Here is a 54,727-nt window from a genome sequence, read left to right on the forward strand (position 1 = left end):
GCCGCCTGCCGCCAGATGGGTGCGCACCACGGCGGCGAACAGGGAAACCGAGGCGGCATCCAGGCTGACCGTGGGTTCATCCAGCATCCACAGCGGGCGGCCCGACACGATCAGCCGCGCCAGCCCCAACCGCCGCTTCTGCCCGGCAGACAGATTGGCCGCAGGCCGGTCGGCCAAGGCGCGCAGGTTCATCGCATCCAGCGCCTGATCCACGCGATCGGTGCCAAAGACCGCCGCCCAGAACGCCAGATTTTCGGTCACGCTCAGCGTGGCCTTCAACCCGTCGGCATGGGCGGCATAGGCGATGGCGTCGGGGGACAGCGAAATCACACCGGCCACGGCGGGTTGCAAGCCTGCCAGACTGCGCAGCAAGGTGGTCTTGCCGATGCCGTTGGGCCCGCGCAGGATCAGGGCCTGCCCTGGGGCAAGCGCAAAGGTCAGACCCTGCAGCACGGTCAGCCCACCGCGCGCCACGGCCAGATCGGTTACCTGAAATTCCATGCGCCCTGCTCCCTGCGCCCTGACTAGCCGATCCGCCTGCCCCGCGCAAAGCCAAAGCAGGCGGCTGCGGCAAGATGGCGTGGCCCGCGCATCAGACCGGCAGCAGCGCCAGCGCCACGCGCCGCCCTTCGCTGAGCAGCACGTTATAAGTCCGGCAGGCGGCGGGCGAAGCGCAGACTTCGACCCCCATGCCCGCCTGTTCCAGCGCCTCGCGCAACGCGCGGGGCGGATGGGCAATCTCGGCCCCCATGCCCAGAAAGATCACATCAATCCGGTCGGCCAGCGCGAGCAGCGCCGCGTGATCCTCCAACCCGCCCCAGGGGCCGGCATCCCAGGGCGTGATGATCGTCGGTCCATGCAGCACCTGACCACCTATGCGGAAATAGCCCGGCCCATAGCTTTCCACGGGCTGGGCACTGTCATAGGTGATCTCGGTCAGGCGCATGGCGATCAGGCGTCGATATTGGCGAATTCGTGGTCGCCGGGTTTGCGTTCCTTCTTGGTCTTTTCTGTCCGGTCCAGCCCCAGCATCAGCACGATGTTCTTGGCGACATAAAGCGTCGAATAGGCCCCGATGAACACCCCGAACAGCATGGCGCCCACAAAGCCGCGGATCACATCGCCGCCAAAGATCACCAGCGCCAGCAGCGCAAGTGCCGTGGTGGTCATGGTCATCACTGTCCGGCTCAGCGTTTCGTTGGTGGTCAGGTTCATCAGATCGCGCAACGGCATCTGCTTGAATTTCTGCAGGTTTTCGCGCAGCCGGTCAAAGATCACCACGGTGTCGTTCACCGAATAGCCCAGAATGGTCAGCAGCGCGGCCACGATGGTCAGATCGAACTTCCACTGGAAAACCGCAAACAGGCCCACGGTAATGACCACGTCATGCACCAGTGCCGCCACCAACCCGACGGCAAACTGCCATTCGAACCGCAGCCAGACATAAATCCAGATCCCGGCCGATGCCGCGACCACCGCCAGCAGGGCCTTGGTGATCAGTTCGTTCGACACTTTCGGCCCGACAGATTCGACCGAAGGGAAGGTGGCAGCCGGATCGACCTGCAGAATGGTCGCCTCGATTTCGGCGATCACTTCGGGCGTCACCGCCTCATAGCCTTCCTGCGGTGCGACCCGCAGCATCTTGACATGCTGATCGGCGCGGAAGGTCGGATCAAAAACCTCGGTGATCGAGACTTCGCCCAGACCCAGTTCCTCCAGCGCGCCACGATAGATCGAAATATCAAGGTTCTGGGTGCTTTCGGTGCGGATCGTGGTGCCGCCCTTGAAATCCACCCCGAAGTTCAATCCCAGCACAGCAACCGCAAGGATCGACAGAACCACCGCCAGAACCGAAGCCCCGAAGGTGACCCGCTGCCATTTGAAGAAGTCGATATTGGTTTGGGTGGGAACCAGTTTCAGACGAAATGCCATGATCGCGGCCCCTTACACTGTGATGGATTTGGGCTTGGCCATGCCCATGTAGATGGCGATGATCGCCCGCGACACATAGACCGCCGTGAACATCGAGGTGATGATGCCGATGCTGGTGGTGACGGCAAAGCCGCGCACCGGCCCGGTGCCCACGAAGAACATGATAAGTGCGGTCAGCATGCCCGTCACGTTGCTGTCGATGATGGCCGACAGCGCCTTGTCATAGCCTTCATGGATCGCGGCCAGCGGTGACCGGCCTGCCCGCAATTCCTCGCGCATGCGTTCATAGATCAGCACATTGGCATCCACCGCCATACCCATGGTCAGCACGATGCCCGCAATGCCCGGCAGCGTCAGCGTCGCCCCGATGGCCGACTGGATGGCGAACATCAGCGCAATGTTGATCGACAGCGCGATCACCGAGAACACGCCGAAAATGCCGTAAGAGGCCACCATATACACCGCCACCAGAACGCCGGCGACAATGGCCGCCATCTGGCCCGCGCGGATCGAATCCGCACCCAGTTCCGGCCCGACCGTGCGCTCTTCAAGGAAGGTCATCTCGGCAGGCAGCGCACCGGCGCGCAGCAGAACGGCCAGTTCGGTGCTTTCCTCGACGCTGAACTGGCCGGTGATGATGCCACGCCCGCCCGGGATATGGCTCTGGATCACCGGGGCCGAAATCACCTCTTCGTCCAGCACGATGGCAAAGGGCTTGCCGATATTGTTCGCGGTGTAATCACCAAACCGGCGCGCGCCGGTGGCATCGAACTGGAATTCCACCGCCGGGCGACCATTCTGATCAAAGGCGGGCTGGGCATTGGTCAGCTCTTCGCCCGTGACCACCGGGGTCTGTTCCAGAATGTAATAGACCCCTTCTTCATCCATCGACGGCAGCAGGATATTGCGCGGGCCCGCATCGGCCCCGGCATCCTGCGTGGACCGCACGACCGGATGGAAGGTCAGCTTTGCCGTGGTGCCGATCAGCGATTTCAGTTCCGCAGCCGATCCGATGCCGGGCACCTGGATCAGGATGCGGTCGCTGCCCTGTCGCTGGATCGTGGGTTCGCGGGTGCCGACCTCATCCACGCGGCGGCGAATGATTTCAAGGCTTTGCTGGATGGTACGTTCATCGGTGGCGATGCGTTCGGCCTCGGACAGTTGCACCACGATGTCAGAGCCATCGGCCGTGACCTCGATGTCGTTCTGGCCCATGCCGGTCAGGCTGACGACCGGCGTGGCCAGCGCACGCACCTTTTCCAACGCGACCGCCATGCCATCGGGATTGCTGATCGCCACGCGCAGCACGCCATCAACCGAAGGCTGCCTGCGCACATTGCCGACCTGATCGCGCACATCGCGCAGCGCATCGCGCACATCGGGCCACAGGGCATCGATGCGGGCGGCATAGACATCGGCCACCTTCACCTCGGCCAGCAGATGCGCCCCGCCCCGCAGATCAAGCCCCAGCGGCACCAGCGCGCTTGGCATCCAGTCGGGCCAGAGCGCACGGTCGGCGGCCTGTTCGGGCGTGGCCACGCCCCCCGCCGCGGTGATCGCGGCAACCGCGTCATTATGCGTCTCCACCCTTTGGTAATAGGCATTCGGCAGGGCGAAGGTGATGCCAAGGGCGACAAGCCCCCAGATCAGCACGCGTTTCCACAGCGGGGTATCGGTCATGTCACGGTCCGGTCAGGTCGGGCCCTGCTTACGCAGCGGCCGGTTCGGTCTTGTTCATCACGGTCTGGATGGTCTGGCGCGGCGATTTCACCACGACACCCTGCGCAATCTCGATTTCCAGGATGCCGTCTTCATGCACCTTGGTCACCTTGCCGATGATGCCGCCCTGGGTCAGCACCTGATCACCCCGGCGCAGTTGGTCCACCATGGCGCGGTGTTCCTTCATCTTCTTCTGCTGCGGGCGGATGAGCAGGAAATACATGATCCCGAAAATCAGGATCAGCGGCACGAACTGGGCGAAGGCACCTGCGGCGCCGGCGCCGCCAGCGGCCTGGGCAAAGGCGGGGGTTGCGAACATGGTCTGTCCTCTCTTGTGGTCAAGCCGCTTGCGGTTGCGCCGCCGCAGCCCTGAATTTGATGGCGCACCCTATCCGCCCCCCTGCCACAAGGCAAGCCGGGCCGGGGTGCAGAGCGGGGCGGCCCGTTTGCACATAGGTGTGATGCGGGCCGAACCCAAGAGCCGGGCGATGATTGGCTGCACACCGCCTTCCCCCTTCCCGCCCGCCCTGCTTTCCTGCTAAGGCAAGCCACCTGCAATCCATAGGTGAGACCATGCACGATATCCGCGCCATCCGCGAAAACCCTGCCGCTTTCGATGCCGCTCTGGCACGCCGGGGCCTGTCGCCGCTGTCGTCGGATGTGCTGGCGCTGGATGAGGCGCGCCGCGCCGCGATCCTGGCCGCCGAAACCGCGCAGGCCGCACAGAACGCCGCCTCCAAAGAGGTGGGCGCGGCCAAGGCGCGGGGCGATGATGCCGAATTTGAGCGGCTGCGCGCGCTGGTGGCCGAGAAGAAGGCCGAGGTCGCCGCGATGACCGCGCAGGCCGGCGAAAAGGATGCCGAGCTGCGCGACATGCTGATGCGCATCCCCAACAGCCCGCTGCCGGAGGTGCCGGAAGGCGCCGATGAGGCGGGCAATGTGGAAATCCGTCGCTGGGGCACGCCGCGCGCCTTCGATTTCGCGCCGAAAGAGCATTTCGACATTGCGGGCGTGAAGCCCGGCATGGATTTTGCCACCGCCGCCAAACTGTCGGGCTCGCGCTTTGTGGTGCTGCGCGGCGCGGTGATCCGCGTGCATCGCGCGCTGGCGCAGCTCATGCTGGACACCCATGTGAACGAACATGGCCTGACCGAGACCTGGACCCCGGTTCTGGTCAAGGAAGATGCGATGTATGGCACCAACCAGCTGCCGAAATTCGCAGAAGACAGCTATCAGACCACCAATGGCTGGTGGCTGGTGCCGACTTCGGAGGTGACGCTGACCAACACCGTCGCGGGCGATATTCTGGACGAGGCGGCGCTGCCCATTCGCATGACTGCCCATACCCAATGCTTCCGCTCCGAGGCGGGTTCGGCGGGCAAGGACACCACTGGCATGCTGCGCCAGCACCAGTTCGAAAAGGTCGAGATGGTGTCGATCACCCGGCCCGAAGACAGCCTGGCCGAGCATGAGCGCATGACGCGCTGCGCCGAGGCGGTTTTGGAAAAGCTGGAGCTGCCCTACCGGACCATGGTGCTTTGCACCGGCGATATGGGCTTTGGCGCGACCAAGACCCATGATCTTGAGGTCTGGCTGCCGGGGCAGAACACCTATCGCGAGATCAGCTCGGTCTCGGTTTGCGGCGATTTCCAGGCCCGCCGGATGAATGCGCGCTTCCGCCGCGCCGAGGGCAAGCCCGAATTCGTGCATACTCTGAACGGTTCGGGCCTTGCCGTGGGGCGCTGCCTGATTGCGGTGCTGGAAAACGGCCAGCAGGCCGACGGCTCGGTCGATCTGCCCGCCGCCCTGCACCCCTATCTGGGCGGCAAGACCCGGATTGACGCCAACGGCGCATTGGTCTGATCTTCTTCCCCCTCGGCCCGGCCGAGGGGGCTTTCCCGGCCCGGACCAGCGGGCAAGTTTCAGATTTTGCAACGAACCAAGCCGCACGCGGCGATCGCCCCTCCGGCCCTCGCAGGCATGCTCGGGCGTTCGCGGCTCAAGACAGTCCGCAGGACTGTCTTGCCGGGCCTGCGGCCCGTCGCCCCTCACCCACCCAGAATGACCTTCACGTAATTCTTGGTTTCGGCATAGGGCGGGATGCCGCCATGCTTTTCCACCGCCTGCGGGCCGGCATTATAGGCCGCAAGCGCATGACGCCAGTTGCCGAACTTGGCATACATCATCGACAGATACTTGGCCCCGCCTTCCAGGTTCTGATGCGGATCGTTGATATCCACCCGCAGCAATCGGGCAGTGCCCGGCATCAGTTGCGCCAGACCGGTTGCCCCTTTGGGCGACACCGCGCCGGGGTTCCAGCCGCTTTCCTGCTGCACCAGCCGCAGGAACAGGTCTTCCGGCACGCCATGCTTGCGCGCAGCAGCCTTCGCCACCTCCAGATATTCACCCTTGTAGCTGCCACGGAACTTCGGCACCGCCGTTGACCCGGCGCTTGCCTCTTCCAGCCCCGGCACCTTGGGCTTCAGCCGGACGGACCCGGAATATTGCTTGGCCAGCCGCCCATCCAGAAGCGCCGCCTGCGACTTGAACAACGATCCGCGTGACTTGGTCGAACCGGACAGTTTCAGACCTTCCGCACCTGCGGGCATGGGCATGGCCAGCACCGCAACAAGGGTCAGCGAAAACCAATTCCGACGCATGCACAAACCTCGGCACCTGTTCTGTTGGGCCGGACTATACAAATTTTCGATACTCCTGCCAGCGGATTCGCCTTTGACGGCAGTGCGCCTGTCAGCCGGACGAGGCCGGTTTCAGCGGAGTTTCGCCACTTTCACCAGCCCCGACCAAAGGCGCGCGCAGCAGATCTTCGATCAGCAAAGAGGTCAACTGCCCCCGCCCCGTGACCCCGGCCTTGCGATAGATCGCATTCAGATGGGTCTTGATGGTCGCCTCGGCCGAACCGCGAAACCCCGCGATTTCCGCGATGGAATATCCCTTGATCGTGAAGGCCGCGATGTCCTGTTCGGATGGGGTCAGCTTCCAGTCGCGGAAATAGGTCTCCATCACCTCATGCAGGGCGCCCGCAGCGACACTCATCTGCCGTTCAAGTTGCGATTGCCGCCGCAACAGACGCAGCAGATAGCGGATTTCAAACGCAACCCCCAGCACCAGACCGGCAGTCGCCCCCAGTTCCGGCATGATATGGGCGTCGCCAATGCTGCTCCAGCCTTCGATCCGGACATCTTCGATCACATCACCGATGAAGAACGCAACGCACATGATCTGAAACAGGATCAACGCAACAAGGCCGATCTGGCGGGAATAAGGCGAAGACATGGGCACTGGGTCCGGGTTCTGTCAGTCCTTCGGAAGCTGCTTGTACCCTGTCACCATCGAAGCGGGAAGGTTGATCTGCAACCGGCGGCTTTCCAGGGCCACAGCAGCGATATGGGCGATGGCGGAAATCTCGGCCCAGGTCACGGCGATTTCATGCAGCTCGGCCACCCAGTCGCGGCCAAAGAACATCAGCGTGGTCTGCATGTATCCGCTCAGGCCCACGATGGTCAGCGTCAGCAACAGATTGTAGATCATCAGCGCCCCCAATGGGGAATGCCCGCGATGGGGGTGGCGACGCCAGGCCGCCATCTCGGCCGCCTGATCAAGCGCGGCGGTCAGGTTTGGCGGAAAATCGCTGAACCGCGCATGTCTGCTGCCGATCACGCCCCAAAGGACGCGGGCCCCCACAAGACCCAGCACCACATATCCGATCCAGTGATGCAGATCATGTTCAGGGTCGGTCAGCAGGGCATTGGCCGCGAAGGCCAGCACCAGCGCCCAGTGAAACAGACGCACGAACACGTCCCAGACATAGGCCTTTTCGGTCATGCAAAATCTCCGGCAGGGATGAAGCGAAATCACCACCGGCCCGCGCAACCGCGCGAGCCGGCAAACAGCCCCTGTGCAGGGGTCATTCGTTGCTCGACTTGACGATCTTCATGTCGGCATCGAGATAGAGCTCATAGGTCTTGCCGTCCTTGACGGCGTAAACCTCGATCAGGCCATCGTCCATTTCAACCTTGCGCACGTCATAGCCCTGGGCGGTCATGGCGGCTGTTGCCTTGTCGCGGGTCGCGGCATCGACCTCGTCACCCGAAGCGAAGGCCGGGGCGGCCAGTGCAAGGAATGCGGCAGCGAAGAGGGGAAGCGATTTCATGTGGCGTCCTTTCGGGATCATCTGGCAGGAAAGCCGCGCCGTCATGGCGGGCTGTCAGCGATCTGCGGGCATTTCGGGGGCAAGGCCATCGGCATCAGGTGGCAGGAATGGCATCTGCAACCGAAGTTGCAGGCGGGATTTGCGGGCGTTGAAGCCTGCCCGCCGGATCGCTATACGGGGGTAAGCAAAGTTTTACCCTGCGGGCCAGCCGTGCCTGCAAGCAAGGATCAAAGGGAGTCGCGCATGGCAGGTTCGGTCAACAAGGTCATCATTGTGGGGAACCTGGGCCGCGACCCCGAGGTGCGCAGCTTCCAGAACGGGGGCAAGGTGGTGAACCTGCGCATCGCCACGTCGGAAACCTGGCGCGACCGCAATTCCGGCGAACGCAAGGAACGCACCGAATGGCATTCGGTGGCGATCTTCAGCGAACCCTTGGCCAAGATTGCCGAACAATATCTGCGCAAGGGCAGCAAGGTTTATATCGAAGGCGCGCTGGAAACCCGCAAATGGCAGGATCAATCGGGCCAGGATCGCTATACGACCGAAGTCGTGCTGCGCCCCTATCGCGGTGAACTGACCCTGCTGGATGGCCGCGGCGAAGGTGGAGGCGGTGCGGCTGGCCCTGACGATCAGGGCGGCTATGGCGGCGGCGATTACGAAGGCGGATCGGGCGGCGGTGGCAGCTATGGCGGCGGGCGCGGCAGCTATGGCGGCGGCCAGGGCGGTGGCGGTCGGTCGGGCGGCGGCGGCGGTGGCTTCGGCAGCGGTGGCCGCAGCGACATGGATGATGAAATCCCGTTCTGATCCGAACATGCCGCGCCCCCTCCCGGGCGCGGTTTTTCGTGGTCTTGCCGTGATGCCCAGATAAGGCCTGCGTGAAGCCCCTTGGCGCGGCCCCGGCTCTGCCCCATCTTTGCCCGGACAGCAGGCCCGACCGAAGGGCCGTCACAGGGACAAGACAGCATGACCAGAACCTATGCCAAAACAGCCGAAGCCCTCGCCCGCCTAACGCCCGAGGAATATCGCGTCACGCAGGAAAACGGCACCGAACGGCCCTTCACCGGGGTCTATGACAAGCATTTCGAACCCGGCATCTATGTCGATGTGGTTTCGGGTGAACCGCTGTTTTCTTCGGATGACAAGTTCGACAGCGGTTGCGGCTGGCCTGCCTTTGCCCGCCCGATCACGGATGATCATGTCGTGGAACTGAACGATACCAGCCATGGCATGCGTCGCACCGAAGTGCGTTCCACCCACGGCGACAGCCATCTGGGCCATGTCTTCCCCGATGGCCCACGCGATATGGGCGGTCTGCGCTATTGCATCAATTCCGCCAGCCTGCGCTTCATTCCCCGCGACCGGATGGAAGCCGAAGGCTACGGCGACTGGCTGGATCGCATCGGGGGCTGATCAGCGGTTCAGATCGGCAAAACGCGCGCCCTTTGCCGCAAGCTCCTGCAGCAGCGGCGCGGGCGCCCAGATTTCTGGTGCCTCTTCGGCCCAATCGGTCAGATCCCGGCGCAGGATCAACACCCCGCGCCGGTCCGCCCAATGCATCGGCCCGCCTTCGTGGCGGGGAAAACCCTGCCCGGCCACCATCGCGAAATCGATATCCGATGGCCGCATGGCCAGACCCGTACCCAGGAGGCGGGCACCTTCATTGGCCATGGCCGCCAGGACGCGCTGCAGGATACGGGCAGCCGTGCGCGGTGACACTGTGCCCGCGTCCTGCACCTGGCCTGCGGGCATCAGCCCCGGCAGCCCGAAAGCCCCAAGACTGCCCGCCAGCTCACCCGGCAGTTCCCCCTGCGCCAGCATCCAGCCGACGGCCGCCCGCCCTGCCTGCCCCACCCGGGCGGCAATGCCCCCCGGGGCCGCGCTGCGCAGGGTCTGGAACCCAAGCCGCCGCGCCAGCGTTTGTGCCGCGCGAAATTGGGCAGGCGCGGTATCAGGCGCGGCCACCAGTTCGACCAGACGGGCGCCGCTGGGCCGGAACCCGACCCAATCCGCCGCCCGCGCGCCCGGATCTGCAGCCCCGCGCCCGATCTGCGCCAGCAACGTGCCTGCGGGCGTGGCCTCGACCACCTCGGCCAGATGGGCTGCTTCGGCCACCAGAACGGCCTGACATTCGGCAAAGATGGCGGCCCCGATGGCCGGGGTCAGCCGCGCCCAATCGGCATCGCGCTGCGCCACGGTCAGGCGGCCGGCAACCACCGCCTGTTCCTGCAACGCCGCGATCTTTTCCAGCGCCTGAACCAGTGCCGGGCGCGACGGATCGACCAGCGCCACCGTCAGCCCGGCCTGCAGCGCAGGCAAGACCAGATCGGCCGCCACTGCCCCCATCACACCCAGATGTTCCACCGGCGGTGCGGCGGCATCGCCCCCCGGCAGGCGCGCGGCGGCGCGTCCGGCAAAGAAGGCATGGCGCAGCCCCGCCGCCTCGGGCGTTTCAACCAGATCAAGAAAGGCCGCCCGTTCAAAGGCCAAGCCCTGATCCATCGGCAAAAGCTGTGCAGCCTCGACACAGTCCACGATCCGGGCCGGGGCGGGCAGGCGTTGATCGGCAATTCTGGCCCGGGCCTGTGCAACGGCGCGCTGATAGATCAGGCCATCGCGCAGCCCATCGCTGCGATTGCGGGTGGGCACCGGCGGCTTGCCTGCAAGGGCATGGGCCAGCTCCAGCGCGGCCCCCTCCAGCCCCTCTTCCACCACGCGGTCCAGCAGGCCAAGCGCCAGCGCCTCGGCCGCCGAGATCGGCTTGCCCTCCAGCATCAGCCGCAACGCCTGTTCAGCCCCGATCAGCCGGGGCAGACGTTGTGTGCCCCCGGCGCCGGGGCACAGGCCCAGCGTGACCTCGGGCAAGCCCAGCCGTGCCTGCGCCAGCGCCACCCGACCATGCGCCGCCAGTGCCAGTTCCAGCCCGCCCCCCAAAGCCGTGCCATGCAGCGCCGCCACGACAGGCTTGGCGCAGGCTTCGATCCGGTCGCACAGATCGGGCAGCACAGGGGCCTTGGGCGGCTGGCCGAATTCGGAAATATCGGCACCGGCGGGAAAGGTACGCCCTTCGGCGCGGATCACGATGGCGGCGCAGGTCTGATCCGCCTCGGCCTCAGTCACGGCCTGCCACAGCGCCTGACGCAGCGCCGCGCCCAAGGCGTTGACGGGCGGCGCGTCAATCACCAGAACCGCGACATTGCCCTGCCGCTCACCCCGCACCGGCCCCTGCCCTTGCATGCCGTCCCCCGTCACTTGTCTTGCAGACCAGCTAACGGCGGATTGCGCCTCCACGCAACCGTCATGCGATTGTCATTCAGAAAAATGCGACGCAAACCAGCTGCTTAGACCGGCATATTGTCGAATCCGGCCTCGACCGCGTCTTCCTCGCTGATCGCAACCTGATCGGCACGCCCTTCCGGGGCGTCCGGCAGGGCACCAGACGGGGCCTTCAGCGGCATCACAGGCATTAGCCCCATCAGCGCCTGCATTTCGGCAAACAGGCCGAACAAGCCCGGATTGGTCTTTTCGATCTCGGTCATGGTCATCGCTCCTCCCCCTTCACACGGCGCAACTGCGGCAGAACGGCGTATAGGGCACCGCATCCAGCCGTTCCGGCGCGATCTCGGCCCCGCATTTCGCGCAGAACCCGTATTCCCCCGATGCGATCCGGTCCAATGCAGCACGGATCATTCGCATTTCCTGCTGCCCCGACACGCCCATGCCTTCCAGCACCTCGTCGCCTTCGCGTTCGACAGCCAGTTCTTCCCAATCCTGGGCATGGTGGCTTTCCAGCTCGGCCTCGATGCCATGCAACCGGATATCCAGCTGGGCCAACCTTGCTTCAAGCTGAGCCTTGCGGTCGGAAATCTGGGCCATGATCGATCCTCCTGTCCTTGTGAAGGCAGAATGACGCAGGGCCGCCCGGATCACCTTGACGCAGGTCAAGCCTCGCGCCAAATATACATTCAAATCTCGCAATATCTTGTCCGATCCGGCCAAGTGCTGATCCACGATCCAAGGAGCCCCGATGCCCGGCCCATCCCCCAAGGTGCATGCCTTCTTTGACGAGGCGACCAATACCATCACCTATCTGGTGCAAGAGCCGGAAGGCAGCGCCTGCGCGGTGATCGATTCGGTTCTGGATTTCGATTATGCGTCAGGGCGGACCGATACCCGATCGGCCGATGCGGTGATCGCCTTCATCCGCGACCATGGGTTGCGGCTGGAATGGGTGTTGGAAACCCATGTCCATGCCGACCACCTGTCAGCCGCGCCCTATATCCAGGAGGCGCTTGGTGGCCAGATCGGCATTGGCGAACGCATCACCCAGGTGCAGGAAACCTTTGGCAAGATCTTCAACGAAGGCACCCGGTTTCAGCGCGATGGATCACAATTCGACCGGCTGTTCCGGCAGGGCGACAGCCTGATGATCGGCCAGTTGCGGGCCGAGGTGCTGCATACCCCCGGCCATACCCCGGCCTGCCTGACCTATGTGATCGGCGATGCCGCCTTTGTGGGTGACACGCTGTTCATGCCCGATTTCGGCACGGCGCGCTGCGATTTTCCGGGCGGATCGGCCGAGGTTCTGTATGACTCCGTTCAGAAAATCCTGTCCCTGCCCGATGAGACCCGCATCTTTGTGGGCCATGACTACAAGGCGCCGGGACGCGACGAATATGCCTGGGAAACCACCGTCGGCGCACAAAAGGCGCTGAACATCCATGTGGGTGCGGGCCGCCCGCGCGATGAGTTCGTGGCCATGCGCCAGAAGCGCGACGCGACGCTTGCCATGCCGCGGCTGATCATCCCGTCGCTACAGGTGAACATGCGCGCAGGCCAGATGCCCGAACCCGAAGACAATGGCGTCAGCTATCTGAAAGTGCCGGTCAACGGCATCTGACACAGGGAAACACAATGATACCGCAAGACTGGATCTGGGGCCTGATCGGTGGTCTCATGATAGGGGGGGCCGCCGGCTTCTACCTGCTGATGAACGGGCGCATCCTGGGGGCCTCGGGCATTCTGGGCGGGCTGGTTGATGCTTCGGGCCGCGACAGCATGGTCGAACGGCTGGCCTTCCTGTTTGGGGCCATGGCGGTGCCGCCGCTTCTGGTGCCGCTGTATGACCGGGTTGAAACCCATATCACCGGCAATCCGCTGGTCATCATCGCCGCTGGCCTGCTGGTGGGGGTTGGCACGCGCCTGGCCAATGGCTGCACCTCGGGGCATGGGGTCTGCGGCATGTCGCGGCTGGCCCCGCGCGGCATCCTGTCCACCTTGCTCTATCTGCTGGGCGGGGCGGTGACGGTCTGGCTGTTCCGGCATGTTCTGGGGGTGATCTGATGCGCTGGCTTCGCACTGTGGCAACCCCGCACGAGATTGCGGGCTTTCTGGCCGGGGCAGTCTTTGGCAGCGGCCTGCTGGTTTCGGGCATGATCGACACGACCAAGGTGCAGGGCTGGCTGGATTTCTTCGGGGAATGGGATCCGACACTGGCCTTCGTGATGGGGGGCGCGGTCCTGCCGATGTTCTTCGTCTGGCGCATTGCCGAACGGCGTGGCCGGTCGGTTCTGGGCGATCCGATCCCGGCGCGCAGTGCCCCGGTCTTCGACCGGCCCTTCATCGCCGGGTCGCTGATGTTCGGCGCGGGCTGGGGGCTGGCAGGGCTATGCCCGGGCCCCGCGCTGGCATCCTTTGCCATCGGGGGTTGGGGCGGTGCGCTGTTTTTCCTCGCGATGATCTCCGGTATGGTCGTGGCACCTGCCCTGCGCCGCCTGTTCGAATCGCGCAGGCCCATATCCTGAGGAACTGCCTGATGCCCATGGACATTCGTGCCCTGACCCCGACCTATGCCGTATCGCCGCAAATCGACCCGGGCGATCTGCCGGCGATCAAGGCGGCGGGCTATGCCGCCGTGATCAACAACCGACCCGATGCCGAAATTCCCGGCCATCTGCAGACCGAAGCGATGCGGGCCGCGGTTGAGGCTGTCGGGCTGGTCTATGTGGTCAATCCGGTGGTGAGCGGCGCGATCACCGAAGAGAATGTGGCAACGCAGCGTCTGGCCATGCAGACCACGCCCGGTCCGGTTCTGGCCTATTGCGCCAGCGGAAACCGGTCCTCTGTCGTCTGGGCCTTGGCGCAGGCGGGCGAAAAACCGGCAGACGAGTTGATCGGCGTGCCGGCGCAATTCGGCTATGCGCTGGAATGGCTGCGCCCGGCGCTGGAACGCGGCTAGGCCCTGGCCAAAGGCCTGCACATCGGGGGCCTGTCAGCCTTCGGTGCCGGTGCGCAGAAAATCGTCTGCTGTGGGCATTTCCATCTGGAAATTCAGGCCGTCGCCAGCATAGGCGTCGCCGGGGTCAAACCCGCCAAGAGCGGGAAGAGTTGCGGATGCGGCAGCAGAAGGGGCCGCTTCCGCATCAAGAATGCGCAGCGCCCGCATACCCCGGCTCTGGCCAAGCTTGGCCCGCCCGCATTCCGCCCCGCCGATCCCGGTCAGCGTGATCTTGTCCAGCGCGGCCAGCGGCAGGGCCAGCATGTCGCCGGGTTGCAGCGCCAGCACGTCTGCCAGTGGCAGCGAGAGTTTTTGCAGGACCGCCTGCATTTCGGTTTCGGCGGTCATCACCTGTTCGCGCATGTTTGCGGCAAAGCGCTGTTCCTGATCGACCTCGGAGGACAAGAGGGCGGTTGCGCGTTGCGGGCGGCGGCCATGCCCATCGGCAGGCAGGGCCAGAATCATCCGACCATCGCGCATGTCACCCAGTTTCAGCATGCAATCCAGCACCTTGAACGGGGCATCTTCCAGCATGAGGCCCAGAGGCCGCGCTTCATCCAGAAACGAGGTGTAGCGGAAGCCATCGGTCCAGGTCAGGTCTTCCTCGGTCAACAGCGTGTCCTCAAGGTAAGACATCACCAGATCAATCCAATCCGCCACCATGGCCGCGTCGGTGCGGGTGGGTTTTCGGGCAGGAACCGGTTGATCGGTCACCCGGCCCAACGTCTGCGCCTCGATCAGGCTGGTCAGCACTTCGGGCGACAGGATCAGCACGCCCAGGGCCGCACGCGGGCCTTCGAGCAGTACGATCATCGATCGTTCGGGCGGTTGTTCCAGCAATTCGGCAAGGGAATAGCGATAGGCCTTTACCGGTCCGGCCTCCACCACCAGTGTCAGCCGGTCCCGCGCCGCACGGGCCAGCGCCAGCGGCCAGCCGCGTTCGGCCCCGCCCTCGGGCATCCGCGCGGCTTGCGCCCCGGCAAGCTTACGTCTGATCACACCCTGATCCAACGTCCCGAATCCTGCACCGTTCCGAAGACCTTCCTGTCCCCACTCCCTTGGTGACATCCAAGTCTTGCCAAAAGGTTACGCCGTGCCGCCCTCGCTGGATTTTTCCAGCCGCAGCGGAAGCGTCACCCGGAAACCCGCACCGCCCTGCCCGGGCAGATAGGTGATGGTGCCGCCCAGATTGGCCATGATCTCGCGGCAGATTGCGAGGCCTAGCCCGGCCCCCCCTGCACGGGACTGATCGGTCAGGCGGGCGAATTTCTCGAAGATCAGCGCCTGTTTGTCCTTCGGGATACCGCTGCCATTGTCGATAAAATCGACATTCACCCGCGCCCCGCGCTGCCGCACCACGATGCGCAGTTCCGGGGTTGCCGCATCGCAATATTTGCGGCTGTTGGAAATCAGGTTGATGAAGACCTGCGCCAGCCGGTCGGGATCGGTGCGCAGGAACAGCGCCTCGGTCGGGCGGTCGCGCACGACGGTAAACACCCGTTCGGGCCGGGTCTGACCGGCCACCCGCAATGCCAAATCGATCAGTTCCGACAGATTGGCCAGCTTGATATCCAGCTGGACCGATCCGTTTTCCAGCACACTCAGATCCAGCAGGTCATTGAGCAGCCGGGTCAGCCGGATGGCCTCGTCATTGATGATCCGAGCTTGCGAGACCACCATGTCGGGCGGCAGGTCGCCCTCCATCAGGATTTCCGAAAAAGCCCGGATCGAGGTCATCGGCGTGCGCAATTCATGGCTGATCTGACTGAGAAAGGCATCTTTCTGCACCGAAAGCTGGGTCAGCTTTTCATTCGCCTCGCGCAATTGCCGGGCGGTGCGGGTCAGTTCCTCGCGCTGGCTTTCCAGCCGCGCAGAATATTCCATGATCTGCGCAGTTTCATCGGCCACCCGCATGAGATCGGCCACAGTCACCCGGGCATGACCCGCCAGTTCGGCGATCATCGCATGGGCCGCCGCCGCCCCGACCGAACCGGCCAGCCGCCGCTCCAGCGCCGTCAGGAATTCCGGCGCCGGGTCGGGCAGATAACCATCCTTGCCCTGCGCCCGCGCCTGGCCTTCAAAAAAGCTCAGCGCCTCGTCATCGCCCAAGATACGCTGCGCCATGTTCAGCAATTCTTCGGGCTCGGCCTCGCCCTGCACCCAGGGGCGCGGCTCTTCGCGTTCGGTATCAAACACATCGACAAAGGCCAGACCCTGCACGCGTTCCACCGGTGTCGGAAAGCTCAGCAGCGATCCAAGGGCAAAGGCCGTGGTGTTGAAGGCGATGGACCAGAACAGCGCATGGATCAGCGGGTCCATCCCCTCGACCCCGAACAGCGCATGCGGGCGCAGCCAGCTCAGGCCGAAGGCACCGTTCTGAAACACCTCCAGCGGCAGAACCGATCCGGGGCCGAAACTGGGCAGGAACAACGTATAGGCCCAGACCGCAAAGCCGGTGCCCAGGCCCAGTGCCGCCCCCACACGGGTGGCACCCCGCCAGAAAATCCCCCCCAGCATGGCGGGCAACATCTGGGCCACGCCCGCAAAGGAAATCAGCCCGATGGCCGCCAGCGCCGCCGATCCGCCCGACACGGCGAAATACAGATAGCCAAGCCCCAGCACCCCCGCAATCGACATGCGCCGCGACATCAGCACCAGCCGCCGCACATCCCCCGTCACCTCGCGCGAAGGGCGCAGGCGCAGCCAGAGCGGCATGACGATATGGTTCGACACCATGGTCGCCAGCGCGATGGAGGCCACGATGACCATGGAGGTGGCCGAAGAAAACCCACCCAGAAAGGCCAGCATGGCCAGCCCGCCCTGCCCCTGGCTGAGCGGCAGCGTCAATACGAAGAGATCGGGGTTGGCGCCATTGGGCAGCATCTGCAGCCCTACCACGGCGATGGGCACGACGAACAGGCTCATCGCCATCAGATAGAGCGGAAAGGCCCAGCTTGCGGTGGCAAGATGACGTTCATCGCTGTTTTCGACCACCAGCACCTGAAACATCCGCGGCAGGGTGATGACCGCCGCCGCCGACAGCACGGTCAGCCCCGCCCAGCGCGAGGGCACCAGATCCCAATCTGCCAGTTGCGAGGTGCCGATGCGGGCAATGATGTCGCCCGGCCCATCGGCCAGCACCCAGACCACAAAAACCCCGACGGCGATCAGCGCCACCAGCTTGACCACCGCCTCGACCGCGATCGCCGTCACGATGCCGGTATGCTGCTCATTGGCGTCCAGATTGCGGGTGCCGAACAGGATGGTGAAGACCGCAAGCCCGCCCGCCACCCAAAGCGCCGTGGAATTGGTATCGGGCATCGCCCAGCCATAACTGCCGGCCGCCGCAAAGACCCCGAAGCTGAGCGTGACCGATTGCAGTTGCAGCGCGATATAGGGGGTGGCGGCAATCACGCACAGCAAGGTGACCATCACCCCCAGCAGATTGGATTTGCCATAGCGGCTGGAAATCATGTCGGCGATGGATGTGACGCGCTGCTGCCGCCCGATCCGCACCAGCTTGCGCAGCATCCACCACCAGCCGACAAAGATCAGGGTCGGGCCCAGATAGATCGTCAGATATTCCAGCCCCGACCGCGCCGCATAGCCCACCGCGCCGTAGAACGTCCATGCCGTACAATAGACCGAGAGCGACAGCGTATAGATCAGCGGCGATCGCAGCCAGCGCGCCTCGCCCCGTGCCGCGCGGTGCTCCACCGCAAAGGCCACAAGGAACAGGAAGGCTGCATAGGTGATGCAGGACAGGACCAGCAGATTGAAGGGCATCAGTGCGGGGCCTCTTCATCCCCATGCGCACCCGATTCCGGCTCTTCGCCGGTGCCAAGGCCGGGGGCCATAAGTGCGGCGATCAGCACCAGCAGGGCCCAGATCACAAACAGATAGATGCCATCAGTCGCCGTGTCGCGGCTGGCGCTGCGGTCGGGTTCCCACAGGATCGGCAGCAGGAACAGAAAGGCCCCGGCAATCGGCAAAAGGCGTGCGGCATCGCGCATCCGGCGTAGCCGATAGCTGCGGCGGGCCAGAAAGACCGGGCCGCGCCGCTTGGTCATGCCCCGACCAGCGCGCGCGCCGCCGCCACGAATTCCGCATTGGAAAACGGCTTGGCCATGAACAGATCGGCCCCCGCCTCTTGCGCCGCCAGCCGGTCGCGCCCCTGCCCCTTGGCCGTCAGCATCAGCACCGGCAGCGCCGCCGTTTCGGGGTCGGCCCGCAGCGCCTCCAGCACCTCAAGCCCGGATCGGCCGGGCAACATCAGATCCAGGATCAGCAGATCGGGCCGGGCAGAGCGGACCGCCGTTTCAGCCTGAACCCCATCCGGCAGGGTTGTCACCTGCCAGCCATCGCGCCCAAGCAGAAAGCGGATCGCCTCGGCGATGTTGGGTTCATCCTCGATGAGCATTGCATGGCGTGCCAAGCTGCCCCCCCCTTCCCCGTTTCCCCCCGGCCACACGGCACAACCCCTCCCGGCGGGCCCTGTGACCGAGCCGACTATCGGCGGAAATGTGCCGCATGTCAAAAACCCAATGCCCCGATCATCTGATGCTTTCGGACAGGATCGACGCTTCGCGCCGCGCCGGGCAGCCGGTTTCCGGGCAGATCCGGCAAGTGGCCCCCACGGCCCGCAGGTCTTCGGCCCTTGCCGGGCCGGCCAAAGGCAACAGCAGCATGCCAGCCTGCCGCACCTCCACCCCGGCAAAGCCGCCGGGATGGCTCTGCTGCCCCCAGGCCCGGGCCAGAAAGGGCCGCCCGCCCCGCCCGGCAAAGCGCAACCGCGCCTCGACCGGCAGGCCGGGGCGCGCCAGCGCGCCAAACAGCGGCCAAAGCGCACAGGCCGCACCAAAGCGGGGCGGGCGAAACCCTTCGGTCGGTTTGCGGAAGGTCAGCGCCCCGGCAGCATCGCAGATCACCAGCCCTTCGGTCGCGCCGGGGCGGGTGGCGATCCGTCGCATTACGGCCAGAACATCTGCCCCAGCTTGCGCCGCGATCCGCGCCGGATCGGGGCCAAAGCTTTCCAGCGCGGCCTCCAGCCCCACCAGCGGCAGGGCCAGCCGGTCCGCCCGGGCCTGCGCCACCCAATCGCGCGCCAGATCGCGCCCTGCCGCCGTGGCAAGGCCCGCGATCTCGCCGGTCAGATCGGCGTCGGGATCGGCCTCCAGTTCTGCCAGATGCCAGCCGCGCCGATCCAGCCAGCCATCCAGCTCGTCCTGCGGAGAAACCACGCCCGATGTGGCCTCGGCCTCGGTCCCTTCCAGATAGGCCACCAGCGCCTCGGCCCCCAAGGCCAGCCGTTCACTGTCGGCCTGCAGATTGCCATGAAAGCGCAGACGCCATTCCGGTTCCAGATCGTCGGTTTCCGCCAGAATGGCCGCGGTGGAACGCACCGAACTGACCGCCGACAGCATGTCATGCAGCGCAAGCCCCAGATGCGGATCATGGGCAATCCGGTCATTCAGCGCGGCCACCGCCTGTTCCAATTGGCCAACCCGGGCCTGCAAACCGGCAGTGACCCCGGCCCAGCCCGGAAAACGCCCGATGAAATCTTCCAGCCGGTCCAATTCCGCAGCGACAGTCGCCCCCCGGTCGCCTCCGGTGTCTGCGGCTGCGGCACTGCGCAGACTGTCGGCCAGACCTGCGGCCGCCCCGGCCTCCAGCACGCCGACATCCATGTCCAGCGCCGCAGCCAGCCGGATCAGCACATCGCCCGCCACCCGCCGCCGGTTATGTTCGATCAGATTGAGATAGGAGGCCGAAATGCCTGCCGCCGCCGCCACATCGGCCTGCCGCCGCCCCAGCGACCGCCGCCTTTCGCGCAGCCGGCTTCCGGTCAAGGCCGTCAATGGCATCGCTGCCCCCTGTGATCCCGCTTTTGTGCCGATTTTACAGGAAGCTACAAAGTTTACAAATGCTGTAACCGCCCATGAAAAAGGCGCGCCGGTTACCCGGCGCGCCCGTCATGCAGATTTGGGCTGCGTTACTTCAGCGCCTTGTCGGTGATCTGATGCGTCCATGCGCCTTCGGGTGCCTTGGTGATCACCGGGTCCGATCCGCCCGACATCAGCGCCGCCACCGTGCGTTCGTAATCCGCCGGGTCCAGCGCACCGTCACTGCCTGCCGTCAGCTTGGCAATCTCGCCCATCATGCGCTTCTGATGCGCTTCGGTCTGGGCGCCGGTTTCGTCATTTTCCAGCACGATCATCGCCGCTTCATCGGCATTGGCCTCGGCATATTTCCAGCCCTTCATGCTGGCGCGCACGAACTTGACCATCTTTTCTTCAAAGGCCGGGTCCGCCAGCTTGTCCTGCATAACATAGAGCCCGTCTTCCAGCGTGGCGACGCCCTCATCCTCATATTTGAAGGTCACCAGATCCTCGGGCTTCACGCCCGCATCGATCACCTGCCAATATTCGTTATAGGTCATGGTGGACACGCAGGCCGCCTGCTTTTGCAGCAGAGGATCGACGTTGAAGCCCTGCTTCAGCACGGTCACATCGGTGCCGTCGGTCTTCAGGCCCAGCTTGTTCATCCAGTTGAGGAAGGGGTATTCGTTGCCGCCAAACCAGACGCCCAGCGTCTTGCCCTTGAAGTCCGCAGGGCTGGCCACCCCGGATTCCTTCAGACAGGTCAGCATCATGCCGCTGGATTTGAAGGGCTGGGCGATGTTGACCAACTCCAGCCCCTTTTCCCGCGCCGCCAGCGCCGAGGGCATCCAGTCGATGACCACATCCGCCCCACCGCCCGCGATCACCTGGGTCGGCGCGACATCCGGGCCGCCTGGCAGAATGGTGACATTCAGCCCTTCCTCTTCATAAAATCCCTTGGCCTGCGCCACATAATAACCTGCGAACTGCGCCTGGGTCACCCATTTCAGCTGCAGGGTCACGTCTTCGGCCCAGGCGGCCGTCGCGCTCAGCGCCATCGCCATTGCCGTCGTCATCAGGGTCTTCATCTCAGTACCTCCATGTTGTCCGGATTTGCCCCGGTTTGTCAGTGCCTTGGTGTTCAGTTCCGTTGGGACGGGTGCCAGAAGGTCGCCCGCTTTTCGATCAATGCCACCAGCCCATAAAAGGCCGAACCTGCCAATGCCGCCACCGCTATTTCAGCCCAGATCATCGGCAAGCCAAGCCGCCCGATCTCGGCGGTGATGCGAAAGCCCATGCCGACGATGGGACTGCCGAAAAATTCGGCGACGATGGCACCGATCAGGGCGAGTGTGGTGGCAATCTTCAATCCGTTGAACAGGAAGGGCAACGCCGCCGGCAGGCGCAGTTTCGCCAGCGTCTGCCAATAGCTGGCATTGTAGGTGGACATCAGGTCACGCTGCATGGGCTCGGTCGCCTTCAGCCCCGCCACCATGTTCACCAGAACCGGAAAGAACACCATGATGACCACGACCGCCGCCTTGGACTGCCAGTCAAAGCCGAACCACATCACCATGATCGGCGCGATGCCGACAATGGGCAGCGCCGCCACGAAATTGCCCACCGGCAGCAGGCCGCGCTGCAAGAAGGGCGACCGGTCGATCAGGATGGCCACGGCAATTGCCGCACTGCACCCCATCAGATAGCCGGTCAGCGCGCCCTTCACAAAGGTCTGCACGAAATCGGCCCAGAGCGTGGGCAGGCTGTTGGCAATCTGCGCACCGATATCGCTGGGCGCGGGCAGGATCACCGGGCTGATGTCATAAAGCCGCACCGCCATCTGCCATAGGGTCAGGATCGTCAGGCCGAAGATCACCGGCACAAGGCGGCGCGGCAGGCTGCCACGCATTTCGGACAGGCCGGAATTCAACGTCCAGGCCCCAAGCCAGACACCCAGCAGGATCACCAGAGCCGTCATCGCGCCAATCCCATGCGTTTCAAGGTCACCCGCTCCAGCCCGCCAATCAGCGCCACAAGGCTGGCCGCCAGCAGCGCCGCAGCAAACAGCGCTGCCCAGATCTGGATGGTCTGCCCGTAATAGCTGCCCGACAACAGCCGCGACCCCAGACCCGCCACCGCCCCTGTCGGCAATTCACCAACGATGGTCCCCACCAGCGACGCCGCCACCCCCACCTTCAGGCTGGCAAACAGATAGGGCATCGAGGCGGGCAACCGCAGCTTGCCAAGGGTCTGCATGCCGCTCGCATTCCAGGTGCGCATCTGATCCAGCTGCATCGCATCGGGGCTGCGCAGCCCCTTCACCATGCCCACCACCACCGGAAAGAACGACAGATAGGCCGAAATGATTGCCTTGGGCACAATGCCTGTGATCCCCAGACTGTTCAGCACCACGATGATCATCGGCGCAATCGCCAGAATGGGGATGGTCTGGCTGGCGATGGCCCAGGGCATCACGCTCAGATCCATCGCCCGGTTGTAGACAATCCCCACGGCCAGCAGGATGCCCGCCGCCGATCCGATGGCAAAGCCCAAAAGCGTGGCCGACAAGGTCACCCAGCCATGATAGACCAGACTGCGCTTTGATGTGACGGCCTGCCCGAACACCCCGTCATACAGCCCCTTGGCCACCTGATGCGGTGCAGGCAGAACCGGACGTTCCTGCATCAGGGTTTCGGTCACCAGATCGACCAGAAACACCTCGCGCCCTTCGCGGGCGGCCTGATCGTTGACCCAGGCCGCATTCATCCAGATCGCCGCCAGATACCAAAGCGCACAGATCGCCGCCAGAACCACCAGAACCGGACCGAGTGATCGCATCACAGCCCCCTTTCCGCAAGGTTCCCCTGCGGCACGATCGCCGGGATGGAGCGCAGATCACACCTCATCGCCATGCCCCGCCCGCAGACCTTCGCGCACCCGATGCGCGATCTCGATGAAATCGCGGCTGTCGCGAATATCCAGCGGGCGTTCCCGTGGCAGCGGGCTGTCGATCACATCGGTGATGCGGCCGGGACGCGGGCTCATCACCACGATCTTGGTCGAAAGATACACCGCCTCGGGGATGGAATGGGTCACAAAACCGATGGTCTTGCCGGTCCTGTCCCACAGCTTGAGCAGTTCCTCGTTCAACCGGTCACGGACAATTTCATCCAGCGCGCCAAAGGGTTCGTCCATCAGCAGGATGTCGGCATCAAAGGCCAGTGCCCGGGCGATGCTGGCACGCTGCTGCATCCCCCCCGACAATTGCCAGGGGAATTTCTTGCCAAAGCCCGACAGTTCCACAAGGTCCAGAACCCGCGCCACACGGTCATCCTGTTCCGACCGGGGAAAGCCCATGATCTCCAGCGGCAACCGGATATTGCCCGCAATCGTGCGCCACGGGTACAGCCCCGCCGCCTGAAACACATAGCCATAGGCCCGGCTTTTGCGCGCCTCGTCCGGGGTCATGCCGTTCACTGTCAGCGTGCCGCCCGTGGGATGTTCCAGCGCCGCAATCGCCCGCAGGAACGTGGTCTTGCCGCAACCCGATGGCCCGATGAAGGACACGAAATCCCCCCGGTTGATCGTCAGGTTGACATCCTTCAGCGCCTGCACGGGCCCGTCATTGGTCTGAAACACCAAGTTCAGGTCCCGCGCGACGATCACCGGTTCCGCCTGACTGATTGTATCCTTCACGCCCGCTGCCCTTCACAATTCCGTTGCCCCAGGCCTGCGATCTTGCACCGCCGCCCCCCGCTGCCCATCTGCCCCGAAACAGGAGGACCGCCATGCAGACGACCCTCGCCTACGCGCCCACGCCCGAGGAATTGTTCACGGAGGACTACTTCGATTCCCCCGTGATCTTTCATCACTCCGTTCCCCCCGCCGAGGAAGAACCCGAACAGGGCGAACCCTGACACCTAGACCCCCGTGGCCGACATGCCGCTGCGCTGAACCGGGCGCGGCGCGGTCAGGTCTTTCCAGGCCGACAGCGCCCGGTTCACCGCAGGACGCGCCTCGCGGGCGACGAACTCGCCATGTCCCTCCTGCGGAATGACCGCGCCATCCGCATAGCCCACACGCCCCCGCGACAGGGTATAGCGCGGCAGGCCCACGACCTTTTGCCCTTCGAACACGTTGTAATCGATGGCCGATTGCTGGGTCGCCGCCGAGATGGTCTTTTCCGCCTTCGGGTCCCACACCACCAGATCGGCATCGGCCCCCACCAGAACCGCGCCCTTTTTCGGATAGCAATTCAATATCTTGGCGATGTTTGTTGATGTAACCGCCACGAATTCGTTCGGCGTCAGGCGGCCGGTGTTCACCCCATGGGTCCAGAGCATCGGCATGCGGTCCTCAAGGCCCCCCGTCCCATTCGGGATCTGGGCAAAGCTCTTCAGGCCGAACCGCTTCTGCTCGGTGGTAAAGGCACAATGATCGGTCGCCACCACCGACAGGCTGCCCGATTGAAGCCCGGCCCAAAGGCTGGCCTGATGCGCCTTGCTGCGGAAGGGCGGCGACATGACGCGCCGCGCCGCATGGTCCCAATCAGGGTGGAAATACTCGCTTTCATCCAGCGTCAGATGCTGGATCAGCGGCTCACCCCAGACCCGCTTGCCCTGCGCGCGCGCGCGGCGGATCGCCTCATGCGCCTCTTCACAAGAGGTATGCACCACATAAAGCGGCACGCCCGCCATATCGGCGATCATGATCGCGCGGTTGGTCGCTTCGCCTTCCACCTGCGGCGGGCGGGAATAGGCATGGGCCTCCGGTCCGGTATTGCCCTCGGCGATCAGCCGCGCCGTCAACTCGGCCACCACATCGCCGTTTTCGGCATGAACCATGGCCAGGCCGCCCAGATCGCCCACCCGCTTGAAGGACTGGAACATTTCATCATCGTTGACCATCAACGCGCCTTTATAGGCCATGAAATGCTTGAAACTGGTGATGCCCGCCTTGACGCTGGCCTCCATATCCTCCCAGACCTGCTGGCCCCACCAGGTGATCGCCATGTGATAGGAGTAATCGCAATGCGCGCGGGTGGATTTGTTGTGCCACATCTGCGCCGCATCCATCAGGCCCTGGCCCTGCCCCGGCAACACGAAATCCACCACCATGGTCGTGCCGCCCGACATCGCCGCCCGGGTGCCAGATTCGAAATCATCGCTGGAATAGGTGCCCATGAAGGGCATCTCCAGATGCGTATGCGGATCAATCCCACCCGGCATGACATAGCAGCCGGTCGCATCCAGAACCGTATCTCCGGTCAGGCCCGGCCCGATCCCAGTGATCACCCCATTCTCGATCCGCACATCCGCGTCATGGGACAGGTCTGCCGTGACCACTGTCCCGCCCTTGATCACCGTCGAAGCCATGACCGTCTCCTGCCATTCATCTGTTCAAAAATATCCCGGGGTCCGGGGCAGAGCCCCGGGGCCTGCCATCACGCGACCACTTCCGCCACTTCCAGCGCGGCGTGCAACAGCACATCCGCCCCCGCCGCCGCCCATTCCGGGCTGATCTCTTCGGCCTCGTTATGGCTCAGCCCGCCCACACAGGGGCACATCACCATCACCGTGGGCGCAACCCGGTTGATCCAGCAGGCGTCATGGCCAGCGCCCGAGATGATGTCCATATGGGAATGCCCAAGCTTTTCTGCCGCTTGCCGCACGATCTTCACCAGATCAGGGTCAAAGGTCACCGGGTCGAAATGCCCCACGGCCTCGATGCTGCAGCCTAGGCCCAGTTCCGCTGCGATCGCATGTGCCGCGCGCTCCACCTCGGCGCGCATGGCATCGAGCTTGGCCTGATCGGGGCTGCGAATATCGACCGTGAACACCACCTTGCCGGGGATCACGTTGCGCGAATTGGGGAAGACATTGACCTGCCCCACCGCCCCCACCGCGCCGGGCTGATGGCTCATGGCAATCTGATGCACGCGCTCGGTGATCCGCGCCATGCCAAGGCCCGCATTCACCCGCATGTTCATTGGCGTACTGCCGGTATGGGCGTCCTTGCCGATCAGGGTGATTTCCAGCCACCACAGGCCCTGGCCATGGGTGACAACGCCGATGGTCTTGCCCTCGGCCTCCAGAATTGGCCCCTGCTCGATATGCAGCTCCAGCATGGCATGCATCTTGCGCGCGCCGACGGGTTCATCCCCCACCCAGCCGATGCGGGCCAGCTCCTCGCCAAACACCTTGCCGTCAAGATCCTTGCGGGATTTCGCATAGTCCTCGGTATGGATGCCCGCAAAGACGCCCGAGGCCAGCATGGCCGGCGCAAAGCGCGCGCCTTCCTCGTTCGTCCAGTTGGTGACCACGATGGGGCGGCGCGTCTTCACCCCCAGATCATTCATGGTGCGCACCACTTCCAGCGCGCCCAAAACCCCCAGCACGCCATCATAGCGCCCGCCGGTGGGCTGGGTATCCAGATGGCTGCCCATATAGACCGGCAGCGCCTCTGGGTCCGTTCCGGGCCGGGTGGCGAACATGTTGCCCATGGTATCGACGCCCATGGTCATGCCCGCCGCTTCGCACCAGCGTTGGAACAGGTGGCGGCCTTCGCTGTCAGCATCGGTCAGTGTCTGGCGGTTGCAACCGCCCGCCACGCCGGGGCCGATCTGCGCCATCTGATCGAGACTGTCCCACAGCCGCGCAGAATTGATACGAAGGTTCTCTCCGGGTGCTGGCATCAGCTTGCTCTCCCTGTGCCGGAGGGGCATCTGGCGGCCCCCTTGCGGCGAATCTCTTCCTGACCGTATGGTCAAGATGAAGGCTAACCAACCTGACTATCCGGTCAACAAAATTCTTGCCGCAGAGGAAAGGTCCGCCCCGCATGTCCACGGCCCCCCGCCCGTCGCGCCGCAATGAAATCCGCGCCCAGAATGAGACGCTCATTTTGCAGGCAGCGGAAAAAGTCTTTGCCGAGGCTGGGTTTGGCGGGGCCACCATGCAGCTGATCGCCGATGTGGCGGGGCTGCCCAAGGCGAACCTGCATTATTATTTCGCAACCAAGGAAGACCTGTATCGGCGGGTGGTGCAGAATATTTTCGAAATCTGGCTGCATGCCGCGGATGTCATGGATGATGCCCCCGGCCCCGCCGAGGGGATCGGCGCCTATATCGAAGCCAAGATGGAAATCTCGCGCCGCCACCCGGACGGATCAAAGGTCTGGGCCTCCGAGGTGATGCATGGGGCGCCGGTGATCCAGGATTATCTGGAAACCACGCTGCGCGACTGGACCACCGGGCGCGCGGGCCTGATCCAGCGCTGGATCGACGAAGGCAAGATGGCCCAGGTCGATCCCGAACATCTGCTTTACATGCTCTGGGCCACGACCCAGCATTATGCCGATTTCGGCCATCAGATTGAAACGCTGAACGGCGGCAAGCCCTTGACTGACACGCAATGGAAAGCAGCCAAGGCCAGCGTGAAGCAGATCATCCTGCGCGGGATCGGGGCGATCTGATCCCGCGCGGGCACGGTTTGGCCTTATGGCAAAGGCGTCACGGTGATGACCGGCTCACCTACCGGCAGGTCTGCACCGGGGGCGACCTCGCCGGGCAGCAACCGGGGTTGTGGCGCGCTTTCCAGGGCGGCCGCCTCTGCGCCGGTATCGGAACAGACATAGACCGCGCCGCCCACGGCCACCGCCGTGACCACCGCCGCGCCCAGCACCACCGTGCCGCCCGATCCGGCCAGGGCCGTGGCCCCCAGCCCGACCAGTTTTTCCCCGATCACCGCAGCTGGCCCCTTGACCGAAACCACCCCTGCCGCATGCAGTACGGTTTCGCTGCCGGCCTGCACGGCCAGATCGGCGGCGGTCCGGCCCCAGACAGCCGCCGCATCGCGGGATTTGTTCACCTTCTGACAAAAGCTGCGGCGGGCGGTGCGGCAGGTCAACCAGCCATCGCGCGGCCCCAGATCGGCCCCCAGATAGGTGCGCGCCTTGCCATCCCATTGCAGGCAGAATGGCCCACGTTCGGCATCGGTCAGATCAGGCGTCAGGGCGCGCAGCGTGACGAGCCCCGGACAGGTGATCGCGCCCGCATGACCATAGAGCTTTTCGCGCAGCGACAGGCTGTCCTTCAGCCCCGGCACCTCGGGATCATAGGCAAAGCGCAGCGCCTCACCCCGGATCGAGGTGTCGCAGATCGTCAGATCGGCGGCTTGGGCGGGAAGGCTGGCGGCAATGGCACCAAGGGCCAGCGCATAGGCAAGAGGGCGGAACATGCAACATCCGGGCAGTGGGACCGGCCCGAAAATGAGGCCTGGCCTTGCCATCTGCAAGCCCGGCCTGTTCACGGTGATGTGGGGCGGCAAAGATTTGCCGCCCCCGCTGGCATCCTGCCTTAGGGCAGGGTTTTCAGCACATCGCCCAGCGTGCCGATCAGCGTGTCGATCTCGGATTTCGAGATGATCAGCGGCGGCGACATGGCGATGATGTCACCCGTGGTGCGGATCAGGATGCCCTTGTCATAGGCGCGCAGGAAAGCTTCGAACGCGCGTTTGGTGGGCTGGCCGTCCATCGGTTGCAGCTCCACTGCGCCGATCAGACCCATATTGCGGATGTCGATGACATGCGGCAGCCCCTTCAGGCTGTGGATCGCATCGGCCCAATAGCCCTCCAACTCCGCCGCGCGTTCGAACAGGCCTTCTTCCTTGTAGGTGTCCAGCGTGGCGATGCCGGCGGCGGCGGCAATCGGGTTGCCGCTGTAGGTATAGCCGTGGAACAGCTCGATCATGTGATCGGGGCCGGACATGAAGGCATCATGCACCTCGGCGGTGGTCAGCACCGCGCCCATTGGGATGACGCCATTGGTCAGGCCCTTGGCGGTGGTCATCATATCGGGCAGCACGTCGAAATGCTGGGCCGCGAAGGCCGAACCCAGACGGCCAAAGCCGGTGATGACCTCGTCGAAAATCAACAGGATGCCGTGCTTCTTGGTGATGGCGCGCAGCTTTTCCAGATAACCCTTCGGCGGCATCAGAACGCCGGTCGAACCTGCCATGGGTTCCACGATCACGGCCGCGATGGTTTCCGCCCCGTGCAGGGCCACGATGCGCTCCAGATCATCGGCAAGGTTGGCCCCATGTTCCGGCTGGCCCTTGGTAAAGGCGTTCAGATGCGGCAGATGGGTATGCGGCAGGTGATCCACCCCGCCCAGCAGCGTGCCGAACATCTTGCGGTTGTTGACGATCCCGCCGACCGAGATGCCGCCAAAGTTCACCCCGTGATAGCCACGCTCGCGCCCGATCAGCCGGGTCCGGGCACCCTCGCCCCGCGCACGGTGATAGCCGATGGCCATTTTCAGTGCCGTTTCAACGCTTTCCGAGCCGGAGTTCGTGTAGAACACATGCTCGATCCCCTTGGGGGCAATGTCGATCAGCCGGTTGGCGAGTTCAAAGGCGATCGGGTGGCCCATCTGGAAGGCGGGGGCATAATCCAGCTCTGCCGCCTGTTTCTGGATCGCTTCGGTGATCTTGGGGCGGCAATGGCCCGCGTTGCAGCACCACAGCCCTGCCGTGCCATCCAGCACCTGACGGCCATCGCTGGTGGTGTAATGCATGTCCTTGGATGCCACGAACATCCGCGGCGCCTTCTTGAACTGCCGGTTCGCCGTGAAGGGCATCCAGAAGGCATTAAGGTCATTCGGCGTCTGCTTGCGGTCAAGCGCCATGTCGTTCTCCCTGTCTGCCCCTGCGATCCGGGGCGAAAATTGACCATTTGGTCAAGTCAAATCTGCGACAGGCCGCGACGCCCGTCAAGCGCGCAGCCAGAGCCGCTGCGTCGGAATTGCGTTTTGATATTGACGTGAAAGCCCGCATCGCTCAATGCGGGTTCGCCCCGGTTCCTGTTCTGAAACCGACAGATTTGATCAAAAGAACGAAAGATAGCCCCGTCGCGATGTCCCGCAAGCCGCCGACCCGCATCCAGCAGCGCAATTCCGAGGCCATATTGGAGGCCGCGCTGGATGTGTTTTCGCAGCAGGGCTTTCGCGGCGCCACGCTGGATCAGATCGCCGAAGGGGCCGGGCTGTCGAAACCGAACCTGCTTTATTACTTTCCGTCGAAAGAGGCGATCCATCTCGCGCTGATTTCGCGGCTCTTGAAGGTCTGGCTCGATCCGCTGCGTGACCTAGATCCGCAGGGCGACCCGGTGGCCGAGGTCAAGACCTATGCCCGGCGCAAGCTGGATCTGAGCCGCGACTTTCCGCGCGAAAGCCGGTTGTTCGCCAATGAAATCCTGCAAGGCGCGCCCCGAATGATCGGTGCCATCGAGGGCGAATTGCGCGATCTGGTGGCCGAAAAGGCCGCCGTGCTGCAGGGCTGGATGAACGAGGGAAGGCTGGCGCCGGTGCATCCGGTTCATCTGATCTTTTCGATCTGGGCACTGACGCAGCATTACGCCGATTTCGATGTCCAGGTGCGCGCCGTGCTGGGGCCAGACCATGATCCCTTTGCCGAAGCCGGTGAATTCATTGAAATTGCGCTGAGCCGACTGCTGGAACCCCGCGGCTGATTGCGGCAAGACCGTGGCCTTTGGGTCGAATGCCTTGGGCATTCCTGCGGACACGCGCGCCGCAAGCATGGTAATGTCCAGACGGGGGCGTATTACTTTGCCGAAAGGACACCACGATGGGACTTCTGTCCACCATCGGCGCACCGCTCGTGCGGGCGGTTACGCCTGCTGAACCCCCGCCCCCGGTCAGACCGGATGCCGCGACTGCGGTTGTGCCTGCCGATACGGTCACGCGCACCGAACAGGTCAGTGCCGTGCAACCGCCCGCCAGCAGCGAAGCCATCGTGAAACAGGCCGCTGCCGACCGTCTTGTTCAGGAACGTAAGGGGGACGACCTGCCTCCGGGGATCGAGATCGACAATATTCCCCTCACCGGCGATGACCTGTTCCTTCTGGATGATACGCTGATCGAGGTTGTCGAAGAGGCCCCGCCACCGCCGGAACCGGAAGCCGCTGCAGCCCCCCGCGATGCCGAGGTTGACAAGGCCCGCCCCGAACCCGCGCCAGAGGCGAAACCCGAAGCAACCGAGGCCAAGCCCCGCAACGCCGAACACGCTGCCGAAAGCGCCCGGTCAGAGGCCGAACCTGCGGAAGACCCGCTCGCCAAGGACGATGTTCCGGTCGAACGATCGGAAAGCCAGATGCAGACGCAATGGGATGAAAGCCTGCGGATCCTGCGCAACGTCTGAACCTGCGCAGGTCCGCGCGACACGGGGCACCCTACCAGACCAAGCAGGGGCGGCAAAACCGCCCCCTGTTGCGTTGGGCGCACCCCGTCATACGAGGTGCGCCCCGTCATGCAGGGCATAAAGGGGGCGCAGAGGCCCCCTTTCCCATCATTCTGCCGCACGCACCGAAGGGTTGTTCGGGTGCTGCGTCCAGTTGGCATAATCGGTGACTTCACGCCCGGTGCGCGGGTCCACGGCACCTTTGGGCATTTCCACCATGGTGATGCAGTTTTCCACCGGGCATACATTGACGCAAAGGTTGCAGGCGACGCATTCCTCATCCTTCACGGTGAAGGTGCGATCCTCGCTCATGGCGATGGCCTGATGGCTGGTATCTTCGCAGGCGATATAGCAGCGCCCGCATTTTATGCAGTCATCCTGGTTGATATGCGCCTTGGTGACGTAGTTGAGGTTCAGATACTGCCAGTCGGTGACATTGGGCACCGCGCGGCCCACCAGTTCCGACGTGTCGGTAAAGCCTTTGCGATCCATGTAATCGCTGAGGCCCGAGATCATCTCTTGCACCACCTTGAAGCCATAGGTCATGGCGGCGGTGCAAACCTGCACATTGCCTGCACCAAGCGCCATGAATTCGGCCGCGTCGCGCCAGGTGGTCACGCCGCCAATGCCCGAGATCGGCAGGCCATGGGTGGCAGGGGAGCGGGCGATTTCGGCCACCATGTTCAGCGCGATCGGCTTCACCGCCGGGCCGCAATAGCCGCCATGGGTGCCCTTGCCATCAATGGTGGGCTCGGGGGCGAAATCATCCAGATCGACCGAGGTGATGGAGTTGATCGTGTTGATCAGGCTGACCGCATCCGCGCCGCCGCGCTTGGCGGCCTCGGCCGGTTTCCTCACATCGGTGATATTGGGCGTCAGTTTCACGATGCAGGGCATCCGGCTATATTGCTTCACCCACCGGGTGACCATTTCAATATATTCCGGCACTTGCCCCACGGCGCTGCCCATGCCGCGCTCGGCCATGCCATGCGGGCAGCCAAAGTTCAGCTCCACGCCATCGGCCTCGGTATCCTCGATCCGGTGCAGGATGTCGCGCCATGAGTCTTCGTCGCAGGGCACCATCAGGCTGATGATCAGGGCGCGGTCACGCCATTTGCGCTTGACCTCCTTGATCTCTTGCAGGTTCACCTCCAGCGGGCGGTCGGTGATCAGCTCGATGTTGTTCAGCCCCAGAAGACGGCGGTCGGCGCCCCAGATCGCGCCATAGCGCGGGCCCGAGACGTTGACGACCGGCGGCCCCTCCGAGCCAAGGGTCTTCCAGACCACGCCGCCCCAGCCTGCCTCATAGGCGCGTTCCACATTCACCTTCTTGTCGGTGGGGGGCGCGCTGGCCAGCCAGAACGGGTTGGGCGATTTGATGCCGATGAAATTGGTGGTGAGATTGGCCATTTTGCTGGTCTCCTGTCGCAGGCCTCAGCCCGCTGCCCCCGTCAGATAGGCGTGGATGTCTTCGGCGGCGTCGCGGCCCTCGGCCACGGCGGTCACTGTCAGATCTTCGCCGCCAAGCGCGCAATCGCCGCCACACCACAGCTTGTCACCCGCGCGCTTGGGCAATTTGCCTGCCGCCACCGTAATGCCTTCGGGTACGCCCGAAAGCGTTTGGCCAATGGCCTTGAACACCTGATCGGCCTTGAGGGTGAAGCCCTCGCCCAGCAGTTTCAAGCCCTCGGGCGTGTCTTCGGTATAGGCGAATTCCACCGCTTCGGCTTTGCCTTGGCCCGTCACCTTCACGGGCGCCGCGCCATAGATGATACGCACACCAGTTTGCGTCGCGTGTTCTTGCTCATAGCCCGAGGCGCTCATCTTCTCGCGGCCCCGGCGATAAACGATGGTGACATTCTCGGCGCCCAGCAGTTTCGATTGCACCGCCGCGTCCACCGCCGTCATGCCGCCGCCGATCACCACCACATCGCGCCCCACGGCCACGGTGCTGCGATCCTGCGCCTGGCGCAGGTCGGCGATGAAATCGACCGCGTTCTGCACGCCCGACAGGTCTTCTCCAGCCGCGCGCAGGGCATTGACCCCCGCCAGACCGATACCAAGGAAGACCGCGTCATAGTCGTTGAGCAGATCGGCCAATGCCACATCCTTGCCCAGCGTTACGCCATTGCGGAGGGTGATTCCGCCGATCTTCAAAAGCCAATCCACCTCACGCGCCGCGAAGTCATTCGCGGCCTTGTAAGTGGCGATGCCATATTCGTTCAGGCCACCGGCCTTGGGGCGGCGCTCGAACACCGTCACCTCATGGCCCTTCATCGCCAGACGATGCGCGCAAGCCAGACCCGCAGGCCCGGCCCCTACCACCGCCACGCGCTTGCCGGTGCTGGCCGCGCGGGTGAAGGGGTGGATGCCCTTTTCCATCAGCGTGTCAGTGGCAAAGCGCTGCAGGCGGCCGATTTCCACCGGCTTGCCCTCGGCCACTTCGCGCACGCAGACCTCTTCACAAAGCGTCTCGGTCGGGCAGACGCGGGCACACATGCCGCCCATGATGTTCTGGCTGAGGATGGTTCTGGCTGCGGCCTCGGGCGTGCCGGTCGCGATCTGCCGGATGAACAGCGGAATGTCGATCGAGGTGGGGCAGGCGGTCATGCAAGGCGCATCGTGGCAGAAGTAGCAACGATCCGCCGCCACCCGCGCCTCGTGGCGATCCAGTGGTGGTTCGTGATCGGTGAAATTGTCGTGATAGGCTGCGGCGGGCAGACGGCCGGGCACGATGCCGGGCGTGAGCTGGCTGTTGGACAAGGTCGGAACCTCCCGTTGTTTTCTTTGATTGACCTCACTCTGCCACAGGAATTTTTTTTATCAATCGGTAAAATTACGCGACAGGCGGTTTTCCTGGGTCGCGCCAATGCGGCGGGCAAAACCCTGTCAAGCTGCCAGTTTTGCAGGCGTGTTTTGCCCCGGTTCGCCCTGGGATGCCTGCCGCTGCGAAAGGTGAAGGCTTTTCACCCCTGCCCGGGTCGCGTATAACACCGCCGAGCCATGGCGGCCCCTGCTTGCGCTAACTGCGGAACCGCCAGAAAAAACCAACGAGGATGGCATGAGCAAACACTCTTCCGACGCCGACGTGGCCTTCATTCAGGCGCTGGCCGAGCTGCTGAACAAGAATGACCTGACCGAGCTGTCGGTGAAGCGCGAATATGGCGAGGATGACGCGCTGGAAGTGCGCGTGGTGAAACAGGCCAATATCGTGACCACGACCATGGCTGCGCCCATGGCGATGGCCGCCCCCATGGCGGCCCCGGCCGCTGCCGCGCCTGCCGCAGCCCCCGCTGCCGTGGAAGACCCGGCGCAGCATCCGGGTGCAGTCACTTCGCCCATGGTGGGCACGGCCTATCTGGCGGCGGAACCCGGGGCCACGCCCTTCGTGACGGTGGGTGCGACCGTGGCCGAAGGTCAGACCGTGCTGATCATCGAGGCGATGAAGACCATGAACCACATCCCGGCCCCGCGCGCAGGCACGGTGAAGCGGATTCTCGTGTCGGATGGCACCCCCGTCGAATTCGGCGCGCCTTTGCTGATCATCGAGTGAGGCCCGGCCCTTGACCCAGATGTTCGAAAAAATCCTGATCGCCAACCGGGGCGAAATCGCCCTGCGGGTGATCCGCGCCTGCCGCGAGATGGGGATCAAATCGGTGGCGGTGCATTCCACTGCCGATGCCGATGCGATGCATGTGCGCATGGCCGATGAATCGGTCTGCATCGGCCCTGCCCCCTCGGGGCAAAGCTATCTGAACAAGGCCGCGATCATTTCGGCCTGTGAAATCACCGGCGCGCAGGCCGTGCATCCGGGCTATGGCTTCCTGTCGGAGAATGCCAGCTTTGCGCAGGCCTTGCAGGATCACGGCATCACCTTCATCGGGCCGACGGCGGAACATATCCGCATCATGGGCGACAAGATCACCGCGAAGGATACCGCCAAAGACCTGGGCATCCCTGTGGTGCCGGGCTCGGACGGCGGCGTGCCGGATTTCGAAACCGCGCTGAAAGTGGCCGCGGAAATCGAATATCCCGTCATCATCAAGGCTACGGCGGGTGGCGGTGGCCGGGGCATGAAGGTCGCCAAATCGCCCGAAGAGTTGGAGATCGCTTTCCGCACCGCGCGCAGCGAGGCCAAGGCCGCCTTCGGCAATGACGAAGTCTATATCGAGAAATACCTGCAAAAGCCGCGCCATATCGAAATTCAGGTTTTCGGCGATGGCAAGGGCAATGCGGTTCATCTGGGCGAGCGCGATTGCAGCCTGCAGCGCCGCCACCAGAAAGTGTTCGAAGAGGCCCCCGGCCCCTGCATCACCCCCGCCATGCGGGCCGAGATTGGTGCCGTTTGCGCCAATGCTATGAAGAAGCTGAAATACATCGGCGCGGGCACCATCGAGTTCCTCTATGAGGACGGGAAGTTCTATTTCATCGAGATGAACACCCGCCTGCAGGTGGAGCATCCGGTGACCGAGGGTATCTTCGGGGTCGATCTGGTGCGCGAACAGATCCGTGTGGCCGCAGGCCTCCCGATGTCCTTCACGCAGGACGATCTGGAGATCAACGGCCATTGCATCGAAGTGCGGATCAATGCCGAAAAACTGCCGAACTTCTCGCCCTGCCCCGGCAAGGTGCGGGTGTTCCATGCGCCCGGCGGTCTGGGCGTGCGGATGGATTCGGCGCTTTATGGCGGCTATTCGATCCCGCCCTATTATGACAGCCTGATTGGCAAGCTGATCGTGCATGGCCGTGACCGGCCCGAAGCCCTGGCACGCCTGAAACGCGCGCTGTCAGAACTGATCATCGATGGCGTCGAAACCTCGGTGCCGTTGTTCCACATGCTGCTGGCCGAGCCGGATATCCAGAACGGGGATTACAACATCCACTGGCTGGAAAAATGGCTGGCGGCGCAATTCGCCTGAACCGGGGCTGCGGGGGCCCTGCCCCCGCGCCCTGACCTTGGCCAATTTCAGGCCAGCTTGACCCCGAACAGAGGCGCGTGAGCGATTGGGGACGACCGTTACACCCGAATTGCTGTTGCATGGCTATGCGATGGGAATTTTCCCCATGGCGGAAAGCGCCGATTCCACCGAATTGCATTGGGTTGATCCGCGCAGGCGCGGCATCCTGCCGCTGGATGGGTTTCACATCTCGCGTTCGCTGGCCAAGGAGATGCGCCGGGGCGGTTTTGACATCCTTGCCAACCATGATTTCGCAGGCGTCGTGGCGGGCTGTGCCGACCGCCCGGAAACATGGATCAATGCCGATATCGCGGCGCTGTATCTGGAATTGCACCGTCGCGGCCATGCCCATTCGCTGGAATTATGGGAGGACGGTGCGCTGAAGGGCGGGGTTTATGGCGTCTCCATCGGCCGGGCGTTTTTTGCCGAAAGCATGTTTTCGCGCCGCCGATCGGCATCAAAGATCGTGCTGGCCCATCTGGTGGAACGGCTGCGCAAGGGCGGGTTCGTGCTGTGCGACACGCAATTCCTGACACCGCATCTGGCATCTTTGGGCGGCAAAGAGATCAGCCGCGCCGAATATCGCCGCCGTCTGGCCGAGGCGCTGGAAGGCGCGGCGCAGTTCTGATCAGCCTTCCTGCGGCGCGACGATTTCTTTGTCTTCGGAGGGATCAGGCGCGATTTCCAGTTCCGGCAGGCCCGGCACCACGCAGCGCAGCACCCAGACATCATAACGAGGATGTTCAAGCGCGCTCAGCGCCGGGCTGGAGGCCATCATCCAGCCGGAAAATACCGGCTGCGCCCGTCCGTCTTCCATGATGGTCAGATGGCCGAAAGCATCGGAGGACGGGTTGTCGGTCGGATACCGGCAATCATCCAGTTGAATTACCAGCCGCCCCGAAACTGCCGCCTGACCGCGGCTGAGTTCGATATCCGCCGTTTCGCCGGTGGTCTTGTCCAGCCAGCGCAGCAGGCCCGAAGGGGCCGAGGTCACATTCTGCGCGGCGGCGGAAGACGCCAGCAGCGCCGCAATCAGGGCAGCGACACCCCGGATCATTGCAGGGCGTCCTCGGCCGATTTGCCGACGAATTTCATCAACAGGCCGATCAGGCTGACCGATCCCTGCGTATCCTCGATCTCGGCCCCTGCTGTCAGAACATCTTCCATACCGCCCGGGCGCAATTCGACGAAACTGCCCCCCAACAGCCCTTCGGAAGAAACCAGCGCCGCCGAATCGGAGGGAAGCTGCACAGCCGACTGCAGGCTGAGCGTGGCATCGGCGTAAAAGGTGGTCGGGTTCAGCGACAGGGCAGAGACAGTGCCCACCTTCACCCCGGCCAGCCGTACGTCGGTGCCCACGGATATGCCTTCGGCAGACTGGAACGAGGCGCGCAGGTCATAGCTTCCGCCAGCTGCGCCAAAACCGGTGCCCTGTGCCGCCCAGGCAAGAAACCCGATCGCCACAGCCAGCACAACGCCGCCTGCCAGTACTTCGCTGGTGCTTTCTGCCATGATGCCCCCTTGCCCGGCTTATTCCGGCTGCCAGGCCTCGTAATCGCGGCGGGCTTCCGGGGCCCCCTTGCGAATTGACCCGACCGGCGCATAGGCCGCCATGGTGCCGGTCAGGTTTTCCTGATGCGGTTGTTCCCAGGCCTTGTGCTTCAGCGGCGCCTTGGTCGGCGGTTCATCCCAGGTGAAATGCAGCCAGCCATGCCAATCGGGCGATACGCGGCTGGCCTCGGCCTCGCCATTGAAGATGACCCAGCGACGCTTGGCATCGGCCGTCTGATAGAAGATGTTGCCCTGATCATCCTCGCCCACCTTCACGCCCTTGCGCCAGGTGAAAAGCTGGGTGCCGATCGTCTGGCTGTTCCACCAGGTGACAAGGCGCTTGAGGAAATCCATGGGTCAGCCTCCGACGGTGTTTGCCTTCATATGAACCATGGCGCGGCCAAGGTCCAGTGCCGAGGCGGTGATCGGCGGGCTGCTGCGCGACAAAATCGTCAGGGTTGCAGCAACTGGAAACGACAGGTTAACACTTTCCAGCCCATGTTGGGATCACAGACAGACGGAGACCGCGATGCCCGGCCCTTCCCTCGGCACCAACCTGCACGGGTTGGTGGACTGGACAACCGCCTTCCCTTTTCTGGATATGTTTCGGCTGTCGCGCCCCTGGTACACCCAAAGCGACAGCGCCTTTGATACAGGCCATGCCGCCCTGCTGGATCTGGACGAGGCCGGATGGGTGCGTGGGTTTACCCGCGATGGCAGCGCCGCGCCGTTCGATCGGGTCTCCACCATCTTGTTCACCGGGGGCGAGGTGCCGGAAGGGATCTATGTGCTGGATTGGCAGGGCGCGGGCACGGTTGATCTGGGCTTTCTTCCCGCAGATGCCATCCTGTCACGCGATGACCACCGGATCACCTTCCGGCTTGAAGCTGGGCCGATCCAGATTTCGATTTCAGCCACCGATCCGCAGGGCACGGGCGACCACATCCGCGACATCCGGCTTTACAATGCACAAGACCGCGAATTGATCGACTCGGGCGCCCAGTTCGCGCCCGAATTTCTGGACAAGATCGCAGGCTTTCGGGTGCTGCGCTTCATGGACTGGATGAATACGAACAACAGCCCGCCCGGCGAATGGGACGAAACCCGCCCGGAAGATGCGGCGCGCGAAACCAATTTCGGTGCGGACAGCCGGGGCGCTTCGGTGATGACCATGGTCGATCTGGCCAATGAGGCGCGGGCCGATGCCTGGTTCACCCTGCCCCATGATGCGACGGACGACTATATCCGCGCCTTTGCCACCTATGTGCGTGACAACCTGGGCGACGGTCTGGTGGCGCGGTTCGAACTGTCAAACGAAGTGTGGAACTGGCTGTTTCCGCAGGCCCATCATGCGCAGGCCGAGGCCGAACGGCTGTGGGGCAGCGATGTCGAAGGCGGCTGGATGCAATGGTACGGCATGCGCGCGGCGCAGATGGCGCGCATCGTAGCCGAGGTGTTTGGCGACGAAACCGGGACACGGGCGCTGAATGTCTTTGCCACGCAAGGCGGCTGGCAGGGGCTTGAAACCTATGCTCTGGATGCCCCTGAATTGGTGGCCGCCGGGGGGGAAGCCCCACGCACAGCCCCGTTCCACATCTATGCCATTGCGCCCTATTTCGCCGGGTCGATCGGGTCGGAAGAGATGGCCACGCAGGTCGATGCCTGGGCCGCGCAGGGCGAAGCCGGGTTCGAGGCCGCGCTGGACTGGATTCGCAGCGGCGATGGCTTTGACGGTCTGGCCCAGATCGGCGGGATCATCGCCTATCATTCCGGCGTGGCCGAAGACCTGGGCTGGCAGCTGGAGGCCTATGAAGGTGGCCAGCATGTCGTGGATCATACCCAGTTCAGCGGCGGGGCTGAAAACCCCGAACGGACGCAGTTCTTTACCGAACTGGTGCGCCATCCGGGGTTTGAGGCATTGTATGAAGAGTACTTTGCGCTGTGGCGTGAAGAAGGCGGCGGGTTGATGGCGCATTTCTCCGATTTCGGGGTTGGCGGACGCTATGGCAGCTGGGGCATCTGGAACAGCTCGCATGCCGAAGACAGCCCACGCGCCCGCGCCGTGCTGGAATTCCGCGACGGGGTTGAAGCCTGGTGGGCCGATGCACGGGCGATCGACACCTTCCTCAATGGCCGCACCCTTGTGGACCGCGATCAGGCCGACCGTATGACCGGAACCCAGATGGCCGACCGGCTGTCGGCCCTTGGCGGGGACAATCAGGTCTCCGGGCGCGGCGGAGATGACTGGATTGCCGCCCGGCAAGGGGCAGACAGCCTGTCAGGCGGTGCTGGGCATGACCACATTCTGGCCGGTGGTGGGGCGGACACTCTGGCCGGTAACGGTGGCCGCGATGCGCTGTTCGGCGGCGGCGGTGCAGATATGTTGACCGGAGGTCTTGGGGCCGATCTGTTGACCGGTGGCAAAGGGGCCGACCGTTTCGTATTTGCTTCGCTGCGCGAATCGCACGCCCTGCATGCCGATACGATCACAGATTTCCGCAGGGGGATTGACCGGATCGACCTGTCGGCATTCGACATTGCCGATGCAGAATGGCGCGGGATTGACGGCCTTACGGGCGGTGGGCACGCAGAACTGGCCATTCAGCGCAATGTGGATGGCCCATTGCGATTGCTGGTTGATGTCGATGGCAACGGGCGGGCCGATCTTGTGGTGCTGCTGACCGGTCGCCATGGGCTGACGCTGGATGATCTGATCCTGTAACGCAAAGGCCCCGCCCGGAACCCGGACGGGGCCTGATTGCCATGCGCTGCAGCCACTCAGCCAGCGGCGGCAGGCTCTTTCTTCTTGGCTTCGCTATGGACCAAAAGCGGCTTGGCACCATTGTCCACGGCGTCTTCCTTGACGACCACTTCGCTCACATCGCTCATGCCGGGCAATTCGAACATGGTATCCAGCAGGATATCCTCCATGATCGACCGCAGACCGCGCGCGCCGGTCTTGCGCTTGATGGCCCGCCGGGCAATGGCGATCAGCGATTCCGGCGTGAAGGTCAGCGCCACGCCTTCGATATCGAAGAGCCGTTGGTATTGCTTCACCAATGCATTCTTCGGTTCGGTCAGGATGGTGACCAACGCGGCCTCGTCCAGATCATTGAGGGTGGCGATCACTGGCAGACGACCGACAAATTCGGGGATCAGACCGAATTTCAGCAGGTCTTCCGGCTCCAGTTCCTTGAACAGCTCGCCCGCCGTGCGATCTTCGGGGCCCTTCACACTGGCACCAAAGCCAATGCCCGAGCCTTTGTTGCGCTGCGCGATGATCCGTTCCAGCCCGGCAAAGGCACCGCCACAGATGAACAGGATATTCGTCGTGTCCACCTGCAGGAATTCCTGCTGCGGATGCTTGCGCCCGCCTTGTGGCGGCACCGACGCAACCGTGCCTTCCATGATTTTCAACAGCGCCTGCTGAACGCCCTCGCCCGATACATCGCGGGTGATCGAAGGATTGTCCGACTTGCGGGTGATCTTGTCCACTTCGTCGATATAGACGATGCCGCGCTGCGCCCGTTCGACATTGTATTCGCTGGCTTGCAGCAGTTTCAGGATGATGTTTTCGACATCCTCGCCCACATAGCCCGCTTCGGTCAGCGTGGTGGCATCGGCCATGGTGAACGGCACATCCAGAATCCGCGCCAGTGTCTGGGCCAGCAGCGTCTTGCCACAACCGGTGGGGCCGATCAGCAGGATATTCGACTTGGCCAGTTCGATATCATTCTTCGACGAATGGGCGAGGCGCTTGTAATGGTTGTGAACGGCGACAGACAGCACGCGCTTGGCATGTTCCTGCCCGATCACATAATCATCCAGCACCTTGCAGATGTCCCGCGGGGTCGGCACGCCATCCGAGCTTTTCAGCCCGGTTGTCTTGGTTTCCTCGCGGATGATGTCCATGCACAGCTCGACGCATTCGTCGCAGATGAACACGGTAGGCCCTGCAATCAGCTTGCGCACCTCATGCTGGCTCTTGCCGCAGAACGAGCAATAGAGGGTGTTCTTGCTGTCGCTGCCGGAATTCGTCGCCATTGTCACCTCTGCCGTGCGCGCCGCTTCTGGCGCTGTCAGAAAAGCTTAGGGCAAGCCCCGCGCCTTCACAATCCGAAAACGCCCCCGCGCGGGATCACGGGCGGGGGCGCGAAGATCACTTCGTCTCGCCGTCCGATTTGCCCCGGCTTTCCAGGATTTCATCGATATGGCCCCATGCCTTTGCCTCTTCGGCGGACATGAAATTATCGCGTTCCAGCGCTTCGTGCACCTCGTCATAGGTGCGGCCGCAATGCTTGACATAGATTTCGTAAAGACGGCGACGGACCTTCTCGATCTCGCGCGCCTGAATCAGGATGTCGGTGGCCTGCCCCTGCGCCCCGCCCGAGGGCTGGTGGACCATGATACGCGCATTGGGAAGGGCATAGCGCATGCCTGGCGCCCCTGCTGCCGCGATCACCGACCCCATCGAGGCCGCCTGACCGATCACCAGCGTGGAAACCTTGGGCCGGATGTACTGCATGGTGTCATAGATCGCGAGCCCCGAGGTGACGACACCCCCCGGGCTGTTGATATACATGCTGATTTCCTTGTTCGGGTTTTCCGCCTCAAGGAACAGAAGCTGGGCACAGATCAGGCTGGCCATGCCATCATGGAACGGGCCCGACAGGAAGATGATCCGCTCCTTCAGCAGGCGCGAATAGATGTCATAGGCCCGTTCGCCCCGGCTGGTCTGTTCGACCACCATGGGCACAAGGGTGTTCATGTAGATGTCGACCGGGTCTCTCATATCCGCCTGCCTATTGCCTTTGTGGAGCATTATCGCCGAGGTGTTACACAAGTCTTAGTGTCGCGCGCCGGGGGCTGCAAGGGCACAGGCACCGATTGACCGATCCGGCAGGAAGTCGCCCGATGTCACAAGGCTGCGTTGCGGGACCAGACACCATCGGCTACCAGCAGGGCCGCACTGTACTGGATCAGATCATGCAACTTCACCCTTCTCTGCTGTCCGCCCTTTTGCCTGTCGTCCTGACCGGATGTATCGCGATCCCCCTCCCTGCGGGACAGAGCAGCCCCGCGCCTGCAAGCTTTGGGCCGGCACCGACGGCTTCGGTCTGCCCCCCTGGGGCCGATGCGACCGCATATGAGACGCGGGTTCTTTCGCTTATCAATGACTTCCGGGCGCGGAACGGCATGGGGCCGGTTCGTCGGTCGGCCAAGCTTTCAGCCGTGGCGCAAGCCCATGCCTGTGACAATGCCGCACGCAGCAGCTTTTCGCATGAAGGATCAGACGGGTCTGACCTGACGATCCGCCTGGGCCGCGCTGGCTATGCTTTCCGCCGCGCCGCCGAAAATGCCGGCCTTGGCTTTGCCGGCTCGCCCGATCGGATGATGGCGTTCTGCAGGGGTCCCCCAAGCACCGGGCAAACCTGCTGCTGGACGGGATATCGGAAGCCGGGCTTGGCGTGACACAAGGGGACCGTCCGGCCTGGGTTCTTGTGCTGGCCAATCCGCGCTGACCCCAGTCAGCGCGCCAGCGCAAGCTCAGCCCTCAGTCCGCCCAGATCCTCGCTTTCGCCCAGACGCAGCACGCCGCCATGGCTGCGCGCGATGTCTGCCGTGATGGACAGGCCAAGCCCCACCCCACCGCCCTTGTTGGGATCGCGCGCGCCATCCAGCCGGGCAAAGGGTTGCACGGCCTCGTCGCGGCGTTCCATGGGGATGCCGGGGCCGTCATCTTCCACCACGATGCGGACCATCCGATCGCCCGGGATCAATGACAGGCGGGCGCGTGTCCCGAAGCGGCGCGCATTGCCCAGCAGGTTTTCCACTGCCCGCGTCACCGCCTGCGGGCGGACCCGGATCGCAAGCTCTGTATCGAGCCCATGCGTCTCCACGCTATGCCCTGAACGGGCCGCATTCTCGGCCACACGGCGCAACAGGGTCGCCAGATCGACCTTCTCACCTTCTTCTGTCGCATCGCCGCGCGCGAAGGCGAGGAATTCGTTCACCAGCCGTTCCATCTCGGCCACATCTTCCAGAAGCGCGCGGGTGTCGTCATCCTCGGGCAGCATGGCCAGCCCCAGCTTGAGCCGGGTCAGCGGGGTGCGCAGATCATGGCTGACCCCTGACAGCATCAGGGTGCGGGTTTCCAGCGCACGTTCGATCCGAGCCCGCATGTCCAGAAAGGCCGCGCCCGCCGCGCGCACCTCGGTGGCACCGCGCGGACGATAGGGAATATGCTGCCCCTTCCCGAAAGCCTCGGCCGCCTGAGCAAGCCGCTTGATCGGCACGATCTGGTTGCGCAGAAACAGATAGGAAATCACCGTCATCAGCGCAGACGTCACGATCATCAACACCAAAAGCTGATGCGGATTGGTGGCCGAGGTGCGCTTGCGGTCGATCCGTGCGCGCAGCACCCGATCCCCCAGCCGGAAATCGGCCAGCACCCTGCCATCATCCCCAACCAGATCGGCACCCAGAAAGCCCGGCAGTTCCGCGGCGAGCGTATCAGCCACCACGCGGCCCGACAGATCCCAGAATTCCCGGCTGACGCCCGACAGCGCCTGATCCGGCTCGGACAGGGTAAACCCCAGCCCTTGGGCCAGATGCCGGGCCTCGGCCTCATGCCCGGCCTGCCATTCGGCAAAGACCAACCGCAACTCCACCGCAATCCCCCCGGTCATCTGCAAGGTGACCCTTTCGAAATGTCGCTGGATGAAGGCTATGGACACAACCAGCTGAATCGTGACGATGGGCACGATCAGGATAAGCAGGGCACGGCCATAAAAGCCGCGCGGCAACAAGGTTCTGGGGCGCAGGGTCATGCAACGCAGCCTAGCCGCCCCAGCCCGGTGAAGGAAGGGGAGAGCGGATGGATTGCCCATGGCAACCGGGTCAGGCGGTGCAGATCGATGCCGGGCTGCGGCTCGTGCTGGCCCCGAACCCTTCGCCCATGACCTATTGGGGCACCAATACCTTTGTGATCGGCACAGGTCAGGTCGCGGTGCTGGACCCGGGCCCGGCAATCCCGCGGCATCTTGAGGCGATTCTAGCAGCTCTCGCGCCTGGCGAGCGCATCAGCCATATCATCGTCACCCACCCGCATCTGGACCATAGCCCCCTCGCCCGCCCCCTTGCAGAAGCCACCGGTGCGCCGGTGCTGGCTTATGGCGCCGCAGGTTCGGGAATTTCGGCGCGGATGGCCGGGCTGGAGGGGATCGGCGGCGCCGAAGGCGTGGATGCCAGCTTTGCCCCTGATGCGTGCCTTGCCGACGGCGACCGGTTGTCAGGGCCCGACTGGCACCTGGAGGTGCTGCACAGCCCCGGCCACATGGGCAGCCATATCTGCCTTGCCGAAGGCACGCGTCTATTCAGCGGCGATCACTTGATGGGGTGGGCCCCCTCGCTCGTGTCACCGCCCGAAGGGGATATGACCGACTATCTGGCTGCGCTGGAGCGACTGGGTCGCAGACCCTGGAGCCGCGCCTTCCCTGCCCACGGCCTGCCCATAGAAGATCCGGCCCCCCGCATCGCCGAGTTGCTGGCCCATCGCCGCATGCGCGAAGCCCAGATTCTGGCGGTTTTGAACGATGGGCCGATGGGCATCGACGATCTGCTGATGAAAGTCTACGCGGAAACCCCGGCCCCGCTCCTGCCGGCAGCCCGTCGGAACCTGCTGGCGCATCTGATAGATCTTGTTCACGCAAACAGGGTTGCTCACAGTGCGCCAGAGTTGACACATGGTAAATTCCACAACGTGGCAAGCCGCTAGGTGCGCGCGTCCTCTGGCTGGATCTTCGCGATTTTGTTCAGCATGATTCCCTGACGCCTTGGTCATTGCGCTCCTGAAATTGCTCCTCTGTGTTCCGTACATGCATCTGCCGGGTCGCGTCAGCCCACGGTGCTTCGGCATAGGAGCCGATGGCGCAAGATGTGTAGGAGGCATTCCGCCAGAACTCCGAAACCATCGGGTTCCGACCGGAGGGGAAACTCCCGCTGCTACAGCGGCCTCTTCGCTGGACAGCCCCGCCGCAATCTCCTGCCAGAACCGGCACAGGTGCTCACGCTGCCAGACTGGCGGTCGACCTGGCGAGGATAATTTGCGTCGCGTCGAGCGCTCCGACTTCCGTCTTCCTGTCGTCATCAACACCTCCAAAATCAGGGTGTTGCGACGACCTGCTGAATCCGCCCAATACCTGTCCATCAAGTACACTGAACGCCTTGCTGAGGCCAGGATCGAACCCGTCCCCAATGATGCGACGTCGCGCAAGCCTCCATTGCCACGACACAGGGTGACTGATCCGATAGCAACTGCACCAGCCGACCCCGCGATACAGCCCGGTTGAAGACCACGACGCCATCGGGCCTGACGCCGCAAACTTGAAAACTGTTCTTGGCAAGGTCGATTGCCAGTATGCTAATCTCAGACATGGATGCCTCCCTCTTCTCGGTTCCAACAAAACCACTTTGGCACACTCGATGCCGTCGGGTGGGGGCATCCACCGCATCAGTTCAAAATGCTCCCTCCTGTCCTACCGATGCCGCAACTATAGCTGCGGTTGGGTGGGAAGGCAGTTCATCCCATTAGCTCAGTTTCACAGTCCGAAGTTTTTCTTCTCTTGAACAGTTTTTGTAAGCTTACCCCCCTTGCGAACCCCGAAACCCGAAGTTATACCCCGGCTCGTGTTCCGGCGTAGCTCAGCGGTAGAGCAGTTGACTGTTAATCAATTGGTCGTAGGTTCGATCCCTACCGCCGGAGCCAATAAAATCAAGACGATACGAGGCGCCTTCGGGCGCCTTTTTCGTTGCTCTGCAACAACTCTGCAACATTCGGTCGCCTCGGGCGCACAGGCCTGCGGTTAACGGTTCGTTAACCAAACTCAGGCAAAGTCCTTCTGTCACAGTGACTTAGAGGGAGTGCCGATTCTGTTGCTGCAATCATGGGGAACAGACTTCACCTATGAGCAGCCCGTCCATCCGATCAAGGTGGACGGACAGCAGTTCGCGTTGCCGCCTGACTTCGTGCAAGGCCTCAACTTCCTCCGCTACTTCACGGTCAGCAAGCATCACTGGATGCAGTGGGTCCACCTGCTCGACGGCAGGCTCTATGCTGCATCCAACAGCTTGATCGTCGAGTATGAGATCGGCCCGTGCGAGTTGGAGAACACGATCTTCTCCCCAAAGGTCTGCTGCATCCTTGCTGGCTTCGCCACGCCGCCCGAAGGCGTCGTGATCGGAAACGGAACGCTTCTGTTCACTTGGGCCGATGGTCAAGAACTGTTTGTCGATAGAAGCCGCGAACCTGTGGGTTACGGTGGCGAGATCGCAGGCATGTTTAAACGTCACTGGACCTTTGGCGTCGGCACGTCCATCGACGACGAGGCGCGCAAGAGTTTGCACAGCGCCTTTGACGCCCGAGGCAGCGGCGACGTTTTCTTTGATGGTCAGACAGCCCTCTGCCGCAACGGCGCGCGCACGTCTGAAACCCTGCGCCCCTTTACAGCCAACACCGAAGGGCTAATCCGCTTCGACCGCAAGCCGTTCCTCGCCATGCTCAAGGTCGCGACCGAGATCGACTTCGCGGCAAGCCCCTTGTGCTTCCTCCATGCCCACGGGCGCGGTATGCTCGTACGGCGCACTGTGGGGCGCGACGTGCCGACGTTCGGGGGCGACAATGGCTGAACCGCTCGACGGCTTCTTCTTCCATCCTGACGGTGCGTCGCCCGAGGCGCAGCTTTCGCGCCTGCTTGCGGGTGAGCATAACCCGCAGTTCGACAGCCCCTTCTCGACGACGATTGACGAAGTCAATGACGAGATCAAAGCAGCCGAGGCCGAACGCAGCAAGCTGCTTGCGCGCCTTGTCGCCCTTCGCGAAAAGCTGCTGTCCCTGCGCACCCACAAGCAGCAGGTCACGCAGGCCGTCGAACGGTTCGAGAAGACAGGCGAGATTGACCCTGTGCTGATCCCCGCGTGCAATGCGTTGACGGCGAAAGAGCAAGCGGCGCTGCGCAAGGATGACGAGCCGATCAGGCAGACCGAGATCAAGAACGCGAAGGAAACGCTGACGGCCAGCCTCCCCGATGGCTGGGACGTGACGGAGACGACCGCAGACGACGAGTTTGTCTATGTGACGGTGAAGCGCCGCCGCGAAGTTGTCGCAGCAGAGCGCCCGTCACGCGAGACAACCCGCGAGGGGATCGTCGAGAAGGTCAAGCAGGCCTTCGAGGCATATCGCCGCGACTTCCTTAACCGCAGGCAATCGCTCCGCTTGGTGACGGTCACGGCCAGCCCAAGGGCGTCGCCATGACGCGAAACAGCCTCAGGACGATTGAATGGGAAGGCGAGCCAAGCGAAAACGATCTGTGGAAGCTATTCTCCGACAACCCTGACGCCGCCTCAGAAAGGGTGCTGTTCTACTCGCAGCTAAAGCCGCTACTGCGGAAGATGCGCCTGACAGACGAGACGCGCTATTACCGTCTCTATGAGCACTCACCCGTTCCTGAACGGCCTGAGCAGGCACGTCTGCGCGTGACCGTGACCCAGCGGAACCTCTACAGGGTGGCGGGGGCGATGATCACAGGCGCGGCCTCCGACGCCGCAATCCAGTATCTCGGAGCTGCTCCCTCATAGACTTTGATGTTCCGCTTTGGCGCGCAACGTGGTAACAACCTGTGGAGGCATTCTCGCAGGAAAACACTACATCATGTCAAAACGGCTCTTTATCAGTCACTCTTGGTCTTATAGCGAACGCTACAACTCGATGGTCAATTTGCTGACCAATCGCCCATACTTCGATTGGCAAAACTACTCCGTGCCGGAGCACAAGGCCTTTGTAGGCCTAAACGCAAATGCCTTGGCAGAACAACTGCGCAACCAGATTAGGCCTGTTCAGTGTGTTATCATCATTGGCGGCATGTGGACTAACCACAGCGACTGGATTCAGTTCGAGATGGATTTTGCAAAGAGCATCGGGAAACCGATCCTTGGGGTTCGTCCGCGTTCGGCAAAGGTTATGCCACAGGCGGTCGTGAACGTGTCGGACCTTGTGGTCAACTGGAACACTGAATCCATCGTAGCAGGCATTAGGCAGATATCGTGACAAACCAGAAGTTGGAATATCCCGCCCTTTACACGAGCGCCGACGACGCCTCTGCTCGAGCGCAAAAAGGCTTCCTGTGGACAATCCGTGCCGAGTACTTCCTGCTTCTGCTCGTCAGCCTCTCGCTTGCGAACAAAGATGTTTTTCTGCATAGCCGCCTAACCGTGACACTGTTGCTCGTGATCCTTGCTGGCCTATTCGTCTACAAGGTCGTGAAGAAGCTTGATCAAGACTGGTATAGGTGCCGAGCGTTGGCAGAGTCCGTAAAGACGTTAACTTGGCGGTTCTGCATGAGAGCGCATCCTTTCGTCGATGCCGAGAAGATTGCACTTCCGAAGGCTGCATTTCGCAACCAACTTCGGGGCATCCTGCAATCGAACCAAGCCATCGCGCAGGAGTTGATTACGCCGGAGGCCGAGCAAGTGACCGCTTCGATGTTGCAAGTCCGAGCTCTGGGGTTGCAAGAGAGGATCGCATACTACACCGAAAACCGCGTTGACGATCAGCGTCGCTGGTATGCAAAGAAATCCGTCTGGAACAGGCGGATGCTTCGCGTATGGGTTGTCATTACGATAGTGATATATCTGGCTGCGGCACTTTCACTTTATGCCGACGAATTGGGATACGGCTGGTTTTCTAGGTTCTTTGATCCGTTGATCGTACTAGTGACGTCTGTACTCGGCTGGATTCAGATGAAGCGTCACAGCGAACTAACCGCCAGCTACAATTTGGCTGCACATGAGATCGGTATCATTAAGGGAAATGCCGAGGCGGTGAATACAGAGAGCGAATTTTCCGATTTTGTCAACGAGGCGGAGTTGGCATTTTCAAGAGAGCATACTCAGTGGGTCGCTCGAAAAGATGCATCTTAATGCTTTCCATGCACGCGGTCGAGTAGTTATTTGGAAGCGAAATGTCGAAATTAAAGAAGCACCTCGAAGAAAATCTGAAAGATATTCCCAAGCACTTCGTGCGCAAACTCATAGCTCAGAAGCTTGCTGACCAAGGAATCGAGAATTCATCTTTGCTTTCTGCACTGACTGAGCACATTTCCTCAGGCTCCAGTGAAGACTTTCATTGGGACGATGGCGAGCCTGACATTACGAAGAAACTCAGTATATCGTTCACCGATGAGGACGGACATCGAATTGAAAAAGAGGTGTCCGCATTTCTCAAGGATGGTCTGCCGAAAGTGATTGAGAACACCTTGAGAGAGAGCGCCAAGTCATTTGTTAGATCGCTTGATAGACGATGGCCCGAGCAAAAGGTTGAAGAGCGTGGAGACATGCGCCACTTTCGCGACAGACTTGAGCTTAGGTGGGGTAAAGGATTAGACGCTCTCCACATGCTGCTCATATCTTCGAGAGAGATTGGGCAGAATTATGCCGAAAAGCTCTCACGCTCTCGAGCAAAAAGCGGAAGGATTAAACGGCAAGCCCTTGTCATACTTCATATGCGAGCCTGTCAGACAACATTGGAGATAGTGACTTTACTTGGAAATGGCCTTGCTGATGGTGCGTTCGCCAGATGGAGGACGCTTTACGAGATTTCGGTTGTTGCGTTCTTGATTGACAAGTTTGGCGATTCCGTTGCGGAGCAGTATTTGGCACATGAAGTGGTGAGTCTAAGAGAAACCGTTATAAACGAGTTCAAACATGCCGGAATAACGTATGATGAAAAAAACTTGCGAGGTGAGATCAAGGACTTGCAGGATGAGTTCGAAGCCGCAACTGACGCATATGGACGTTCTTTTGCGGGACCATATGGTTGGGCCGCATCCTGTCTGAACCTCAAGAGTCCGAGATTTCAAGATCTGGAAGAAGCGATTGGTTGGAAAGCGTTGCCCCCAAATTACAAAGCATCGAGCCACAGAATACACGCTGGCATTGTTGGCGCAGTTAGGAGCCTTTCAACGATTGGCGGTCAACCGTTTATTCATGCAGGAGCATCTAATGCAGGACTTGAGACTCCCGCATCGAATACCGCCTATTCTTTACTTCATGTAACATCGCTGCTTTTCGGGAAATCTAGCGATCTTGAGGTCCAGATTCAGATGCAAGCTCTAGTTATTTTAAGAGATCGGGTTGTGCGCGAGTGCGGCAAAGCTGCGAAAACTCTTGAAAAAGACGAACTTGAAATACGGAGCGGCTTGTCGGAGCTTTAATTAACTAAAAGTCGGGATGTTACAAAGAACGTTTGAGATCAAATCTACAACCCGCCCGAGCCGCGGCTCTGTCAGTAATACCCGATCAGGTGCGCAACCTCCATGCGCTGCGGCTTGAGGTGCTGCGAGGCAAAGCCGCCGACGATCAGCGCAATCCCAAGATCGCCGTGGCCGGAACCGTTGCGCCCCTGCGTGATGATCTGGTTGCCCGCAGCCGTCGTCTGCGTCGTGAAGGACGCAAGATCGGCCTCGATCTCGGCGCGCAACGGGCAGTCGTGGGCAAACTTGATCTCGCCTGCGGCAAACATCACGGCAAGGGTTTCGATCATGGCCGTTTTGCCCGCGTTGACGTAGCGGCCTTTCTTCGTCCACTCCTGCCCGCCCGTCATCTGAATGGCGAAGTGCGGCACGTTCTGCTCGTGCAGCATGTCCGAGACGACGCGCCCGATGGAGGTGCCGTCAATCACGAGGTTCGACTTGCCACCGAACGGCGGCGCGTTCTTGAGGCGGATCAGATGGTCCACCACGTCAACATAGCTGACCCCACGGAAGCGGTCAGCGAACACGACTGTCCGCTCACGCGGGCCGACGATCACGCGCCCCTCGTCCACCGTGGGCAACGCCTGATCCTTGATCACGCAGACATCCGCTGCGATTGCCTCGGGTGATCCTGAAGGCAATCCATCCTTGCGCGGACGGCCACGGGGTCGGGTGGTGATGGTGGTCAGGTGGTCTGCGGTGTGCATAGCCGCACCCCACGATAGCGCGACACGATGCGGGCCGCTGCCATGGACAGGCCAGCCGGGCGTTCTATGTCTGCGCCCCGTGTATCATAGAGCATCGCAGCTTGGTCAATGATCGCCAGCCGCAGGTCGCCACGCACGCCGGGTCCAATAAGTCCCTTCTGCACGCCGATAATTCTCGGCAATCAACTCGAGGTCCGCAGCGCCTATCGCAGTTCCGCGATTGATCGCTGGGTGCCATCTGACCCGAGGAACTTCCAGTTGCCATTCCAGACATTTTCGTTGCCGTCTACTATCGACTGGTTGAGCTGGTTGAGCGTCGGGAAGCGTTCTCCGGTATCTGGCCTGACCCACTGACCGTCTTGGACAACGCCCGTGTAGTGCTTGCGCTTGTAGGTGCGAAACACCTCAAAGCCTTCCGCGAAGTGGACACCGCTTCGCCCATCGGTGATGCCGTGCCCCTTCAACGTGACCTTGTTCGGAGCGGGGGCGGGCTCGCCGCATTTGAGCAAGCGGTTGAGGATGGCGTCCTCTGTGTCCTCCCCCGCCTGTCGCTGTGCCCAGATAGCCGCGAAAACCGCTGTCGAAACCGAGATGGTCCTATTCATAGCTTTCTCCGATTCTGCTTATCCTCTATAAATAGCAAATAGTGCTATTTGCTGCAAGAGGAGAATCTGATGAGGAAGGCCGCGATCTACGCCCGGGTATCGACTAGCGAACAGACGCCCGAAAACCAGCTTATCCGCCTGCGAGAGGTGGCGGAGCGAGCGGGTTGGGCCGTTGTGTGCGAATATGTCGAGACGGCATCCGGCGCCAGCCGCGCGCGGCCCGGGCTGGACGCGATGATGAAGGACGCCGCGCGCCGCCGGTTCGACTTTGTGATGGCTTGGGATGTGTCGCGCCTCGGGCGATCCCTTCGCGATCTGGTGGACCTGTTCGAGACGCTGCGCAGCGTCGGCTGCGACCTCTTTCTTGAACAGCAGGCGCTGGACACCTCCACCCCGGCGGGCCGGGCGCTGTTGCAGATGTCGGGCGTCTTTGCTGAGTTCGAGCGAGCGATGATCGTGGAGCGCACCAAGGCCGGGATGGCCCGCGCCCGGGCGCGCGGCAAGCAGATCGGTCGCGCGCCCGCTTCCGACGCCATCGTGGACGCGATCCGCGCCCTTCGCGCCGATGGCATGGGGATGGACCGGATCGCCGGGGAACTTCGGTGCGGCAAGGGGCTGAGCCAGCGGGTCTGCCAGCAGTATGACAAGGAGATGGCCGATGGATGAAGACAGGTTTCGCGATCATAGCGCGGGATGAACTCGGCCCAGTCGAGGCATTCGATGATCACCCCCGCCAGGCGGCTGTGCAGGTCTTCCAGCATCGGCTCCAGCGTGGTCAGGTTGAGGGGAACTGGACGTATCGGGTTTGACTCCGGGATGAAAAAAAGGTGGGGGCGGCCAACTGGCCGCCCCATCTTTCTAGATGCGCTAAATTTTCCATCCAGCGGCACGCGCAGCAGCAAGCTCTTCGTTGGTGGTTGGGGTATGGGCAACGAAGTCCCCTGTAGGCAAGCTGAGAGCGCGGATAAGCGGCCCGTCATACTTCCCTGACAGCAGTAGAATTCCCTCGGCCGCGAGCAAATCTCGTGTGCCACGACCACCGTCAGCGCGGATGCGACGCATGAAGTCCTTCTGCCGTGCCACACCCTCAACCGTCTCGCGGGTGACTGGGATGCCCTGCACCTCTCGAAACAGCGCCATGACCCGCTCATTGCCAGTTCGACCGGAGACGATACGCTCGACCGATTCCGCAGGGATCGTGCGCCAAAAATTGGGCGGGTATGGATAATCCGAAAATACCCAACAGATGTGCGCAAACCCAGCGGCTGAAATACTCTTCTTCGCATCCCGGTTGGCGCTGGCCGTCAGATATTCAGGTCGGGCCACAATAAGTCCGAGGTAACTGCGGGCGCGGACCTCATCGGCGGCAACGAGGATACAGGGCTGGCCTATAGCCTCTCCCGGGATCATCCAGTTATTGCCCATGGTGTGCTTTATGTCGGTGTCGTGCCCCGCTACGACCGCATCCAACCGACCGCGCGGAAGCGAAAGCAGCGATCTCAGCATAATTTCCACGCGGGTGCCGATGTAGGTCTTCTCGGTCTTCTCCAGCTCGTCGTAAGACCGCCGCCCGGTGCGCGGCGTCTGGATCACGTCGTCAACGACCTCTCGCAGTAGGGCCGGAACCTCCTGCGCGAGTTTCCCCGCCCCACCGGCCCGCTGGTCGAGTTCGGCAAGGATGGCCGACGACACGGCAAAGTCGGGATGGCCGGGGGCGACGAGGCTTGCTGGAAGATTGGCGCGCAATAGGTCTGATTCTCCACCGAAATTGGTAGAGAGTGTTGCACAGCCCGCGCGGGTGGTCGAGCTTAGGCGCTAACGGCGAAGATTCGCCGGGCCGTCAGGGCCGCGCGCACGTTCTCGCCCACAGCCCTTGCGACCGGCGGCGGGAAGGCGTTGCCCACCTGCCGGTAGGCAGCTGTCTTGCGCCCCGTGAACTGCCAATCGTCAGGGAAGCCCTGAATGCGCGCCACCATCGGGACCGTGAGGCGCGGCATCCCCACGAAGTCCGCAGCCGGAGGCTCGTCGGCAACGGTCTTGCCGTTGACCCCGAGCGAGGCCCACGCGGCCCGTGCCCGAGTAGGCCCGAGGTCGGGGCCGCCATGCTTTTTTGACCCGCCCACGATGGTCGGTGCGATCTCGTCGGCTCGCTTGGCCCATGCGTCGGCCCCCGGCCAGCCCCCGGCGGCCATTTGCTCGCGAAGGACCGCACCGACCGTGGGCGGGTTGTGCGGCTGCGGCGTAGGCCAGTCAAAGTGTTCGGTGGAAGAGTTTTCAATCGCCACGATCACGACCCGGGGACGGAGCTGCGGCACCCCGTAGTCGGAGGCGTTTAGGAGCCGCCACTCGGTCTTGTATCCGAGCTTCTC

Annotated in this window: 62 protein-coding genes, 1 tRNA gene and 1 pseudogene (2 of these 64 cut by a window edge); 25 read left to right on the forward strand and 39 right to left on the reverse strand. The window is 62.9% G+C overall.

The window, feature by feature from the left end; translation table 11 throughout:
• The 5 genes from ccmA to yajC form a co-directional block, all read right to left on the reverse strand.
• Positions 1–501, reverse strand: the 5' portion of a protein-coding gene (ccmA, locus tag V6590_RS13705; protein WP_335424024.1) for a heme ABC exporter ATP-binding protein CcmA. The gene continues 126 nt to the left of window position 1, outside the view; 501 of the gene's 627 nt are visible here — the first part of the coding sequence; its start codon is at positions 499–501; the stop codon falls past the left edge of the window.
• Between the two features lie 91 nt (positions 502–592).
• The gene (locus V6590_RS13710; protein WP_335424027.1) at positions 593–946 is read right to left on the reverse strand and encodes an Mth938-like domain-containing protein; all 354 of its coding nucleotides are present in this window, start codon (positions 944–946) and stop codon (positions 593–595) included.
• Positions 947–951: 5 nt separating this feature from the next.
• A complete protein-coding gene (gene secF, locus V6590_RS13715) occupies positions 952–1,932 on the reverse strand; it encodes a protein translocase subunit SecF (protein ID WP_335424029.1) in 981 nt (326 codons plus the stop codon).
• A 12-nt stretch (positions 1,933–1,944) separates the two neighbouring features.
• Positions 1,945–3,612 carry a protein translocase subunit SecD gene (secD, locus tag V6590_RS13720; protein ID WP_335424031.1) on the reverse strand — a complete coding sequence of 556 codons (1,668 nt, stop codon included), beginning with the start codon at positions 3,610–3,612 and terminating at the stop codon, positions 1,945–1,947.
• 28 nt (positions 3,613–3,640) lie between these two features.
• On the reverse strand, positions 3,641–3,970 hold the full coding sequence (yajC, locus tag V6590_RS13725; RefSeq protein WP_335424033.1) for a preprotein translocase subunit YajC: 330 nt from the start codon (positions 3,968–3,970) through the stop codon (positions 3,641–3,643).
• Positions 3,971–4,224: 254 nt separating this feature from the next.
• On the opposite strand from yajC, the gene serS reads away from it, so the two are divergent.
• Positions 4,225–5,514, forward strand: a complete 1,290-nt coding sequence (serS, locus tag V6590_RS13730; protein WP_335424034.1) for a serine--tRNA ligase — start codon at positions 4,225–4,227, stop codon at positions 5,512–5,514.
• 185 nt (positions 5,515–5,699) lie between these two features.
• Here serS and V6590_RS13735 read toward each other — a convergent pair whose 3' ends face one another.
• From V6590_RS13735 to V6590_RS13750, 4 genes are all read right to left on the reverse strand, one after another.
• Positions 5,700–6,311, reverse strand: coding sequence for a lytic transglycosylase domain-containing protein (locus V6590_RS13735; protein WP_434063262.1), 612 nt, complete (start codon positions 6,309–6,311; stop codon positions 5,700–5,702).
• 91 nt (positions 6,312–6,402) lie between these two features.
• The gene (locus V6590_RS13740; RefSeq protein ID WP_335424037.1) at positions 6,403–6,948 is read right to left on the reverse strand and encodes a helix-turn-helix transcriptional regulator; all 546 of its coding nucleotides are present in this window, start codon (positions 6,946–6,948) and stop codon (positions 6,403–6,405) included.
• A 21-nt stretch (positions 6,949–6,969) separates the two neighbouring features.
• Positions 6,970–7,497, reverse strand: a complete 528-nt coding sequence (locus V6590_RS13745; protein WP_335424039.1) for a cytochrome b/b6 domain-containing protein — start codon at positions 7,495–7,497, stop codon at positions 6,970–6,972.
• An 82-nt stretch (positions 7,498–7,579) separates the two neighbouring features.
• Positions 7,580–7,825, reverse strand: coding sequence for a PepSY domain-containing protein (locus tag V6590_RS13750; RefSeq protein WP_335424040.1), 246 nt, complete (start codon positions 7,823–7,825; stop codon positions 7,580–7,582).
• A 243-nt stretch (positions 7,826–8,068) separates the two neighbouring features.
• On the opposite strand from V6590_RS13750, the gene ssb reads away from it, so the two are divergent.
• Positions 8,069–8,629, forward strand: coding sequence for a single-stranded DNA-binding protein (gene ssb, locus V6590_RS13755; RefSeq protein WP_335424042.1), 561 nt, complete (start codon positions 8,069–8,071; stop codon positions 8,627–8,629).
• Between the two features lie 159 nt (positions 8,630–8,788).
• A complete protein-coding gene (gene msrB / locus V6590_RS13760; RefSeq protein ID WP_335424044.1) occupies positions 8,789–9,235 on the forward strand; it encodes a peptide-methionine (R)-S-oxide reductase MsrB in 447 nt (148 codons plus the stop codon).
• Here msrB and V6590_RS13765 read toward each other — a convergent pair whose 3' ends face one another.
• The 3 genes from V6590_RS13765 to V6590_RS13775 form a co-directional block, all read right to left on the reverse strand.
• Positions 9,236–11,059: an enoyl-CoA hydratase-related protein gene (locus V6590_RS13765; protein ID WP_335424046.1), complete on the reverse strand. Its 1,824-nt coding sequence runs from the start codon at positions 11,057–11,059 to the stop codon at positions 9,236–9,238.
• A 104-nt stretch (positions 11,060–11,163) separates the two neighbouring features.
• The gene (locus tag V6590_RS13770) at positions 11,164–11,367 is read right to left on the reverse strand and encodes a hypothetical protein (RefSeq protein WP_335424048.1); all 204 of its coding nucleotides are present in this window, start codon (positions 11,365–11,367) and stop codon (positions 11,164–11,166) included.
• A gap of 13 nt (positions 11,368–11,380) precedes the next feature.
• Entirely contained in the window at positions 11,381–11,698 is a 318-nt protein-coding gene (locus V6590_RS13775) for a TraR/DksA family transcriptional regulator (protein ID WP_335424050.1), read from the reverse strand.
• A 151-nt stretch (positions 11,699–11,849) separates the two neighbouring features.
• On the opposite strand from V6590_RS13775, the gene V6590_RS13780 reads away from it, so the two are divergent.
• The 4 genes from V6590_RS13780 to V6590_RS13795 are packed head-to-tail and all read left to right on the forward strand — an operon-like array spanning position 11,850 to position 14,060.
• Complete coding sequence (locus V6590_RS13780; RefSeq protein ID WP_335424053.1) at positions 11,850–12,722, forward strand: MBL fold metallo-hydrolase; 873 nt, start codon at positions 11,850–11,852, stop codon at positions 12,720–12,722.
• A gap of 17 nt (positions 12,723–12,739) precedes the next feature.
• Positions 12,740–13,165: a YeeE/YedE family protein gene (locus V6590_RS13785; protein ID WP_335424138.1), complete on the forward strand. Its 426-nt coding sequence runs from the start codon at positions 12,740–12,742 to the stop codon at positions 13,163–13,165.
• Entirely contained in the window at positions 13,165–13,626 is a 462-nt protein-coding gene (locus V6590_RS13790) for a DUF6691 family protein (RefSeq protein ID WP_335424055.1), read from the forward strand. Before V6590_RS13785 ends, V6590_RS13790 begins: the two co-directional genes overlap by 1 nt.
• A gap of 17 nt (positions 13,627–13,643) precedes the next feature.
• A complete protein-coding gene (locus V6590_RS13795; RefSeq protein WP_335424140.1) occupies positions 13,644–14,060 on the forward strand; it encodes a protein tyrosine phosphatase family protein in 417 nt (138 codons plus the stop codon).
• Between the two features lie 33 nt (positions 14,061–14,093).
• On the opposite strand, the gene V6590_RS13800 is transcribed toward V6590_RS13795, so the two are convergent.
• From V6590_RS13800 to V6590_RS13840, 9 genes are all read right to left on the reverse strand, one after another.
• The gene (locus tag V6590_RS13800; RefSeq protein ID WP_335424057.1) at positions 14,094–15,098 is read right to left on the reverse strand and encodes a FliM/FliN family flagellar motor switch protein; all 1,005 of its coding nucleotides are present in this window, start codon (positions 15,096–15,098) and stop codon (positions 14,094–14,096) included.
• A gap of 87 nt (positions 15,099–15,185) precedes the next feature.
• Positions 15,186–17,885 (reverse strand): ATP-binding protein, encoded by a 2,700-nt coding sequence (locus tag V6590_RS13805; RefSeq protein ID WP_335424058.1) that lies wholly within the window; start codon positions 17,883–17,885, stop codon positions 15,186–15,188.
• Entirely contained in the window at positions 17,885–18,169 is a 285-nt protein-coding gene (locus V6590_RS13810; protein ID WP_335424060.1) for a hypothetical protein, read from the reverse strand. The genes V6590_RS13805 and V6590_RS13810 overlap by 1 nt, the downstream gene beginning before the upstream one ends.
• A complete protein-coding gene (locus V6590_RS13815) occupies positions 18,166–18,534 on the reverse strand; it encodes a response regulator transcription factor (RefSeq protein WP_335424061.1) in 369 nt (122 codons plus the stop codon). The genes V6590_RS13810 and V6590_RS13815 overlap by 4 nt, the downstream gene beginning before the upstream one ends.
• 118 nt (positions 18,535–18,652) lie before the next feature.
• Positions 18,653–19,963, reverse strand: a complete 1,311-nt coding sequence (locus V6590_RS13820) for a helix-turn-helix domain-containing protein (protein ID WP_335424063.1) — start codon at positions 19,961–19,963, stop codon at positions 18,653–18,655.
• Between the two features lie 128 nt (positions 19,964–20,091).
• Positions 20,092–21,066: an ABC transporter substrate-binding protein gene (locus V6590_RS13825; protein WP_335424065.1), complete on the reverse strand. Its 975-nt coding sequence runs from the start codon at positions 21,064–21,066 to the stop codon at positions 20,092–20,094.
• Positions 21,067–21,119: 53 nt separating this feature from the next.
• Complete coding sequence (locus tag V6590_RS13830; protein ID WP_335424066.1) at positions 21,120–21,956, reverse strand: ABC transporter permease; 837 nt, start codon at positions 21,954–21,956, stop codon at positions 21,120–21,122.
• Positions 21,953–22,816 (reverse strand): ABC transporter permease, encoded by an 864-nt coding sequence (locus V6590_RS13835; RefSeq protein WP_335424068.1) that lies wholly within the window; start codon positions 22,814–22,816, stop codon positions 21,953–21,955. The genes V6590_RS13830 and V6590_RS13835 overlap by 4 nt, the downstream gene beginning before the upstream one ends.
• A gap of 57 nt (positions 22,817–22,873) precedes the next feature.
• The gene (locus tag V6590_RS13840) at positions 22,874–23,674 is read right to left on the reverse strand and encodes an ABC transporter ATP-binding protein (RefSeq protein ID WP_335424070.1); all 801 of its coding nucleotides are present in this window, start codon (positions 23,672–23,674) and stop codon (positions 22,874–22,876) included.
• A gap of 92 nt (positions 23,675–23,766) precedes the next feature.
• On the opposite strand from V6590_RS13840, the gene V6590_RS13845 reads away from it, so the two are divergent.
• Positions 23,767–23,895 carry a hypothetical protein gene (locus tag V6590_RS13845; protein WP_335424072.1) on the forward strand — a complete coding sequence of 43 codons (129 nt, stop codon included), beginning with the start codon at positions 23,767–23,769 and terminating at the stop codon, positions 23,893–23,895.
• 3 nt (positions 23,896–23,898) lie between these two features.
• Here the strand turns inward: V6590_RS13845 and hydA are convergent, their stop codons facing one another.
• Both hydA and V6590_RS13855 read right to left on the reverse strand, forming a co-directional pair.
• Positions 23,899–25,353, reverse strand: coding sequence for a dihydropyrimidinase (gene hydA / locus V6590_RS13850; RefSeq protein ID WP_335424074.1), 1,455 nt, complete (start codon positions 25,351–25,353; stop codon positions 23,899–23,901).
• A gap of 68 nt (positions 25,354–25,421) precedes the next feature.
• A complete protein-coding gene (locus V6590_RS13855) occupies positions 25,422–26,672 on the reverse strand; it encodes a Zn-dependent hydrolase (RefSeq protein ID WP_335424076.1) in 1,251 nt (416 codons plus the stop codon).
• A 143-nt stretch (positions 26,673–26,815) separates the two neighbouring features.
• Between V6590_RS13855 and V6590_RS13860 the strand changes: the two genes are divergently transcribed.
• Positions 26,816–27,448: a TetR/AcrR family transcriptional regulator gene (locus V6590_RS13860; protein WP_335424078.1), complete on the forward strand. Its 633-nt coding sequence runs from the start codon at positions 26,816–26,818 to the stop codon at positions 27,446–27,448.
• A gap of 23 nt (positions 27,449–27,471) precedes the next feature.
• On the opposite strand, the gene V6590_RS13865 is transcribed toward V6590_RS13860, so the two are convergent.
• Positions 27,472–28,212, reverse strand: a complete 741-nt coding sequence (locus V6590_RS13865) for a hypothetical protein (RefSeq protein ID WP_335424080.1) — start codon at positions 28,210–28,212, stop codon at positions 27,472–27,474.
• A gap of 119 nt (positions 28,213–28,331) precedes the next feature.
• On the reverse strand, positions 28,332–29,660 hold the full coding sequence (gene aptA / locus V6590_RS13870) for an omega-aminotransferase AptA (protein ID WP_335424081.1): 1,329 nt from the start codon (positions 29,658–29,660) through the stop codon (positions 28,332–28,334).
• A gap of 227 nt (positions 29,661–29,887) precedes the next feature.
• Between aptA and V6590_RS13875 the strand changes: the two genes are divergently transcribed.
• Entirely contained in the window at positions 29,888–30,502 is a 615-nt protein-coding gene (locus tag V6590_RS13875) for a TetR family transcriptional regulator C-terminal domain-containing protein (protein WP_335424083.1), read from the forward strand.
• A gap of 116 nt (positions 30,503–30,618) precedes the next feature.
• Complete coding sequence (locus V6590_RS13880; RefSeq protein WP_335424085.1) at positions 30,619–31,191, forward strand: hypothetical protein; 573 nt, start codon at positions 30,619–30,621, stop codon at positions 31,189–31,191.
• Between the two features lie 147 nt (positions 31,192–31,338).
• On the opposite strand, the gene preA is transcribed toward V6590_RS13880, so the two are convergent.
• Positions 31,339–32,640, reverse strand: coding sequence for an NAD-dependent dihydropyrimidine dehydrogenase subunit PreA (gene preA, locus V6590_RS13885; protein WP_335424087.1), 1,302 nt, complete (start codon positions 32,638–32,640; stop codon positions 31,339–31,341).
• 24 nt (positions 32,641–32,664) lie between these two features.
• Positions 32,665–33,993 (reverse strand): NAD(P)-dependent oxidoreductase, encoded by a 1,329-nt coding sequence (locus tag V6590_RS13890; RefSeq protein WP_335424090.1) that lies wholly within the window; start codon positions 33,991–33,993, stop codon positions 32,665–32,667.
• 298 nt (positions 33,994–34,291) lie between these two features.
• On the opposite strand from V6590_RS13890, the gene accB reads away from it, so the two are divergent.
• From accB to aat, 3 genes are all read left to right on the forward strand, one after another.
• Positions 34,292–34,783, forward strand: a complete 492-nt coding sequence (gene accB, locus V6590_RS13895) for an acetyl-CoA carboxylase biotin carboxyl carrier protein (protein ID WP_335424091.1) — start codon at positions 34,292–34,294, stop codon at positions 34,781–34,783.
• A 19-nt stretch (positions 34,784–34,802) separates the two neighbouring features.
• Positions 34,803–36,149, forward strand: coding sequence for an acetyl-CoA carboxylase biotin carboxylase subunit (gene accC, locus V6590_RS13900; RefSeq protein WP_335424093.1), 1,347 nt, complete (start codon positions 34,803–34,805; stop codon positions 36,147–36,149).
• A gap of 85 nt (positions 36,150–36,234) precedes the next feature.
• Positions 36,235–36,816: a leucyl/phenylalanyl-tRNA--protein transferase gene (gene aat / locus V6590_RS13905; protein ID WP_434063263.1), complete on the forward strand. Its 582-nt coding sequence runs from the start codon at positions 36,235–36,237 to the stop codon at positions 36,814–36,816.
• On the opposite strand, the gene V6590_RS13910 is transcribed toward aat, so the two are convergent.
• Genes V6590_RS13910 through V6590_RS13920 form a run of 3 tightly spaced genes read right to left on the reverse strand, consistent with a single transcriptional unit; the run spans position 36,817 to position 38,093 of the window.
• Positions 36,817–37,245: a DUF2155 domain-containing protein gene (locus V6590_RS13910; protein ID WP_335424096.1), complete on the reverse strand. Its 429-nt coding sequence runs from the start codon at positions 37,243–37,245 to the stop codon at positions 36,817–36,819.
• Positions 37,242–37,700 (reverse strand): outer membrane lipid asymmetry maintenance protein MlaD, encoded by a 459-nt coding sequence (mlaD, locus tag V6590_RS13915; protein WP_335424098.1) that lies wholly within the window; start codon positions 37,698–37,700, stop codon positions 37,242–37,244. Before mlaD ends, V6590_RS13910 begins: the two co-directional genes overlap by 4 nt.
• A gap of 18 nt (positions 37,701–37,718) precedes the next feature.
• A complete protein-coding gene (locus V6590_RS13920) occupies positions 37,719–38,093 on the reverse strand; it encodes an NADH:ubiquinone oxidoreductase subunit NDUFA12 (RefSeq protein WP_335424099.1) in 375 nt (124 codons plus the stop codon).
• A gap of 175 nt (positions 38,094–38,268) precedes the next feature.
• On the opposite strand from V6590_RS13920, the gene V6590_RS13925 reads away from it, so the two are divergent.
• The gene (locus tag V6590_RS13925) at positions 38,269–40,461 is read left to right on the forward strand and encodes a M10 family metallopeptidase C-terminal domain-containing protein (protein WP_335424101.1); all 2,193 of its coding nucleotides are present in this window, start codon (positions 38,269–38,271) and stop codon (positions 40,459–40,461) included.
• A gap of 56 nt (positions 40,462–40,517) precedes the next feature.
• Here the strand turns inward: V6590_RS13925 and clpX are convergent, their stop codons facing one another.
• Together clpX and V6590_RS13935 are read right to left on the reverse strand one after the other, a co-directional pair.
• Positions 40,518–41,783 carry an ATP-dependent Clp protease ATP-binding subunit ClpX gene (gene clpX / locus V6590_RS13930; protein WP_335424103.1) on the reverse strand — a complete coding sequence of 422 codons (1,266 nt, stop codon included), beginning with the start codon at positions 41,781–41,783 and terminating at the stop codon, positions 40,518–40,520.
• 115 nt (positions 41,784–41,898) lie between these two features.
• Positions 41,899–42,531: an ATP-dependent Clp protease proteolytic subunit gene (locus V6590_RS13935; protein WP_335424104.1), complete on the reverse strand. Its 633-nt coding sequence runs from the start codon at positions 42,529–42,531 to the stop codon at positions 41,899–41,901.
• Between the two features lie 194 nt (positions 42,532–42,725).
• Between V6590_RS13935 and V6590_RS20890 the strand changes: the two genes are divergently transcribed.
• Positions 42,726–43,211, forward strand: coding sequence for a CAP domain-containing protein (locus V6590_RS20890; protein WP_350339896.1), 486 nt, complete (start codon positions 42,726–42,728; stop codon positions 43,209–43,211).
• 56 nt (positions 43,212–43,267) lie between these two features.
• Here the strand turns inward: V6590_RS20890 and V6590_RS13940 are convergent, their stop codons facing one another.
• The gene (locus tag V6590_RS13940) at positions 43,268–44,569 is read right to left on the reverse strand and encodes an ATP-binding protein (RefSeq protein WP_335424105.1); all 1,302 of its coding nucleotides are present in this window, start codon (positions 44,567–44,569) and stop codon (positions 43,268–43,270) included.
• Positions 44,570–44,616: 47 nt separating this feature from the next.
• Between V6590_RS13940 and V6590_RS13945 the strand changes: the two genes are divergently transcribed.
• Positions 44,617–45,516: an MBL fold metallo-hydrolase gene (locus tag V6590_RS13945; RefSeq protein ID WP_335424107.1), complete on the forward strand. Its 900-nt coding sequence runs from the start codon at positions 44,617–44,619 to the stop codon at positions 45,514–45,516.
• Between the two features lie 117 nt (positions 45,517–45,633).
• Here V6590_RS13945 and V6590_RS13950 read toward each other — a convergent pair.
• Positions 45,634–45,888 (reverse strand): annotated as a pseudogene (locus V6590_RS13950) (IS30 family transposase); the annotation flags it as partial.
• A gap of 543 nt (positions 45,889–46,431) precedes the next feature.
• Here V6590_RS13950 and V6590_RS13955 point away from each other — a divergent pair.
• The 7 genes from V6590_RS13955 to V6590_RS13985 all read left to right on the forward strand — a co-directional run bounded on the left by V6590_RS13955 (position 46,432) and on the right by V6590_RS13985 (position 51,007).
• Positions 46,432–46,506 (forward strand) — tRNA-Asn (locus tag V6590_RS13955).
• Positions 46,507–46,661: 155 nt separating this feature from the next.
• Positions 46,662–47,426 (forward strand): hypothetical protein, encoded by a 765-nt coding sequence (locus tag V6590_RS13960; protein WP_335424110.1) that lies wholly within the window; start codon positions 46,662–46,664, stop codon positions 47,424–47,426.
• Positions 47,419–48,051 (forward strand): hypothetical protein, encoded by a 633-nt coding sequence (locus tag V6590_RS13965; RefSeq protein WP_335424111.1) that lies wholly within the window; start codon positions 47,419–47,421, stop codon positions 48,049–48,051. The genes V6590_RS13960 and V6590_RS13965 overlap by 8 nt, the downstream gene beginning before the upstream one ends.
• Positions 48,048–48,374: a hypothetical protein gene (locus V6590_RS13970; protein WP_335424113.1), complete on the forward strand. Its 327-nt coding sequence runs from the start codon at positions 48,048–48,050 to the stop codon at positions 48,372–48,374. The genes V6590_RS13965 and V6590_RS13970 overlap by 4 nt, the downstream gene beginning before the upstream one ends.
• Positions 48,375–48,447: 73 nt before the next feature.
• Positions 48,448–48,843: a TIR domain-containing protein gene (locus V6590_RS13975; protein ID WP_335424115.1), complete on the forward strand. Its 396-nt coding sequence runs from the start codon at positions 48,448–48,450 to the stop codon at positions 48,841–48,843.
• Positions 48,840–49,715, forward strand: coding sequence for a DUF4231 domain-containing protein (locus V6590_RS13980; RefSeq protein ID WP_335424117.1), 876 nt, complete (start codon positions 48,840–48,842; stop codon positions 49,713–49,715). Before V6590_RS13975 ends, V6590_RS13980 begins: the two co-directional genes overlap by 4 nt.
• Positions 49,716–49,756: 41 nt before the next feature.
• Positions 49,757–51,007 (forward strand): DUF5677 domain-containing protein, encoded by a 1,251-nt coding sequence (locus tag V6590_RS13985; protein WP_335424118.1) that lies wholly within the window; start codon positions 49,757–49,759, stop codon positions 51,005–51,007.
• 71 nt (positions 51,008–51,078) lie between these two features.
• Here the strand turns inward: V6590_RS13985 and V6590_RS13990 are convergent, their stop codons facing one another.
• Genes V6590_RS13990 through V6590_RS14000 form a run of 3 tightly spaced genes read right to left on the reverse strand, consistent with a single transcriptional unit; the run spans position 51,079 to position 52,358 of the window.
• Positions 51,079–51,753 (reverse strand): hypothetical protein, encoded by a 675-nt coding sequence (locus tag V6590_RS13990; RefSeq protein WP_335424120.1) that lies wholly within the window; start codon positions 51,751–51,753, stop codon positions 51,079–51,081.
• Positions 51,732–51,917: a hypothetical protein gene (locus V6590_RS13995; protein ID WP_335424122.1), complete on the reverse strand. Its 186-nt coding sequence runs from the start codon at positions 51,915–51,917 to the stop codon at positions 51,732–51,734. Before V6590_RS13995 ends, V6590_RS13990 begins: the two co-directional genes overlap by 22 nt.
• A 39-nt stretch (positions 51,918–51,956) precedes the next feature.
• Positions 51,957–52,358: a hypothetical protein gene (locus V6590_RS14000; protein ID WP_335424124.1), complete on the reverse strand. Its 402-nt coding sequence runs from the start codon at positions 52,356–52,358 to the stop codon at positions 51,957–51,959.
• Positions 52,359–52,427: 69 nt separating this feature from the next.
• Between V6590_RS14000 and V6590_RS14005 the strand changes: the two genes are divergently transcribed.
• Positions 52,428–53,024 (forward strand): recombinase family protein, encoded by a 597-nt coding sequence (locus tag V6590_RS14005; protein WP_335424126.1) that lies wholly within the window; start codon positions 52,428–52,430, stop codon positions 53,022–53,024.
• Positions 53,025–53,225: 201 nt separating this feature from the next.
• On the opposite strand, the gene V6590_RS14015 is transcribed toward V6590_RS14005, so the two are convergent.
• Together V6590_RS14015 and V6590_RS14020 are read right to left on the reverse strand one after the other, a co-directional pair.
• The gene (locus V6590_RS14015) at positions 53,226–54,104 is read right to left on the reverse strand and encodes a NaeI family type II restriction endonuclease (protein ID WP_335424128.1); all 879 of its coding nucleotides are present in this window, start codon (positions 54,102–54,104) and stop codon (positions 53,226–53,228) included.
• Positions 54,105–54,166: 62 nt separating this feature from the next.
• Positions 54,167–54,727: the 3' portion of a DNA cytosine methyltransferase gene (locus V6590_RS14020; protein WP_335424130.1), read on the reverse strand. 399 nt of this gene lie beyond the right edge of the window; only the last 561 of its 960 coding nucleotides appear in the window; its start codon lies beyond the right edge, outside the window; it ends in the stop codon at positions 54,167–54,169.

Source organism: Gemmobacter denitrificans (genome assembly GCF_036964905.1).
Taxonomy (GTDB): Bacteria; Pseudomonadota; Alphaproteobacteria; order Rhodobacterales; family Rhodobacteraceae; genus Gemmobacter; species Gemmobacter denitrificans.

Excerpts from the sequence above, each read along its gene's own strand:
- ssb (WP_335424042.1), top strand. The coding sequence starts at position 8,069 with ATGGCAGGTTCGGTCAACAAGGTCATCATTGTGGGGAACCTGGGCCGC.
- V6590_RS13790 (WP_335424055.1), top strand. The coding sequence starts at position 13,165 with ATGCGCTGGCTTCGCACTGTGGCAACCCCGCACGAGATTGCGGGCTTT.
- hydA (WP_335424074.1), bottom strand. The coding sequence starts at position 25,353 with ATGGCTTCGACGGTGATCAAGGGCGGGACAGTGGTCACGGCAGACCTG.
- accB (WP_335424091.1), top strand. The coding sequence starts at position 34,292 with ATGAGCAAACACTCTTCCGACGCCGACGTGGCCTTCATTCAGGCGCTG.
- mlaD (WP_335424098.1), bottom strand. The coding sequence starts at position 37,700 with ATGGCAGAAAGCACCAGCGAAGTACTGGCAGGCGGCGTTGTGCTGGCT.
- V6590_RS13765 (WP_335424046.1), bottom strand. The coding sequence starts at position 11,059 with ATGCAAGGGCAGGGGCCGGTGCGGGGTGAGCGGCAGGGCAATGTCGCG.
- V6590_RS13985 (WP_335424118.1), top strand. The coding sequence starts at position 49,757 with ATGTCGAAATTAAAGAAGCACCTCGAAGAAAATCTGAAAGATATTCCC.
- V6590_RS13910 (WP_335424096.1), bottom strand. The coding sequence starts at position 37,245 with ATGATCCGGGGTGTCGCTGCCCTGATTGCGGCGCTGCTGGCGTCTTCC.
- V6590_RS13875 (WP_335424083.1), top strand. The coding sequence starts at position 29,888 with ATGTCCCGCAAGCCGCCGACCCGCATCCAGCAGCGCAATTCCGAGGCC.
- V6590_RS13810 (WP_335424060.1), bottom strand. The coding sequence starts at position 18,169 with ATGACCAAGCGGCGCGGCCCGGTCTTTCTGGCCCGCCGCAGCTATCGG.
- V6590_RS13945 (WP_335424107.1), top strand. The coding sequence starts at position 44,617 with ATGGATTGCCCATGGCAACCGGGTCAGGCGGTGCAGATCGATGCCGGG.
- yajC (WP_335424033.1), bottom strand. The coding sequence starts at position 3,970 with ATGTTCGCAACCCCCGCCTTTGCCCAGGCCGCTGGCGGCGCCGGCGCC.
- msrB (WP_335424044.1), top strand. The coding sequence starts at position 8,789 with ATGACCAGAACCTATGCCAAAACAGCCGAAGCCCTCGCCCGCCTAACG.
- serS (WP_335424034.1), top strand. The coding sequence starts at position 4,225 with ATGCACGATATCCGCGCCATCCGCGAAAACCCTGCCGCTTTCGATGCC.
- V6590_RS13750 (WP_335424040.1), bottom strand. The coding sequence starts at position 7,825 with ATGAAATCGCTTCCCCTCTTCGCTGCCGCATTCCTTGCACTGGCCGCC.
- V6590_RS13805 (WP_335424058.1), bottom strand. The coding sequence starts at position 17,885 with ATGCCCTTCAATCTGCTGGTCCTGTCCTGCATCACCTATGCAGCCTTC.
- V6590_RS13935 (WP_335424104.1), bottom strand. The coding sequence starts at position 42,531 with ATGAGAGACCCGGTCGACATCTACATGAACACCCTTGTGCCCATGGTG.
- V6590_RS13940 (WP_335424105.1), bottom strand. The coding sequence starts at position 44,569 with ATGACCCTGCGCCCCAGAACCTTGTTGCCGCGCGGCTTTTATGGCCGT.
- V6590_RS13735 (WP_434063262.1), bottom strand. The coding sequence starts at position 6,311 with ATGCGTCGGAATTGGTTTTCGCTGACCCTTGTTGCGGTGCTGGCCATG.
- V6590_RS13770 (WP_335424048.1), bottom strand. The coding sequence starts at position 11,367 with ATGACCATGACCGAGATCGAAAAGACCAATCCGGGCTTGTTCGGCCTG.
- V6590_RS13745 (WP_335424039.1), bottom strand. The coding sequence starts at position 7,497 with ATGACCGAAAAGGCCTATGTCTGGGACGTGTTCGTGCGTCTGTTTCAC.
- V6590_RS13835 (WP_335424068.1), bottom strand. The coding sequence starts at position 22,816 with ATGCGATCACTCGGTCCGGTTCTGGTGGTTCTGGCGGCGATCTGTGCG.
- V6590_RS13975 (WP_335424115.1), top strand. The coding sequence starts at position 48,448 with ATGTCAAAACGGCTCTTTATCAGTCACTCTTGGTCTTATAGCGAACGC.
- V6590_RS13970 (WP_335424113.1), top strand. The coding sequence starts at position 48,048 with ATGACGCGAAACAGCCTCAGGACGATTGAATGGGAAGGCGAGCCAAGC.
- secD (WP_335424031.1), bottom strand. The coding sequence starts at position 3,612 with ATGACCGATACCCCGCTGTGGAAACGCGTGCTGATCTGGGGGCTTGTC.
- V6590_RS14005 (WP_335424126.1), top strand. The coding sequence starts at position 52,428 with ATGAGGAAGGCCGCGATCTACGCCCGGGTATCGACTAGCGAACAGACG.
- V6590_RS13920 (WP_335424099.1), bottom strand. The coding sequence starts at position 38,093 with ATGGATTTCCTCAAGCGCCTTGTCACCTGGTGGAACAGCCAGACGATC.
- aptA (WP_335424081.1), bottom strand. The coding sequence starts at position 29,660 with ATGGCGCTTGACCGCAAGCAGACGCCGAATGACCTTAATGCCTTCTGG.
- preA (WP_335424087.1), bottom strand. The coding sequence starts at position 32,640 with ATGGCCAATCTCACCACCAATTTCATCGGCATCAAATCGCCCAACCCG.
- accC (WP_335424093.1), top strand. The coding sequence starts at position 34,803 with ATGTTCGAAAAAATCCTGATCGCCAACCGGGGCGAAATCGCCCTGCGG.
- V6590_RS13925 (WP_335424101.1), top strand. The coding sequence starts at position 38,269 with ATGCCCGGCCCTTCCCTCGGCACCAACCTGCACGGGTTGGTGGACTGG.
- V6590_RS13830 (WP_335424066.1), bottom strand. The coding sequence starts at position 21,956 with ATGACGGCTCTGGTGATCCTGCTGGGTGTCTGGCTTGGGGCCTGGACG.
- V6590_RS14000 (WP_335424124.1), bottom strand. The coding sequence starts at position 52,358 with ATGAATAGGACCATCTCGGTTTCGACAGCGGTTTTCGCGGCTATCTGG.
- V6590_RS13990 (WP_335424120.1), bottom strand. The coding sequence starts at position 51,753 with ATGCACACCGCAGACCACCTGACCACCATCACCACCCGACCCCGTGGC.
- V6590_RS13780 (WP_335424053.1), top strand. The coding sequence starts at position 11,850 with ATGCCCGGCCCATCCCCCAAGGTGCATGCCTTCTTTGACGAGGCGACC.
- V6590_RS13880 (WP_335424085.1), top strand. The coding sequence starts at position 30,619 with ATGGGACTTCTGTCCACCATCGGCGCACCGCTCGTGCGGGCGGTTACG.
- V6590_RS13825 (WP_335424065.1), bottom strand. The coding sequence starts at position 21,066 with ATGAAGACCCTGATGACGACGGCAATGGCGATGGCGCTGAGCGCGACG.
- V6590_RS13820 (WP_335424063.1), bottom strand. The coding sequence starts at position 19,963 with ATGCCATTGACGGCCTTGACCGGAAGCCGGCTGCGCGAAAGGCGGCGG.
- V6590_RS13775 (WP_335424050.1), bottom strand. The coding sequence starts at position 11,698 with ATGGCCCAGATTTCCGACCGCAAGGCTCAGCTTGAAGCAAGGTTGGCC.
- V6590_RS13865 (WP_335424080.1), bottom strand. The coding sequence starts at position 28,212 with ATGTTCCGCCCTCTTGCCTATGCGCTGGCCCTTGGTGCCATTGCCGCC.
- V6590_RS13710 (WP_335424027.1), bottom strand. The coding sequence starts at position 946 with ATGCGCCTGACCGAGATCACCTATGACAGTGCCCAGCCCGTGGAAAGC.
- V6590_RS13860 (WP_335424078.1), top strand. The coding sequence starts at position 26,816 with ATGTCCACGGCCCCCCGCCCGTCGCGCCGCAATGAAATCCGCGCCCAG.
- V6590_RS13740 (WP_335424037.1), bottom strand. The coding sequence starts at position 6,948 with ATGTCTTCGCCTTATTCCCGCCAGATCGGCCTTGTTGCGTTGATCCTG.
- V6590_RS20890 (WP_350339896.1), top strand. The coding sequence starts at position 42,726 with ATGCAACTTCACCCTTCTCTGCTGTCCGCCCTTTTGCCTGTCGTCCTG.
- V6590_RS13855 (WP_335424076.1), bottom strand. The coding sequence starts at position 26,672 with ATGCCAGCACCCGGAGAGAACCTTCGTATCAATTCTGCGCGGCTGTGG.
- clpX (WP_335424103.1), bottom strand. The coding sequence starts at position 41,783 with ATGGCGACGAATTCCGGCAGCGACAGCAAGAACACCCTCTATTGCTCG.
- V6590_RS13965 (WP_335424111.1), top strand. The coding sequence starts at position 47,419 with ATGGCTGAACCGCTCGACGGCTTCTTCTTCCATCCTGACGGTGCGTCG.
- V6590_RS13795 (WP_335424140.1), top strand. The coding sequence starts at position 13,644 with ATGGACATTCGTGCCCTGACCCCGACCTATGCCGTATCGCCGCAAATC.
- secF (WP_335424029.1), bottom strand. The coding sequence starts at position 1,932 with ATGGCATTTCGTCTGAAACTGGTTCCCACCCAAACCAATATCGACTTC.
- V6590_RS13845 (WP_335424072.1), top strand. The coding sequence starts at position 23,767 with ATGCAGACGACCCTCGCCTACGCGCCCACGCCCGAGGAATTGTTCACG.